This is a genomic window from Kosakonia cowanii JCM 10956 = DSM 18146, from assembly GCF_001975225.1.
Classification (GTDB): domain Bacteria; phylum Pseudomonadota; class Gammaproteobacteria; order Enterobacterales; family Enterobacteriaceae; genus Kosakonia; species Kosakonia cowanii.
In genome coordinates this window covers 4481177-4538523 of sequence record NZ_CP019445.1, presented here as the reverse complement: position 1 = coordinate 4538523, position 57347 = coordinate 4481177, and the positions used below count along the sequence as shown (strand labels likewise).

Below are 57347 nucleotides of genomic sequence, written 5' to 3'. Positions count from 1 at the left end.
GCGAAGGGCGTTGAGCAGATACGCCTTCGCGTGGCGGGTGATAACGCGCGGGCGCGCCATGTTTATGAAGCCATCGGCTTTGGCGTAACCGGCATCAATATGAGTAAGAATTTATAAGGCGAGCAGGAGCCGGTGAGTTAGCCGAAGGCAAAGAAAATCCACGCAAGTGCGTGGATTTTTAGAGAGTAGCTTTTCGTCTATTTAGTCAGGTGCATCAGGCCCTTACGGTGACTATTGACGTTTTAGTTGTCACCTGGTTGGTCGTCACTGAGGAGTCCGCCTTAGCAACTTGCCCTTTGATCACGCAGCGATACTGCCCCGCATCGCCCGAGGCGACGGCATCTTTAGTGTATGTCGCCTTGTTAGCACCGGAGATAGTGCTCCAGCTGGTGCCGTTGGTGGATTTCTGCCACTGATAACTGGCGGCATCATTGGCTTCCACGGTCAGGTTCAGCGTAGCGCCTGCGGCCACAGAAACGGTTGCCGCCGGCTGGGTCTTAATCTGCGGCGTAAAGGCGTAGTAAGGCATCGCATACTCAACGCCGTTGATATTTACCCGCATCCACTGATACGGCCTGGATTGCTCAACCGGTACGCTGGATGAGTCCTGCGCACGGGTGCTGATTGCCGCGACATCACTTTGCGCACCGAAGCCCGCTTTACCGTTGTGCATCGACGCGCGGGGTTCGGCGTCCACGCCGTTCGGTGCTTCAGCCTGCACCTGACCATCCGGCTTAAAGAGGGCCCATTCCCCTTTCTCCTGGCTGGTTTCACCGGTGCCGCGAACGTGCACCGCATACTCCCCAATGGTTGCCGGAAGTTTGATCCACAAGCCCGGCAGCAGCTTGTTGGAATCCTGAGCAATATACTTCACCTCGGTAATGCCCGGCGCACCTTCCATCCAGTAGGTTATGGCCGGAACGTCCGCAGCACCGCGCGCAACGTGAATATGCAGCGTTCCCGCAGAGCGATCGTTATTTACCGGCATCGGACCGCTTCCGCCCAGGCTGTAGTAAGTGCTGCGGCAATCGACTTCAATCTTCCAGTGGGTGCCCGTTTGCGGCATCTGGAACGAACCGATATTCAGCCACAGTTTTTTGCTGTCGATGGTGCCGCGCAGTATGCCGCTCAACCACTTAGCGCGTAGCGGATTGTCCAGATAAGTAATGTTATTTTGAAACAGCGACATGCCCATTTCATAGCCGGAAACCATCGCGGTGATCGCACTGCCGTCCGGGTTTTTCGGGTAGCTGAACCACTTATCGCTGCCAGGCGCGGTGGTGCGGTCATAATTGACGCCGGTCGGGTTTGACCATTGCGACATCACCACGCGTGAGTTAAAGAACACGGCGTCATAAGTGGATGACTCAATGCTCAGCGCCTCAATTAGCCACTGGCCGTTGTTGATATCCATCGGCACCGCGCTGTGCTCAATCCAGCCGTTGCGGATCAGACCCTGGCCGTGACGCGGGATCCAGATTGCCGGGGCATAGCAGTACTGGAAGTTGAATTCAGAAAGCTCAATCGCCGTAGAGTGATCCCAGGAGCCTACTTTGCGGTTACTCCAGCCCACTTTGATCACCGGCCCCGCCACCTTGCTGCAGTAGATCTGGGTAAATTTACTGTCGAGGCTGTCGAGATAGTAAATCGTCGCCTCGCCGGTATTGCTGGCCTTGAAGTAGGAGACGTTAGCAAAGGTGCCGCCCACGCATTCGTTGGTCAGAAACGGCTGCTTGTTGGAGGCAGTATCGTTGAACACCCCAAGCGTAGCGCCAATCAGCAGGTTACTCTTTTTATCCTGCTCGACGGTTTGCTGCCCCTCCCACTCAATGCCATAAATGGAGAAATAACGGTGGTTCAGCGCCAGCACGGCTGAATTCGATTTATCGGAGACAATGCGGGTCGCAATCTGTTTGCCGAAACTGGTGGTCACACCGCGCAGGACAAAGTCGCCCGCGGCAAAGTAACCGCTTGGGTTATAACGCAATTCAGCGTCGTCGGCAGCGATCTTTTTGCCGTAACGGCGCATGTCGAGCGGCTTAATCAGATAGGTACCTGCACCGAAACGGACGCCAACTTTGCTGGAAAGATTGTTGGTTGCGCCACGCGCAAAGGTACCGTTCATAAACTCGTACATCGCTTTGACGGCAGGGGCACAGTCAACGGTGCCGCCCGGTACAGCACCGAAATCGTGAACGGTGAGTGCGTCAATATCCGTATCGCGTCGCCAGTGGTATGCCCCACCGTTGCTGGCGATAAAACCGCCATCGTCACTGCCCGCCACCAGGTTCCCGATAAACCATCCTTCGCCATAATTGATGGAGCGATCGGAGGCTGCCCGCGCATTCCATGAGGTCAGAAAAACACGTTCACCCTCGGTTGCAGGTTTACGTGCACGCAGTGCTGCAAAAGAGGCGACTTCCGTAATGGCGGTGCTGTTTTCATTAGTAGCCATGATATGTGATCTCCTTTAAGTGGTGCTTGATACTGTATTTATATACAGTGTTTTTACTGTACGCCGACACCTCAGGCTTTTCAATAGCGATTTTTACTTTTAAATCAGTTGCATTTTTGTAGTGGTTCGTACTAAGGAAATTGCGCTCCGCTCTTTAAAACATAATTAAAATTAATCTATTTTTCGTTAGGTGAAAGAGGTAAACGAAGCGGGTGTTAACGCTGGAGAGAGGCAGAAACGCGCCAACGGAACCGTGCGCGCGACATAAAAACCGGCAATGTTAGCTCGCCGAAGTGACAATGATTTTGTCACTGAAAGAGCGGGCACTCATAAGGCTGTCTCGTGATAGCTTTTTGCGAAAAGGTCGAGACAGGGAGTGATAAAAAAGAGAATGGGTAGCGAATTTTTATCCCTCGTTAGCTTCAGAGGGTGAGGAAGGAGAAGATAAATGCCTGGCGCAGCGGCATAACGTCCCTGTCCGCCCGCCAGGCTATTCACTCATTTTTCAGCGTAATCAATACGGTATCCACTCCCATCCCGGAGAACGTGGGCAAACCCTGCCTGATTTAAATGCATGCCTGCAATGAGCAGTTTTTCGCTGACCGCTTGTTCCATTATTTTTTTCCGTGTCTCTTCGGCCTGCGCAGGATCGACGTCGAAGAGAATAGAAACAGCCGGTTGTGCTGATTGAATATGTGGGTAATGGACAATATCGCCCCATATTAATAAGCGTTCACTCCCGGAATCGATGCGAAAACCGCTATGCCCGGGGGTATGGCCTGGTAGCCATACTGGAAGAATGTCCTCAGCTATCTTCTCGCCATTGAAAAAACGGACGTTCGGGGCATAGGCATCTAAGGTTTGCCGCGCCAGCAAAAAATTACGCTGCCCGCGCTCATTCGCTATTTCGCGCTTTTTATCATCCCGCCAGTGCTGCGCTTCGAGAGGGTGCAGAATAATTTCAGCGCGTTTGAAAACCGGCTCTTTTTCAGCATTGAGCAGGCCGCCAATATGATCCGGATGGCAGTGCGTTAATAAAACGCTATCGACCTCGTCAGGGCGGACACCCGCTGCGGCAAGATTTGCGGTGAGCTGCCCCGGCGCGCCTGCGCCAGCGTCGACCAGAATAACCCGCCCCCGGCCGCGAATAAGGTAACTGTTTATATGAATATCGCCGGGCTTATCGATGCCGGCACCGCACTGAATAGCATCCGCATCAGCTATTTCAATGCCTGATAACAGTTCCAGACTGGCTGACATTGTGCCGTCACTCAGCGCGGTTATCTGGAAATCGCCAATCTGGCGGAACGGAAAAGGGTGGCTCATCACGACCTCGGGGTCAGTTGCGGGCAAAAAGGTGTTCTGCTTGCGATCCAAAGCAGCGAATACGGGCCGTCAGACCAGAGGCCTGTTGCGTGGCAAGATCCACTTCACGCATAAACTTCTCCATCATTTCGGGGGTTCGCAATGGAGTGAGACGGAAAAATAGCTCGGCATAGACCGGTTGCCCGCAGCCCGGCTTTACATTGATAAATATGATATGCACGTTTTTACGTTCTGCGCCGAGGATGTCACAGCAGAGGGCGCTGCATCTGACGGTTAACGCATCAAGGTTTTGAAACTTGTCAGCGTGGTTTTCAGAAAGATAAAAAGTCAGATTAGGCATGACGTTATGGCGTTCCTTTTTCATTGCTCTGCAACTGCGGTGTAAGGGACTCGTAGAGCCAGACACCGGGCATGTCCGCAAAGGGCGAAGCAACTTCAGCAGGCAAAACATAGGCAACGCGCCGAGCCGGGGTTTTATCCAGCGCCACCGCAGCCATTTCCAGGCCTCGATATCCCAGTTCTGATTCTAAAAAGCCGATTGGCGTTGCGCTCAATAGCAAAATTTCATTGGAAGCGAGGGCTGGCGCAGGGCCGTCACCGGTATAGAGGTTACGGTGCCAGTCAGTAATGCAGGCCTGCCAACGGGAAAAATTACCGCCTCCTTTTAAACGATACTCCTCACTGCTGAGCACATCCGCATCATCGACAGTGTGAATGGCAAGATAAGCCGGGCAGCCAGATTGGAGAGCACGAAAGCGTTGAGAGGTGGTAAAGCCAGTAACAGATATTAATGCGGGTAGCTTTTGCTGGCTGTAAAACGCATTCCATTCAGCCTCGCTTTCAGCATCGGTATACGAGCACTCCACGGTATAGAACATCAGCCCATCTCCACATGAGTCATAAACGCAAGCAAACAGATTTGCTCAATGATTTTTCATCATGCTACAAGCTGGTTTAGCCGCTTAAAATCGATACTATGTCATGCATCAGTGACATTTAGTCATCAAAGGCAACAGCAAGGAGTCTCTTCTATGCGCAGGAAAATACCCAGCAGTGCGTCGCTGCAGGCTTTTGATGCCGCGGCACGGCACGGAAATTTTGCCCGGGCGGCAGAGGAGCTATCGTTAACGGAAGGGGCGATTAGCCGTCAGATTGCGCGCCTTGAAGCGCTGCTGAACTGTAAACTCTTTGACCGTGTGGGAAGCCGGGTAAAGCTTAATCCGCTTGGCGTGCGCTACGCACATCACGTGCGTGAAACCCTCGATCGGCTGGAAAGAGATACGCAATACATAATGGGCATGCCGCAAGGCAGTAAAAGCCTGGATATCGCTGTCCTGCCGACCTTTTCCAGCCGCTGGCTGATCCCCCGCCTGAACAGCTTTAACGCGTTGTTTCCGGATATCACTTTAAATATCGCCGCCAGAACGGATCCTTTTATTTTGCCCGGCAGCGGTTTTGACGCCGTTATTCATTTTGAACACTCCGCGTGGGCAGGCATGCGGATGCAGTTTCTGTTTCAGGAAAATCTGCTGCCGGTTTGCCATCCTGCACTGTTAACCCATGATGACGTCCATCAGCAGTTAAACGCCCTTCCGCGCATTCACCGCCGACAGAATCCCGATGCATGGCATCGCTATGCGCAGGAGAGCGGAATAGACCTCGATAACCCGGCGCAGGGCGCACGCTACGATCTGCATGAAATGGCCATCGCGGCCGTGATGGCGGGGCAGGGCGTCGCGTTGGTTCCGCGTATGTATATCGAGAATGAGTTGCGTTGCGGCACGCTTGTTTCACCGTGGCCTGCATCAGAAAGCCTGAGCAAAAGATTCTGTTTAGTAAAACCGACGGAGACGGGAATCAATGAAGCCGCGCTGGAGAGTTTTGAAGGCTGGTTGCTGGCGGAAATGAATAGGCTCGGCAGCAGCGATTGAGAGTGAACTGTGGCGTTACGTTTGTTGTTTTATTGGTATTAAATGCACTTTATATGTTCTGAGAAGGTTTGTACCACCGAAGACCTGGAGAAGTATATGCAGCAAATTTTTGCTTTTTTTATGTTAATTGTTCCCGTCGCTCTGTTTTGGAGGCTAATGAGATCCTTCTATAAATCATTACGTCATCCGAAAAAAATCATTACGGAGAGCAACGGGCTAAAGAAAATTTCCACGCCACCGTCATTGTTCGGTTTATTCGCATCTCGCACGCTCTATTACTACGATGATGAGTTTTTTTATCAGATTAAGGAAACGGTGAAGCTTAAAGTTCCGCTTGCAAAAATAGTACGGGTGAAGCCGGGCTACATGAGGGTCAATAACAGACGAAACTGGGTGGTGACATGGCAGAGCGATGGCGCGGAAAAACAGGTCAGTTTTTATCACAACATTACCCTCTTCAACCATAATTTCGCTGATTTTTTACGCGCAGTTAAAGAAGCGAATCCGCAGGCAGAAGTGAAAGATATCTCCTCTTCTTCTCTCTGAATAAATATCCGCTTTCTCTGTTCCTGGCGGGCATTACGCCCGCTTTGCTTGAGGCCCGATAGATTATTGCGTTGCAATACCTGGCTCGGTTTTAGCCAGGTATTTCGCCAGCCCTGCCATTACCTCTGGGAAGTCGGCGCTGATGCCTTCGCCGAAAGCCTGCGCGTCCGGGCCTTCTGTGCTGATGGCATAGACCACTCTGCTCTGGTCGCTGCTTAAGGGTTCAATGCGGTGTTCCACAACGACGCGGGTTTGATCCACCCAGGTCTCATCAATAAAGTATTTTCCGTCGCAGACATCCACGAGCTGGCTGCGGATGCTGTCACCGTCCGGCAGCTCCATCGTGAACCAGGTTCCTGTTACAAATGGCCCCTCGGCGTGAATGGCTTTCACGCCTGCATTCCAGCGCTTCCAGTTCGCTGTGTCGGTAAATGCCTGCCATATCGCTTGCGGGCTGCTGTCGATGGTGAGCGTATAGGCGTGATTCCAGACGTTTTCGGCGCTCATATTTTTCTCGTTAGATTTAGGAAGTGAATAGTACCCGCTATACCTATAATCCAGTGCCGCTCACCAGGTCAAACCACCTGTCGCTGTTAGGCGCTATTACTACAAAAATCACCGCAGCGGAGTGAGGCTTTATGCCCGTCACGCTGCTGCGGTGTACGCCATTTATTCAGCAAACTTCAGCAGTGCGTCGCCATCAAGGCGGTAGCGTACCCATTCAGATTGCGGCAGCGCGCCGATGCTCAGGTAAAAATCAATGGCCGGCTGGTTCCAGTCGAGCACGCTCCACTCAAGGCGGCCGCAGCGGCGCTGCACGGCATATTGCGCAATCTGTTTCAGCATCGCTCTGCCCGCGCCCTGGCCGCGATAATCCGGGGAGATATAGAGATCTTCCATATAGATACCGTTGCGGCCAAGCCAGGTGGAGTAGCTGGTGAAGAAGACGGCATAACCGACGGTTTTACCCGCGATTTCACAGATTAACGCTTCGGTATTGCTGCCCGCGCCAAAAAGCGTCTCGCGGATCTCATCGGGGGTGGTGACCACCTCTTGCGGCGCTTTTTCATACACGGCCAGTTCATAAATCATGTCGTAAATAGCGGATGCGTCTTCCGGGCAGGCCGGGCGAATAGTGAGGCTCATCGGTTTTCCTGTTCGTTCAGTCAAGAGGTAAGATTGCTGGCGCTAAGCATAAGGGGTATTGTCTGAAGAATTAAGTGCAATGAAATCACACAATGATGAATATTATGCATCCGGCGCTGCGGCGTCTTGATCTCAATCTGCTGCCGGTTTTTGATGCTGTGTACCGTTACCGCTCGGTGCGCCTTGCGGCTGATGAACTGGCGATGAGCACCTCGGCGCTGAGCCATGCGCTCTCACGGCTGCGGACCGCGCTCAACGATCCGCTCTTTTACCGGGAAGGGCACCGGATGTGCCCCAGCGTCTATGCCACCCAGCTCGCGCCCTCAATCGCCTCGGCGCTGAAATTCCTCAACCAGGAGCTGACGCCGCAACCGGAGTTCTCACCCGCTACGACGACGGAGCGTTTGCAGATCGCCATCACCGACTTCACCGCGTTTTGCATCTTCCCCGCGCTGATGGAGAAACTGCAATACGACGCGCCCGGTCTCGGTTTTGATCTGGTTTACTTGCCGCATAGCCCGGCGCTCACTGAATTACTGGCCGGCGAGATCGATCTGGCGCTGGGCTTCAGCACGCCGGATGAGGTTCGCCATCCGGAGCTGGATGAGATCGACTGGTTCAGGGATGAGTATGTCGTTATCAGCAACAAGAGCCGCTCCGCGCTGACGCTTGAGGATTACCTTGCTGCGCGGCATCTGGTGGTGACGCCGTGGAATGAGAAGCAGGGGGTGATTGATTTACAGCTTGAGCAGATGGGGTACACGCGGCAGATAGCAATCAAAACGCCGTCGATGCTGAGCGCGCCATTTATCGTCGCCCGGAGCGACTTGCTGATGGCGATCCCGCGTTTTGCCGCCGAGAAAGTGATGCCAGCCGTGGATATCACACTCTTTGCCCTACCTTTCGACATCGCGCCGTTTGAAGTGAAGATTTACTCCCATAAACGCAGCGGCAAGCGAGGCGCGACAAGCTGGTTGCAGGCGACGCTGCAAACCCTGGCGCAGGAGATAAAAAGCGGGCGGTGAAACAGGGGGAGGAGAGGACGCCGCCTGGCGATGCGGGCGGCGTCGGAGTCGATTGCCCAGAACGGGTTCATTCTGAGCAGCAGCGGGTTACTGTGTTTTGAAGACGGCAACCAGCTGGCGCAGGCGCGCCGCGCGCTCGGCGAGATCGTCTGCCGAAGAGGCTGACTGCTGAACCAGCCCGGCGTTCTGCTGGGTCACCTGATCCATCTGGCTGACCGCGATATTAATCTGCGACACCCCGGAGCTCTGCTCGGCAGAGGAGGCGGAGACTTCGTTGATCAGCATTGAGGTCTGCTCGATTGCGCTGACGCTCTGCTTCACTTTGTCACCGGCGTTTTCCGCCATCTTAATGCCCGACTGCGCGTCGCTTACCGAGTTTTCAATCAGCTCTTTGATCTCTTTCGCTGCCACAGCCGAACGCTGCGCCAGGGCTCTCACCTCAGAGGCGACAACGGCAAACCCTTTACCGTGCTCGCCCGCGCGGGCCGCTTCAACTGCGGCGTTCAGCGCCAGGATATTGGTCTGGAAGGCGATGCCATCAATCACTGCGATGATCTCTTCAATCTGACCGGCGCTGTTACTGATCTTGTGCATCGAGGCCAGCACAGACTCCATCGCTTCGCCGCCAAGCAGCGCGGCATTGGTTGCCGAGCCTGCCATCGACGCGGCATGGCGGGTGTTGTCCGCATTCTGCTGAATAATTGAGGCGAGTTGCTCCATACTGGCGGCAGTCTGCGCCAGCGAAGCGGCCTGCTCCTCGGTGCGCGAGGAGAGATCGCTGTTGCCGCTGGCGATCTCTTCAGAGGAGGTCGCAATGGTCACGGCGTTGTTTTTAATATCATTCACCAGCGATGAGAGGTGTTCGCTCATCTTCATCAGGGACTGCAACAGCGCGCTCATCTCATTACTGCCGGTGACGGCAATACGGGAGGTGAGATCGCCAGTTGCCACTTCCTGCGCGATGCGCGCCGCTTCATTAACCGGGCCGGTAATCGAGCGAATGATAAATACCGTCAGGGTAATACCCAGCAGTGCGCTGAAGATCAGCACCGCCAGCAGGGTGATCTGTGCGCTACGCTGCGCCGAGATCTGTTTAGTTAACTGCTGCGAGAGCTCATCGCTCATGCCGTTACCCAGCACGGTGAAGTTGTTAATGGCTTCGGTAAAGATCGCTACATACTCCGTGGGGGCCATCGCCGGGCGCGAATGGGTAATAAAGATTTCGCGGGCGGTAGAGAGCGCCTGCGCAGCGCCCTGAACGGCACCTTCCGTTTTACGGCCAAACAGATTGCGGATCTCTTCGTTACCGCCCAGGTATTTCTTCATGCCGACGTCAAACAGCTGCAGCGCTTTTTCGCCGTTGCCAATCTGAAATTCCATGCGGGCATTGTCAGTCTCGCTGATGCCATCTTTCTTCGCCAGCAGGGAGGTGCCGCTGGCGCGGATTTGGCCCAGGGTCTCGGTCAGCTCAGGCAGGTGAAAGAGCGCCGCCGTAATCAGTTGCGAGGTATCTAAATCAGGATCCAGCGACAGGCCATAAAAATCCAGCACGTCGATATTGAAGTCCAGCAGGCTGCGGATAAGCACAGCATGGGAGACCAGGCTTTCCGGCGCGGTCAGGCTGCGGCTGTCGATCTGGTTTTGCAGCGCCTGCCACTGCTGATTGACCTTATCGAGCTGCTGTAAAGGGTGTGCCTCCGGGCTTTCAGCGACGATATCTTTTCTGATCTCATCAGCCAGCACGTTGATCTGATCGCGCAGCGCAATACGCGGCGGATAAGCAGGGTTCCCTTGCGTAACTGCAATAGCGGACTCGGCGCGGTGGCGCTGGATCAGGTTAAGCAGCTTTAACAGCTTTTTCTCAACCGGAATCGCTTTCAATTCAACCTGTTTGGCCTGCACTTTCTGGCTGCTTTCATTAACAAATAAAGCAGTCGGCAGTGCAAAGAGGAGAAGCGAAATGATACCCAGCACCATAAACTTCGTGGAGAGGTTAATTTTATTTAATAGGCTTTTCATTTTTACCCTGGTGATTGTAATGTTTTAAATGGCATCAATAAAATGGTTAATGCGCACATGATAAAAATTACCCCCCTGTATTCAGGAGGTTTTAATTTAAAGAAAGCTGGCGACAAAGGAATTATAGATACGCATGGTGAATTGTCCATGAAGTAAATTGTTTAAATTTTCTAATTAAAAGTAATGCTTAATTTAATTTATAATCAATGGCTTACGCGTGTGTAATGCTGGGGTTTTGCTGAAAGTATTCACTTGGCTTAACGGTTTGTTTTTATTTTATAAAAAGCATAAAGTTTTAATTTTTAGCGCCGATAACCACCCCTTTAATTTATTTTTTGTGGATTTGATAATTGAATAATAAGTCGGGTGGTGATTATATTTATGATAATGAGTCGCAATTAAAAAATAAGCTTACGCAAAGTAATGCTATTTAATAATAGTTACTAAATTAATTTCTATATTAGCCACAATGAATTATTGGCTCATTATTAATGTGGTTATAGGGTGTAGAACAGGTTTTATAGAAGTAACTTAATTAAACGCCGCATGATGCGGCGTCATTTAAACGCGCTCCACGACTTCAAATTCTTCCGCCACCAGCTCCATCTCTTCAGAGAAGATCCCGGCTGCGCTGAAAAAGCGCTGATGCTCTTTACGCCAGTATTCGAGGCTTAAGTCGCCTTCACCCTCTTTACGGGCAAACGCTTCGGTGACATCGCAAAAGCGCGTCAGGCGCAGCGAGATGATGCGGATCACGCACACCGGCTCATCCCGGCCGTTGAGAATAATATTGTAACTGCCCAGTTTGGGCGCGGGATCTTCTGCCTGCCAGCAAGCGAATGAACCGCAGGAGGCGGTTTTGATGCCGCTGGCGACTAATGTTGCCAGCTCATCAGCCAGCGCCGGGCTGTCGCCGATCTGCCACGCCTGCGCGCCGGGGTACTTTGCTTTTAATTGTTCGAGGGTGCTCATCATAAAACCTTTTTTACCAATCTGTTAACGGTTGACGATAGCACGTCTTGATGCGCAATGAATGTGCCGAAAATTGGGGGGAGGGGGGCAGGGAACGCGCCGACGGATTAAGCCAGCGCGTTCCGTGAAGAGAGAAGAGTGAAGTTATTTCAGCTCAGCCCAAGAAAATACTGGGCAATTTTGAAGTAGATAATCAGGCCGGTGCCGTCTATCAGCGTGGCAATAAACGGCGCGGAGACCACCGCCGGATCGATACCGACGCGTTTAATCACCATCGGGATCACGGAGGAGACTACCGCGCTCCAGAGCGTAATGCAGAGCAGCGTCAGGCTGACAATTAAGGTGATCTCCGGGCCGATGCCCATCATCCATGCGCGCAGGCATCCGGCAGCGGCAAGGGTGACGGCAATCATCAGCGCGGTAGTCATCTCTTTACGGATCACCCGGCCCATGTCGGCCATCCTCACTTCGCCCAGCGCCATCGCACGCACCAGCGTAGAGGTGATTTGCGTTCCGCTATTCCCCCCCGTACCGATCAGCAGCGGAATGAAGAACGCCAGCGCAATCGCCGATTCCAGCGCCTCTTCAAAGTGCTGGATCACGCTGCTGGTATAGGCTTCTGCGACAAACAGCAGTAACAGCCAGAGCGCGCGTTTTTTCCATAATCCGACCGGGCTTATCTCCAGATACGACTTTTCCAGCGGCAAGGTTGCACCCTGGCGCTGGGCATCCTCTGTCGCTTCATCGGCGAGCAGGTGCGCAATCTCTTTCTCTGCCAGACAACCGACCAGCCTGCCGTGCTCGGTTACCGGGATCAGCGTCATCCCCCGGCTTTCGATCAGCCGGGCGGTTTCATGGCGCGTATCATCAGGCGCGGCGTGAACCAGATCGCTGGTCATTAAAGAGGTGATGGGCTTCGCGACATTCTCCTCCTGCAACAATGCTCTGATGGGCAGAGCGCCGCGCAGCATCGCACCGCATACGATAAACACGTATGTCGGAAAATAGTCATCGCTAATCTGTTGCAGAAATGTCGAGCGACCCTCTTCAACGGTCAGATCGTCAGAGAGTGCAATAAAGTCGGCAGACATATAGTGGGCAAGCTTATCGCCAGCCTGATGCGCCTCTGGATAGTGTGCGCCGTGAGTATAAATATGTGACATACAACGTTCCCTATAGAAAACTGCTTACAGGGCGAACAAAACAGGAAGATATAGAAGAAGATCCCTACGTCCCGGTTTTAGCACTGAGCAACGTATCCGCGATAAACACGCCGGAAGTTACCTTGGCAACACCTTGATTCGATGGATGCCTGTATTTCCCTGTGTGGTCTCTCTCGACACCATCAGGGCGGTAACTTGTTTTTGCTCAGGAGCCTCGCCATAACAAGATCGAACTGCGGGCGGGAGTATACCCCTATATTTAAGGGGGGATAATGTGAACGTGCAGATGATTGAGGGAGCGTTTAAGTTCGCAAAAACGTTCCTGAATGAGGCGATAAATACAAAAAGTTTGCCGTTTGGCTTAAGCGGCTGAAGCCGCGCCACTCAAGCCTTCCGGCTTCTGCAGGCAGCCGTCCAGGTGTGTAAGCGGTTAAAATAATTAAACTTAAACGTTGCCAAAAGAAATTTGCTGTGTCTTAATAGCGCCATCGGTTTGGAAGACAGACCTTATGAAAGCAGTTTTAGTAAAGCAGTCCTCAGTTCAAGAGTTATCCAAAGATACCCTTCTTCGTGAGCCTCCTCCTAAGTGCCAAATAAGATACTCTCTAATTACAGGCCATTATCGCCGCGCTAAGTGGCTCATCTATTAAGGAATTATCTATGTCTAATAAAATGACTGGTTTAGTAAAATGGTTCAACTCTGATAAAGGTTTTGGCTTTATCACTCCGGACGACGGCAGCAAAGATGTATTCGTACACTTCTCTGCAATCCAGAGCGACAACTACAAAACCCTGGATGAAGGTCAGAAAGTTTCCTTCACCATCGAAAACGGCGCTAAAGGCCCTGCAGCTGGCAACGTTACTGCCCTGTAAGCCGCGCTGATTATCAGCAAGCCTTACAACCGCGATGACGGCGATAGCCTGAGCAGTAAGCGCAACTGATAATGAAAAAAACCCGCCATGTGCGGGTTTTTTTACGCCTTCGTTTTACTCAACCTTACTTCTTCTTGCCCAGCATCGACTTTAAATCCGCAAACGGGTTGTAGGTCGCCGCGCCCACATCTTTTTGCGCATCCTCTCCCGCAATCACATTCGTGCCGTACTGATCCGCTTCGGTATATTTCGAGTGCTCATGATCGTGGCAAAACAGACACAACAGCTCCCAGTTGCTGCCATCTTCCGGGTTATTGGTGTGATCGTGATCGATATGATGAACCGTCAATTCACGCAGGTTTGAGTAAACAAACTCCCGCGAGCAGCGCCCGCATACCCACGGATAGATTTTGAGTGCTTTTTCACGATAGCCGCTTTCCAGCCGTGCGTAGTTTTTAGGGATTAAAGCCATTACCGACATTACCTGTTTTTTAGAAGAGGGTATTTGTTGACGCAGGCTAGCCTGCCTGGCCTGCGAGTTCAACCTATTCTCTTCCCCCGCGCGCGATAGCAAAAATCTCAGGCAAGCAGCAGGGGCAGATTAGCGCCTTCCCGGGGGATGAGAAGGCGCTTGCCGTTACTTAAACACTTTCTGCACAAACTCGGCGTAGGCCGGGCGCCAGACATCCATCTCATGATTAAGGCCCGGGTACATTTTGTAGTCGAAATGGACGCCCTTGCTCTCCAACTCCGTTTTCAGACCGGCGATATCCTTGCCGGTAACGGAGTCTTTTTCGCCAACCACCACGGTGAAGTTATGCAACTGCTTATTCACCGCCTGGGCATTATCGAGCTGGCGGGTAATTCCGCTATCCGGCACCGTTGCGGTGGTCACGCCGCTGAAGGTCGCCAGCCAGCCAAAGTGCTCAAGATGGTGCATACCGGAGTAGAGCGCCTGGAATCCGCCCTGCGATAAGCCCGCCAGCGCGCGCCCGTCGGCATCTTTGCGCACGTTAAAGCGGCTATCAATCAGCGGAATAATGTCCTGCATCAGTTCACGGTCAGCGGCCTGCGCATTCAGCGGATAGAACTCCTTACGCCGCTCTTTCGGCGGGAAGTTCTCCGGGATCACCTCAGTAATATCCGTCTCCGTATCCGGCACCACCACCAGCATCGGTTTGATTTTTCCCTCCGCCAGCAGGTTATCCATGATCTGCGGCAGGCGGCCCTGGTCAATCGCCGACAGGCCGGTATCGCCAAAGCCATGATAGAAGTAGAGCACCGGCAGCGGCTCGCCTTTGCCGTCATAACCCGGCGGTGTCCAGACATACATCCGGCGCTCGGCCCCCAGCGCTTTTGCGTGGTAGGTAACCGTGCGCAGATCGCCATGCGCCACCGCGCGATCGTCAAGAATCGAGCCCGGCACCAGAATCAAACTGGTGTTCACCTGGCGCTGCGGTTTCTGAAAACGGCTGCCGGTATCGACCGAGCGGAAACCATCTACGTCGAAGTAATACTCGTAGAGGTTGGGTGTCAGCACCTCGCTTTTCCACGACCAGACGCCACGCTCATCTTTACGCATATCATGTGAAACATAGCTATCCGGGCTGGAGCCGGTTACTACCGAGACGCGTTTTGCACCCGGAGCAAAAAGGCGAAAGGTGACACTCTTATCGGTGTTGAGTTGCGTAATGTAGTGACTGACCGGCACCGATTGATCCGGCGTGACCGGAAGCGGCGCAGCCAACGCGGGTAGCGTCGAGGCGCCGAGCAGGGCGGAAATAGCGAGTGTCAGGCAGGCGAGGTTTCGTTGCATTGTTGATCCTTTTTATCGTTATAAGGCGCGTTCACCGGGCATCAAGCACTAAGCCCGGCGAACATCCGGTAAGGGATAAAAACAATACCATCTCCCGGGGCTGCGAACAGCCCGCTTAATCCGGAATGCAAACCCGGATGCGGTGACCGTCGGGATCGCGGGCGACAAAGGTCCGGCCGAAAACCGCCTGCGCAGGCGGCTGCTCCATCTCAACGCCCAGCGCCAGCCACTGCTGATAAAGCGCATCAACTGCCGCGCTATCCTGCACCATAAAACTCATCTCCATGCGGTTACCTTCGCCACCGGAGAGAAAATCCGCGGCGCGGGTGGACCATAATCCGAGGTTAAGCCCGTTAGTAAATGAGAACGCCGCCCAGGTGGGCAGCACCACATCGGGTGCTTGCTGAAACAGCGTCTGGTAAAAATCGCTGCTGCGTTGTGGGTCGGAAACATACAGGATGAATAAATTCGGTATCATTGGGCACTTCTCTCCTCAAGGTAATGGGGAGATGACTATCGCAGGGAGGAGTGACAAAACATGTCAGCATCAGGACCAGCGCGTGCCGCAAGATTGCTCGCGCTTTTGCAAATCCTTGCCCGCCACCGCTATCCGGTGAGCGGCGCAAGCCTGGCGGAGGAGCTGTCCATCAGCCTGCGCACGCTCTATCGCGATATCGCCTCGCTGCGCGCGCAGGGCGCGGATATTCAGGGCGAAGCGGGCACCGGTTATGTGCTTGCTCCGGGCTATCTTCTGCCGCCAATGATGTTTACCCCGGAGCAGCTGGATGCGCTGGCGCTCGGCCTGCGCTGGGTGGCGACTTATGGCGATGCGGAGATTGGCAAGGCGGCCAACGAGGTGGCGGGCAAAGTAATGCAGAGTATCCCGCCGCCGATGCAATCGCTTTTTGAACACGCCACGCTGCTGGTAGGCAGGGCAGAAACGGCAGTTGAAAGCGAGCACGTTGCCGGGCTGCGTGCTGCCATCCGGCGACAGTTGAAAGTGAGCATTCGCTATACCGACCGCCAGGGAAACACCAGCGAGCGGGTGATCTGGCCTTTCGCCCTCGGCTACTTATCCCGCGATCTGCTGCTCGCCGCATGGTGCGAAACCCGCGGCGATTTTCGCCACTTCGCCGTCGCGCAGATTGAGAGCGTGCAGCAGCTTGCGTGCGCCGCTCCCCATTCGCGCCAGCGCCTGCTGCGCATGTGGCGCGAGGCGGGCCGCGATACGCTTGATGAGATCAGTGGCGCAGCGCCTGCGTTGCGTCTTGATAGTACGCCGTAAGCTTATCGAGAAACTGGCACAGAATATCGTTCATCTCGCGGTAATCATGGGCGCGCAGCGCTTCAGCCGTTTCGACAAAACGGAACTGCGCGGCGCGGCTCAGATCCGCTTCGGAGTGGGCGATAAGCTGCTCGACCACCTCAGGCGTTAGCTCCATATGGCACTGGAAGCCGAACACGCGATCGCTGTAGGCGACAATCTGGCGCGGGCACCCTTCACTGAAGGCGAGCACCTGCGCGTCTGCCGTCAGGCCCGGCATATCGTTATGCCAGTGCCCGACCGCCAGCGTTTCAGGGAAGTGGGAAAACAGCGGGTGATTTTTGCCCGCCGCCGTCAGCGTAATGGGGAATTTACCGATCTCTTTCTCGGGGCTATGCGCGAAAGCTGCGCCCAGCGCCTCGCCAATTAATTGCGATCCCAGGCAGATGCCGATCACCGCTTTTCCGCCCGCGATCGCCGCAGCAATAAGCGCCTGCTCGGCACGGGCATCAAAATGGGGACACTCCGCCTGCGTAGTATCCGGATCCTGAGGCCCACCCATAACAATGAGCAGGTCAAAGGCGTCAGCCGTGGCCGGAAGCGCATCGCCCGCATAGACGCGGGAGTGGCTAACCGGGTAACCGCGCTGCTGCGCCCAGCTTTCATAGGCGCCGGGCGCTTCAAAACTCTCATGAACGATAAAATGAACCCGCATTGATGTTTGCTCCAGATTGCGATGGGGTGATATAACCCGGCCAATCATAAATGCAGGTTTTGAATCTCAAATGCCAAACAGCATAGATAAAGCGCCAAGACATGACGACGCCATTGGCTGGTCAAACCTTGCCAGAGGTTATCAACGCGGAGAGGTCGATCCGCCCCATTACCATCTGGAAGGGCAGTTGCTGTTTGCTACCCGCGGCGTGTTGCTGGTGGAGACCGGCGAGCGCCGCTGGGTGATCCCGCCGCAGCGCGCATTATGGCTGCCGCCGTTACAGGAGCATAGCTATACGCTGCTCTCGCAGACTGACCTGCGCACCCTCTACTTCAGCCGCTCGCTGATTGCGGAATGCAGCAACTTTACCAAGAGCGAATTGGTGCATGTGATTGGCGCGACGCCACTGGTGAAAGAGCTGATTGCGGGGCTGTTCAGCCATGAGTACAAAGCGCCAAGCCAGCGGAGAATGGCGCTGCTGTTGCTGGAGATCCTCAGCGAGACAGAGCAGCTTGCCGCTGAGCTGCCTCTGCCGCAGGACGAACGCCTCGCCCGCGCCGCCAATGAATTACTGCTCGGTCAGCGCTGGGACGCGTCGCTAAGCGATGTGGCCCATATTGCAGCGATGTCGGAACGCACCTTTTCGCGCCAGTTTATCCGCGACACCGGTTTCAGCTTCAGAAGCTGGAAGCAGCGGGCACGCATCTGCGCCTCGCTGGATCTGCTCTCTAACGGCATTCCGGTGAAGCAAGTTGCTTACCAGCTCGGCTTTTCCTGTCCCGCCGCTTTCACCGCGGCCTTCCGGGCGATTCTTGGCGCAACGCCGCACGAGTTTTTGCCCTGATCTGCTTGCCGTTACTCTCTACCCGCTTCTTGCTGTTGTTGGGCATAAACCACCAGCCGCAGGTGGCGATCTTCGTCGATAATCAGCGTGGTGTGCTCGAATGGCACGGAATGCTGATCAATCCAAAAATGGCGCACGCCGTTGCACGGGGCGTGGACATCATGCTGCCGCCACCAGCCGCTGAACTCAGGCGACACGCGCTCCAGCTCCTCTACCAGTTCGACAATATCGGTGCTCTGGCTGGCGCGAGCGAAGTCGCGGCGAAAGCTCGACAGCATCAGCGGAGCCTGCTTATGCCAGGCGACAAAACGCTCCTGCAGCAGCGGATCGGTGAACAGCAGCCAGAGCAAGTTACGCCGCTCGGGCGCGTGGCGACTGAAGCCGAAAAGCGCGTCTGCCGGGGCGTTAAAGCCCAGCACATCCCAGCGCAGGTTGAGCACAAAGGCGGGATGGGGGAGATCGTGCATCAGGCGGCGCACCAGCGGCGGCAGTACGCACCAGGTTTTGCCCGGTTCGGCCGGTGGGCGCGCGTGGGTGAGCATAAAGAGATGACGGCGCTCGGCCGCATCGAGTTTCAGCACCCGCGCGAGGTTGTCGAGAAACTGCGCCGAGACGCCAATATCGCGCCCCTGTTCAAGCCAGGTGTACCAGGTTAAACCGACCCCGGCCAGCGCCGCTACCTCTTCGCGCCGCAGCCCCGGCGTACGGCGTCGGTTGCCGCTCGGCAGGCCGACATCGGCGGGGGACAGGCGCTGGCGGTGCGCGCGTAAAAAGGCCGCCAGATCGGGGCGGGTTCGTTCCAGAGTTCGCATCTCGGCTCTCGTTGCTAAAAGTAATAGTATAAATGGTTAAATTGTAACGGCTTAATGAAGCAGGGAGAATCGTCGCACACTCCGCTGATAATGGAAATGCGTTATGAAATCCTCATCTTGTGCTGCGATCCCCTGCGATCGCACTCCCGCCGCCGCACCGCCGTGGGCAGGCTTAGCCGTGCTGCTGCTGGCAGGCTTTGTCACCATTTTCGATCTCTTTGTGGTGAACGTCGCCATCCCGAGTATGCAGAGCGGGCTGGGTGCCAGCTTTGCGCAAATCAGCTTTATCGTCGCAGGCTACGAGCTTGCCTTTGGCGTATTGCTGATCACCGGCGGGCGGCTTGGCGATCGCTTTGGTCGCCGTCGCCTCTTTGTCTTAGGTATGGCGGGCTTTACCCTCGCCTCGGCACTCTGTGGCCTGGCACCAGGCAGCGAGACGCTGATCGCCGCCCGCGTGTTGCAGGGGCTCGCAGCGGCGCTGCTCTTTCCGCAGGTCTACGCCTCGATTCGCGTTAACTTTGACGGTAGCGACCGACGCCGCGCATTTGGCCTGCTCGGCATGACGCTGGGGCTGGCGGCGATTGCCGGGCAAGTGTTGGGGGGAGCATTGATTCACGCCGATCTCTTTGACCTGGGCTGGCGCACTATCTTTCTGATTAACATCCCGGTTGGCGTGATTGCCATCGTTGCGGCTCGCGCTATTCCCGAATCTTTCGCGCCGCAAAAACCGCTGCTCGACGGGCGCGGCGTGCTGCTAATTAGCACCGCGCTCGCACTGTTACTGGTGCCGTTGATCGAGGGCCAACCCAGGGCTGGCCCGCGTGGACGCTCTGCTCACTGGGTGCGGCAGTGGTGCTGTTAGTGATCTTTTATCGCCAGCAGGAGCAGCGTCGGATTGCAGGCTTATGGCCGCTGGTGGATATGCGTTTGCTGGCGCAACGCCATGTCGCGCTCGGCGTAATGCTGGTGCTGCTGGTCTACTCCACCTCCAGCTCCTTCTTTCTCTGCTTTGCTCTGCTGGTGCAAAACGGGTTTGGGCTGGACCCGTTACAGGCAGGGCTGATTTTTGCACCCTGTAGCGTCGGTTTTGTGCTGGCATCACTCGCCGCACCGAGGCTGGCGGCGCGCTGGGGGATCCGGGCGATTATCGGCGGGGCGCTGATCTATGCGCTATTTATTGCCGCGCTGATTGCCCAGGTGGCGATGGCGGGGGCGCAGCTGAACCCCGTTACCCTGATCCCGGTGCTGGTGATTGTCGGCGCCGGGCAGGGGCGATCATGACGCCGCTGCTCAATCTGGTGCTCGGCTACGTTGACGAAGCGCAATCCGGCATGGCGTCCGGCATCATCTCCACCGTCCAGCAGGTCGGTGCCGCGCTGGGCGTGGCGGTAGTGGCGATGCTGTTCAATGCCGCCCTGAGCGATGCCGGGTCAGTTGCGCAGGCGGGGCAGTACGCATCGGCGTTTGTCGCGGGCATGCTCTGTAATCTGGCCGTCTCGGTGGCGATCTGCCTGCTGTTACTGGCGCTGGGCACGCAGCGGCGGGCAGTGTAGGGCAGCCCGCCGGGGCGAGTGCATCACGCTTTCTCCTGCCGCTCTTTTTGCACTTTGCGCAGCAGCAGCCACATTCTCACCGTGCGCACCGCCACATTGCGCGCGGCGGCGCTGGGCGGCAGCGGATCGGGGAGGGGGCGTGGTGGGAGAATTTAAACGGCGCGCTGCCGTTGAGGGTCAGGTTGGCGACAATTGCCGTCAGCGTGCCGATGGTGATGCCGCTATGCAGAAACAGCTGCACCGTCGGCGGAAACTGGGTAAACAGCGTCGGCACCAGCACCGGCATCATCCCCAGCCCGAGCGTCAGCGCCACCACCATGCCGTTATTGTTGTTGCGATAATCGACCTGCCCGAGGGTGCGAATGCCCGAGACGGCAACCATGCCGAACATCACAATCCCCGCGCCGCCCAGCACCGGTTTGGGGATTAACACCACCAGCGCCGCCAGTTTGGCAAACAGCCCCATCAGCATCAAAATCACGCCCGACATGGCGACGACAAAACGGCTGCGCACACCGGTGAGGCCGATAAGCCCGACGTTTTGCGCAAAGGCGGCATAGGGGAAGAGGTTAAACAGCCCGCAGATCATGGTTGCCAGCCCGCAGGTGTTAAGGCCGTTACGCAGCATCCGCGCATCGACGTTTTTACCGACAATATCGCCGGTCGCCATCATCGACGACATGGTTTCCACCATCACCACCACCATTACCATCGACAGCAGGGCGACGGGCAGCAGGTGAAACTCCGGTTTCGCAAACGGCAACGCCTGCGGCAGATGCAGCCAGGGCGTCGCCTGCACCAGCTGAAAATCGAGCGGTTTAAACACACTCCACAGTAGCGTGCCGACCACTAGTCCAATCAGCACCGAGGTGTTTTTAATCACCCCGGAGGCAAAGGTGTAGATATTGAGGATCACCACCAGCGTCACGGCGGCCATCAGGAGCGAAATCAGGTCGCCAAAGCCGTGCATATCGCTTGCGCCGCCGCCGACCCAGCCACCGGCGACGGGGAGAATCGACAGGCCGATAAGCGTGACGATACTGCCCATCACCACTCTGGGGAAAAAGCGGATCAGCTTACTGATCCACGGTGCGCAGCAGAGGATAAAGATCCCCGAGATAATCACCGCCCCGGAGATGCCGCCGAGGCCATACTCCTTACCAATCAGCACCATCGGGATCAGCGCGGCGAAGGTGCAGCCCTGGATCAACGGCAGCCGACAGCCAAGCCACTGCGTCACCCCCAGCGACTGCATCAGCGTTGCGCCGCCGCAAATAAACAGATCGGCGCTGATAAGCAAAATAATCTGTTCCGCAGGCAGCCCGACCGCGTTGCCCACCACTAGCGGCACCGCCACCGCACCGGCATACATCACCAACACGTGTTGCAGGCCATAAAAAAACATCTGCGTAACGGGCAGAACCTCATCAACGGATGCGGCCGAAGCCGCCATAGCACTCTCTTTCATGAGTTCTCTCTCCTGTGCGGATCGGGCAAACCACTCAACCCTACCGTGTAGCGCCTGCCCGCCCGGCTTGCACCCACGGGCGGGCTGGCGGGGTCAGTTCAGGGCATCCATCCTTGCCCACAGCCGTTTCGCCACCGCCTGCGCCTCGGCAAACAGCGGCGCGCAGTCGAGGGTAAAGCGGCGATCCTGGTAAATCATCCTGCCGTTCACCATCACGCTGTGCACGCTGTTGGAACTGAGGCCAAACGCCAGATGCCCGGCGACATTCGCATCAACCAGCGGCGTCGGCGGCAGATAGTCGCAGATGGTCAAATCCGCTTTATACCCCGCCTCGATACGGCCAAAGCGGGCGTTAAAGTTGCGGTTCAGCACCTCATTGCCGTTATAGAGCGCGCGGGCAAAGCTGTCGGGCCACAGCGCGCCGCCCGCATCGCGGTGCTTGAAGAAGGCGAACTTTAGCTCTTCAAACATATCGGAGCCGATGCCGTCAGTGCCGAGCGCAAAATGGCGGAACTGCGCCAGCCGGTGGTTATAGCCGACGTGGTTATTCATGTTTGAACGGGCGTTATGGATCAGAAAACCGTCGTGGGCATTGAGCAGCGAGATATCGATATCGGAGAGATAGAGCCCGTGGGCGACAAGGGTTTTGTCATCAAGCAGGTCATACGCTGCCAGCCGCTCTAGCGGATCTTTTCCGTAGTGGTGATGGCTATGGGCGACATCATAGCGATCCTCGGCGACATGAATATGCAGCCCGCGCCCGGTCGCTTTTCGCGCCTCACTGAGCATCACCAGCCCTTCGTGCGGCACGGTGAAGGGCGCATGCGCGCCAATACAGGCCTCGACCAGATAAGGTTCCTGCTCTCTTTGCCGCGCGGCGTCGATCTCTTTGGCAAAGCGGATATTCTCCTCCACGCCTTTACACACCTCGCGCAGCCCCCCGTTGCGGTCGGTGGTCTCAAAGCAGGTCATACCGCGCAACCCGACGGTAAGAAAAGCGCGGCGCAGCTGGCTGAGCGAACCAGCGATATACCCCGGCGAAGCGTGATGATCGATAACCGTAGTGCAGCCGCTGCGCACCGCTTCCAGCGCACAGATAAGCGCGCTGTAGTAGAGCGACTCGGCATCGATGGCGCGGTCGAGCCGCCACCAGAGGTTTTTCAGCGTCGAGATAAAATCGGGGCTGGGGGCGATTTTCGCCTGAATCCCGCGCGATAAACCGGAGTAGAAGTGGTTATGGGCGCAGACCAGGCCGGGCATCACCAGCCGACCCTGCATCTCAATCACCTTCGCGCCCATATAGCGCTCCTCCAGCCCGCTGTCGACCGCGAGGATCAGATCATCTTTAATTGCGATATCGACCTGCTGCCACACTTTCGCCGGGAAGAGCTGCGCGGCGGTGGCATTTTTCAGGATGGTGAGACTCATTGTTCTACCTCGCTAAGCAGATAGTGATAGTGCTCATGGATGTGGCCGATAATGCGGCACATCGCCTCCAGCTGCGGCGGCACATGGCCGAAATGGCCATCCGCATCGATATCCAACTGCCACTGCTGGTTATGCTGGCGGATATAGACGCGCTGGTTGTCGATGAAAAAGCCGGGATTGTGGCTAGTGAGGAAATCCTCTTCGAGGCTGAAGAGGGTCACTTTGTCCTGATAGGGCTTGCCCTGCCATGGGCAGAACTGCGCGCAGTTGCCGCACTCGTTGCACCAGGCATCCAGATGCAGGGTCTGGAAACGGTTGTTGAAGCCGGGGATCGGCAGCGAGATATTCGCCCGGTTCGGGCAGACATCGACACATTTGCTGCAAATGTAGTTGCAGGCCAGGCAACGGCTCGCCTCCTGGGCGACAAAGCTCTCCCGATCCGCCTTATCCGCCTGCGCCAGGGCGATGTCGCCTTTGCGCTGGTAAATCTCCGCCGGATCGACATTGCTCCAGTATTTGCTCTGTTGATGGCTGGCGAGACTTTCGCGTGCGAGGATCGCCTCCGCTGCCTGCCGGGCATTGCCGATGGCAGCGACAATCGACGCCGGGCCATTTTGCACATCGCCAATTAAAAAGACGTTGGCGAGGCGCGTTTCACCCTCGGCATTGACCGCCACGCGGCCCTTTTCATCAACGGGCAGGCCGAATGCCGCCAGCGCCGCGTTATCCTGCTGCTCGCCGATGGCGGTAATGACACTATCGACCTGCATGGTGCGCGTTTTGTCTGTGGCCAGCGGCTGGCGTCGCCCTGTGGCATCGGCCTCACCGAGCTGCATTACGCGCAGCGTCAACGTGCCGTCTGGCGCAAACTGCTCCGGGTTGCTCAGCCACGCAAACTCCACCCCTGCACGGCGCGCCTCTTCATACTCTTCGCGCCAGGCGGGCATCTCTTTGCGCGAGCGACGGTAAACCACGGTGGCACGCTCAACGCCCGGTATGCGCAGCGCCGCGCGGGCGCAATCCATCGCCGTGTTGCCTGCGCCGATAATCGCCACATGTTTACCGGGCTGCAAAGGCTCGCCGCGATGAAAGGCGCGCAAAAACGCCAGCGAGGCGTGAATATTCGGGTTATCGCCGCCCAGCGCCACCGCGTGGCTTTTATCCGCGCCGGTCGCCACCAGCACATAGTGAAAACCCTGCTTTTGTAACTGCCCGATGGTCAGGTGCGGATCGCAGCCATAGACGATCTTCACGCCGTGCTGCACCACGAAATCAATATCGTGCTCAATCAGCTCCGGCGGAATACGAAATGGCGGAATGATATTTTTCACCACGCCACCGGCGCTGGCTTCGCGCTCAAACAGCGTCACCGGATGCCCGGCACGGGCGAGAAAGTAGCCGGCCGCCAGCCCGGCAGGCCCGGCACCGATCACCGCTACCGGATGGCGCGAGCCGGAGCCTGCCGGTTTATACCAGCGGCGTTGGTACGCTTCCCACCCCTTTTCCAGCGCGACCTTCTTCAGCTCACGAATATTCACCGCGCTCTCATAATCCAGCCGCGTGCAGTTGTACTGACACTGGTGATCGCAGATATGCCCCGTCATGGCCGGGAGCGCATTGCGCTGGTAAATCAACGCCAGCGCATCGGCGTAGCGGCCCTCGCCAAGCAGGCGAATATACTCCGGGATATCCTGTTTGATGGCGCAGGCGTTAACGCATGGCGCAACATAGCAGTCGGTGGCGGGCAGCGGGCTGGCGACCTCGATGCGATCGTCCGGCTTCCACCCTTTCTGCGTGTACTCCATGGTGATGGCGCGTTCGGCCAACGCATCGAGCCGCGCGACATCAATAGCGGTCATCTCCCAGCCCTGCGCCTGCTCCAGCTCGCGCAGGCAGGCGGTGAGGCGCAGATAGCCGCCCGGTTTCAGCAGATCCGTTGCCAGTGTGATTGGGCGAATGCCGGTCTCGAAGATATCGCGGATGGTGAGCTGGCTGGCACCGCCGGAGTAGGAGATCGGCAGCTTGCCATCGAAGGCGCGAGAGAGCCGGGCGGCAACATTGATGGCGAGCGGGAAGAGGGCGCGCCCGGACATATACATCTCGCCGCCCGGTAACACGCCGCGGGTATTGACTGTGCCGAGGGTGTTGGTCAGCTTGACGCCGAAGCCGCGCTGCTGTTCGACTGCCAGCGCCATCAGCCGCGTCAGCATCGCCACCGCCGGGGCAAGCTGTAAGTCGTGGGCGAAGGACTCTTCATTAAGCACAATCTCCTCAAAGCCGCAGCGGTCGAGGATCTCGCGTACGCGCCCGTAGCCCAGCAGGGTCGGGTTGAGTTTGACGAAGGTGTTGAGCCGCTTCTCCACCAGCATATAGCGGCAGATGGCTTCAATCTCATCCGGCGGGCAGCCATGCATGGTGGAGAGCGTGACACCCTGCACCAGCGTGGCGGGAATGCGCTCCGAGAGCGATTGCAGCCTGGCCGAGCGGGCATGATTCGGCAGGCGGGCGAGAAAGTCGGCGTTATTCAGGCAGTGATGCAGGGTGGTGCGATAGAGGTGAAATTTTGGCTCCGCCGAGGCATCCATCATGCGGGCGATAAAGGTCTGCATCGGCGGCTGCTTGATGCCTTCAAGGTTGTAGCCGACGCTCATATTGAAAATAAACGATTTCTCTTCTGTTCTCGGCGTCTGCGGGAACACCGCATCAAGCAGATGCAGCACAAACCAGGCTTTCAGGTACTCATCCCAGGCCTTTGCCAGGGTGAACTCCGTCGACCACTCGGTATTAAAACCGGCATCTGCGGCATCAATACAGGGCTTTTCAATCTCAAGGCGATCGAGGATCTGCACGGTTTTTAATTCGATAAAACGCCCGCCCGTCAGCCAGGCGGTAATAATATTTTGCGCCAGCTGTGTATGCGGTCCGGCGGCGGGGCCAAGCGGGGTGGCGCAGGTTTCGCCAAATACCGTAATGGGCCGCGAACGATCGGCTGAATAGAATTGTTGTTCAGGAATGCCAAATATTGACCGCTGGCTCTGATACTCCGCAAAAATACGCGTCAGCAGCGCCTCAAACGGCACGGGGCGCATAATATCTCCCATAACCCTCTCCTCTGGCTTATTCAGATAAACGACATTGCCGCACTATTTTTCATCGCAGCGGCGAGGGGAGAGAAAGCAACAATCACACCACTCCTGGTTTAAGTGGTTGAAAGAGCATGAAAGTGTGAGGTGTATCTAAAGTCCTGGCGGTTGGGTTTATTTCGAGGGTGAGTATCAGGCAATCCTCAGGTCAGCGTGATTTTTATTTTCTCAAAAACCGCAGAGAAACTATCAGAGTGATAATTTCCCGCCCGCCGCTGCGTATTAGCGTGGTTATTACTGATTAGTCTTCAGGCAAATATCAGGTTCGTTTACGACGCGGCTCACGCTTTAAAAAATAAAACGGCAGACGAGTATAAATATTGCATTACTCAAAGGTGAAAAAGCGTGCCACGCGCGGACTAAATAACCTTGAGGATGTTATGACGATTTTTGCAGAAGCAGCAAAACTTGAAGAGCAGAACCGGCCTTTTGCCCTGGCGCAGATTATTGACAGCCGTGGGTCAGCCCCCCGGCACACTGCGCAGATGTTGATTCGCGATGACGGCACGATCATCGGCACCATCGGCGGCGGCGTGATTGAGCGCCACGTTATTAACGAGGCGCTGGAGGCGCTGCGGGAGAAAACCGCCCGCGTCTTTCATGGCCGTATGGCGCGCAGCGGGCAAAATGCGGTCGGCTCGGACTGCGGCGGCGCAATGACGGTACATATCAGCGTGCATGGCCTGCGCCCCCGGCTGGTGCTGGTTGGCGCAGGCCACGTTAACCGCGCAATGGCGCACGCTGCGGTGCCGCTCGGGTTTGATATCGCCGTTGGCGACACCTATCTTCAGAGCCTTACCTCTGATGCTTTTCTCCCTTCCATTCGCTTGGTGTATGGGCAAACTTTCGTCGAGGTGATCGACAACCTCGCAATTCAGCCGCAGGACTACGTGCTGATCGCCACCCATAACCAGGATCGCGAGGCGCTGGAGCTGCTGATTGACCAGCCGGTGGCGTGGCTCGGGCTACTGTCGAGCCGGCGTAAGGTGCAATCCTTTCTGCGCCAGATGCGCGATGCGGGCGTCAGCGACAGCGCGCTTGCCCGCCTGCGCGCGCCGGTAGGGTATGACATTGGCGCCGAGACGCCGCAGGAGATTGCCATCAGCGTGCTGGCGGAGATCCTGCAGGTGAAAAACCGCGCGGCGGGCGGGCTGCTCGGCCTCAATACGCCCGCGCAGCAACAGAGTGAAACGCCCATTGCGGTGAGCTGATCGGGCACGCCCGGCCGCCGGTTACTGGCTAATCAGCGTGCCGGTTTTCCCCTCAATGCCCGCTTTCGCCTGGCGTAGCTCGGTGATCAGCGCCTGGCGGCCAGGCCGCGAGTGGGCAAAGGCGACGGCGGCCTCCACTTTTGGCAGCATTGAACCTGCGGCGAAGTGACCTTCGGCGATAAAACGCTCCGCATTCCTGACGGAGAGCGTATCGAGCAACTGCTGGTTGGCCTTGCCGAAGTGCAGCGCCACTTTCTCCACGGTGGTGAGAATGATCAACATATCTGCATCGATCATGGCGGCGAGCGTGGCGCTGGCCCAGTCTTTATCGATCACCGCGCTGACGCCGCGCAGATGCTGCCCTCACGTACCACCGGAATACCGCCGCCGCCGCAGGTGATCACCACCTGACCCGCGGCCATCAGCGCTTTTACCGTCTCTTTTTCAATGATATCGACCGGTTTTGGCGAGGCGACAACCCGCCGGTAGCCGCGCCCGGCATCCTCCTTCATGGTGTAACCCTGGCGGATAAGCGCCTGCGCTTCAGCTTCGGAAAAGAAGGAGCCAATCGGTTTGTCCGGCTGGCTGAAGGCGGCATCGCCCGCCGCCACTTCCACCTGGGTTATCACCGTGGCGACGGGAATATCGAGGTTACGGGCGAGCAGGGCTTCGCGCAGGGTATTTTGCAGATCGTAGCCAATATAGCCCTGGCTCAGGGCGACGCAGACCGACATCGGCAGCATCGGCGTGTGTGCCTCGGTTCTGGCGGCGGCCTCGAAGGCGAGAGTGATCATGCCCACCTGCGGGCCGTTACCGTGGGTGATCACCACCTGGTGCCCCTGGGCGACCAGTTCCGCTATTGTTTGTGCAGTCTGCTGTAGCGCCTGCATCTACCCGGCGAGATCGCACCCGAGCGCATTTCCGCCGAGGGCGAGAACAATCTTTTTCTTCATAGCACACTCTCTTGTAGCAACGGTTCCGCTGACGGCAGCGTAAGCGGCTGAAAGGGTTGGCGGCGTAAAAAGCGCCCCTGGCCAGCAACGCCGGTGAATACGCCGTTATCGAAGATCACCCGCCCGCGCGACAGGGTCTGGCGGATCGCCCCCTGACAGATAAACCCCTCCCACGGCGAGTAGTCCGCATTGTCATGCAGCCGGTCGTGGCGAATGGTGGTGGTGCGCTGCGGATCGATAATCACCACATCGCCATCCGCGCCGGGAGCCAATAGCCCCTTTTGCGGCCACATGCCGAACAATTTCGCCGGGTTGGCGCTGGTAAGCGCCACAAAGCGTTCGGGCGAAATACGCCCGGTCATCACCCCATAGGAGAAGAGCAGCAGCAGGCGGTTTTCCACCCCCGGTAGCCCGTTCGGGCAGCGGCTGAAATCGCCGCCGGAGAGGGTCTGGCGCTGAGTCAGCGAAAAAGCGCAGTGATCGGTAGCGACGGTATCAATCGCGCCATCGGCAATGCCGCTCCACAGCGCATCGTTGTGGCGGGCGTTACGCAGCGGCGGGCTGAGCAGATACTTCAGCGCATCCTGGCGTTCGTAGCAGCGCTCGTCGAGCAGCAGATACTGCGGGCAGGTCTCTACCCACACCGGCTGCTGTTGCGCGCGGGCCAGACGCAGGTACTCCAGCCCCAGCTGATTGGAGAGGTGCACGATATAGAGCGGCGCGTCGCCGGCAAGCCGCGCGAGATTAATCACTCTGGCGATCGCTTCCGCTTCGCACTCCGGCGGGCGGCTCAGGGCGTGGTAGCGCGGCGCGGTTTTCCCGGCATTAAGAAACGCCGCGCGGCGCTGGGCGATGGCGGCATCGTTCTCCGGGTGGACGGTGGTCAGCGCGCCCGCCAGATGCAGATGGCGCATCGCCTGCAAAATCTCATCATCGTTCAGCTTGTACTGATAAGTGAGATAGAGCTTGAAACTGCTGATGCCGCTCTCCACCATCATCGGGATCTCATCCAGAATGCCGTGATTCACATGCTGGATCACGCCGTGAAAGCTGTAGTCGATCACTGCTTTATAGGCGGCATAGTTATGGTAAACCCCGAGCTGGTGGCGCAGATGGCAGCCGGGCGGGCCAAAGCCCATATGATCGACCACCGTAGTGGTGCCGCCGCAGGCCGCCGCGCGGGTGCCGGTAAAGAAGTCGTCGCAGCTGCGGGCAAGCCCGGTATCAATATTGAAATGGGTGTGAACATCGATGCCGCCGGGCATCACATAACAGCCCGTGGCATCAATCACCTTGCAGGAGGCATCGGCCTCAATCGTGCTGGCAATTTGCTTAACCCGCCCGGCATCGATAAGCAGATCCGCGCAGGCTCTCTTGTCAGCGTTGACGATAAGGCCATTTTTAATCAGTACGCGCATAGAGACTCCAGAACGCCCGCCGCGAAATCAGGCGGGCGTGACATCGACAAGCTACGCAGTCGCCAGCCAGCTCAGCGGGATCGCGGCATACATCGCCGCGCAGGTGACCAGATGCGACTTCCAGGTCTTCTCATTCGGCGCATGGGCTTCCGGCTCTTTACCGGGGCCAAAACCGATAACCGGAATGCCGTGCCGTCCCATAATTGAGACGCCGTTGGTGGAGAAGGTCCACTTATCGACCACCGGCGCGCTGCCGAACAACCCCTCATAGGCGTTGTAGAGCGCGCGCACCGTGAAGTGATCCTCCTCCACTTTCCACGTCGGGAAGTAGCACTCGGTAGGATAGATAAGCCCGGTCCACGACGGGCGGTCATAGCTGTACATCGACACTACCGCTTCGGCCTTTTTCACCGCCGGTAGCGCGCGGATCTCCTCCAGCGCGCCTTCCCAGCTTTCGCCCCAGGTGAGGCGGCGATCGATAGAGATGGCGCAGCTATCCGCCACCGCGCAGCGGCTTGGCGAGGTAAAGAAGATCTCGGAGACGGTGAGCGTGCCTTTGCCGAGAAAATCGTCATGTCCCAGACGTTGCGACAGCTTCTCCAGTTCGTTGAGAATCGGAGCCATTTTGAAGATGGCGTTATCACCGCGCTCCGGCGCGGAGCCATGACAGCTGACGCCATGCACATCGACGCGGATCTCCATGCGCCCGCGATGGCCGCGATAGATCTGGCAATCGGTCGGTTCAGTGCTGACGACAAACTCCGGGCGAATGCCGGACTGCTCGATAATGTACTGCCAGCAAAGTCCGTCACAATCCTCCTCCTGCACGGTGCCGGTCACCAGCAGGGTGTACTCATCCTCAAGGCCAAGATCTTTAATGATCTTCCCGGCATAGACCATCGAGGCCATGCCGCCCTCTTGATCGGAGGCACCGCGCCCGCCGATCAGCTCATCGGTTTCAATCCCGTGATAGGGATCAAAGCCCCAGTTTTTGATATTGCCGACGCCGACCGTATCAATATGCGCATCCATGGCGAGCAGCCGCGGGCCGTGGCCGATATAGCCGAGCACGTTGCCCATCGGGTCGATCTCCACTTTGTCGAAGCCGACGCGCTCCATCTCCTCTTTAATGCGGTGAACGACACGCTTCTCATCACAGCTTTCGCTGGGGATGGCGATCATATCGCGCAGGAAGCGTGTCATCTCCGCTTCGTAGAGGTGTGCTTTTTCAACAATCTGCTTAAACGGGATAGCTTTAGCCATCGCTCTCTTCTCCTGTTATGACGCTTGCCGCCTGGCGGGAGCGGCGCTGACGCCGGTGTAATTATTCAGCCGCCGGATGCTTGCCTGCCCACACCACCTCGCGATAGTGCTGCGCATCGGTATCGCCTTCGGTGCTGATCAGCAGCACCACCGAGTCGCGATTAAGCTGTAAGCTTTTTCTCAGCGACTCGCCCTGTGGGTGCAGCGGGATAGCGGCGAGCAGGCCCGCGCCAACGGCGCCGGATTCGCCGGAGATGATGCGCGGATCGTCGCCCAGCGGATGGCCGAGCACACGCATGCCCAGCGCGGCGACGGCGTCTTCACAGGCGATAAACTGGCTGGCGCAGTTGCGCAGGATCGTCCAGCCGAGCGGGTTGGGTTCGCCGCAGGCGAGGCCCGCCATAATGGTCTCCATCTCGCCGCCTACCTTGACGATCTCCCCCTTTACGGCGGAGCGGTAGAGGCAGTCGGCATGCTCCGGCTCAATAATCACGCTGTGCAGATGCCGGGCGTCGAAGATGTCGGCGAGGTAGTTCAGCACGCTGGCTGCCATTGCGCCGACGCCCGCTTGCAGGAAAACGTGAGTGGGGTGGGGTGAGCCCATCGCGGCCATCTGTTCGATCGCTTCATCAATCAGTGTGGCGTAGCCCTGCATAATCCAGGTGGGAACTTTGGTGTAGCCAGGCCACGCGGTATCCTGCACCACCTCCCAGCCATTTTTTTGCGCCCGTTGCAGGGTAAAGCGCACGGTATCGTCGTAATTCATATCGGTGACGATGCACTCAGCCCCGAGGCGCAGAATGGCATCGACTCGCGCCTGCGCGGAGCCTTTCGGCATATAGATCACGGCGTTCTGCCCAAGCTGCTGCGCCGCCCAGGCGACGCCGCGCCCATGGTTGCCATCGGTGCAGGTGGCGAAGGTGAGCTTCTCCTTGCTGCTTGCTTTGAAGTGCTCAAACGAGAAGGCGTTGATATCAAGATGATATTTCTCGCATAACAGCTGCGCGATGGCGTAAACGCCGCCGAGCATTTTGAAGGCATTAAGGCCGAAGCGCTGCGACTCATCTTTCACCAGAATCGTATCGACACCGACGCACGCCGCCAGCGCGTTCAGGGCATAGAGCGGAGTGGGCTGATAGCCCGCCAGTTTTTGGTGAAACTGGCGCGCCTGCTGTGCCTGCTGGCGGGTGAAGCGCGGCGAGGCTTCGCCGGTAAAGAAGTGGTTTTCTGCAATATTGATACGCAATGGAAGTGCGGACATGTTCTAACCTTCTCCATAATGTCAGAAACAGTAAGTGGCCGACCGGGCTGCCGGACGGTTACAAAATGCGTTTTTGCGCGTCGGTAAACAGCTGTTCCAGTAGCTGGCCCGGCTCGGCATATTTGCGACAGAGGATCATCGAGGCGATGATGTAGGGCTTCCAGCTCGCCTCTTTGTAGGTGGCAATGCGGTATTTTTCGAACACTTCAGCCGCGACTTCGCCTTCGTCGCAGGAGACGCCGCTGATATCCGCTGGCAGGCAGTGCATATAGAGCGCTTCGCCGTTGCGGGTGGTCGCCATCAGCGCCTCGGTACACTCCCACTCTTTATGGCGGGCGTTCTGCGCCAGGCAGTGCTGCTCCAGCGCTTTCAGCCCCTGATGATCGCTGGCGCGCAGCAAGTCCGTGCGCTGCTCCATTACGGTGTAGGGCGCCCAGGATTTCGGGTAGACGATATCGGCATCCTTAAACGCTTCTGCCATATCATTGACCTGGCGGAAGCTGCCGCCCGAGGCTGCGGCATTGCTTTTTGCCACTTCAATCACATCCGGGATCAGGTCGTACCCTTCGGGGTGCGCGAGGGTGACATCCATTCCAAAACGCGTCATCAGGCCGATGATCCCCTGCGGCACCGAGAGGGGTTTGCCATAGCTTGGCGAGTAGGCCCAGGTCATGGCGATTTTTTTGCCCTTCAATGCCTCCAGTGAGCCGAAGTGTTCGCGCAGCCAGGCGAGATCCGCCATCGACTGGGTCGGGTGGTCAATGTCGCACTGTAAGTTAATCAGCGCCGGACGCTGCGGCAGCACGCCCTGTTTATGGCCGTCATCCAGCGCTTCACCCACTTCCCGCATATAGGCGTTACCGGCACCGAGATACATGTCGTCACGAATGCCGATGGCGTCCGCGCAGAAGGCGATCATATTGGCGGTTTCACGCACCGTTTCGCCGTGGGCAATCTGCGATTTTCCCTCATCAAGATCCTGCTGCGCGAGGCCGAGCAGATTCAGCGCCGAGGCATAGGAGAAGCGGGTGCGGGTGGAGTTATCGCGGAACACCGAAATGCCCAGCCCGCTTTTGAACACGCGGGTGGCGATATTCTCTGCACGCAGCGCCTTCAGTGCCGCGGCGACATCAAGCACCTGCTTCAGCTCATCCGGTGACTGCTCCCACGTCAGCAGAAAATCTTTCTCATGCAGATGCGAGTGAAGGGTGCGGATCTCCTTGATTAATTCATTAACAGTTTTCATTTTGCAATCCTGATTAAGAATGACGGGCTTACGCATGGCGGTGCGGTTGCAGGGGGAGTGTGACGCGCGACGGCCAGCGTGTAGTGGCACCCTAACAATAAGTGTGCCACTTCCCACAGGCTGTGCTGGATGGCGGGTAAAGGGCCGGGATTATGCGAGCCATATCACGGATTCTTGCAAGATTGCGCAGAAAAGAAGCAATACGCTGAGGCGAGTGAACAGACGATGCGGTGGCGAGGTAAAGGCGAAAAGGGACGTGCGGGAAAAATAGCCGGGAAATAACCGCTAAATTGATAAACTACGCCGCGGAATTATCATATTGATAGCGAAATGTGATAGCTATTACATATTTACCATTCGTCACAAAGCGGTTGGGTGTGGTTATTCCGTAATACGCGAAGGGGAGTGTTATCCTGCAACGACGGAAAGCAGAGCGGAAAGATGCTGTTAAAAGTTTGTGAGCAATAAATAAGGACGATTATGATTCCATCCACCACGCCCTCCATTTTGATGCAGATTCAACCTAAGATACAAAAATTCGCCGGAATGCTGGCGAGCGTTCTGCAACTGGAAGTGGAAATTGTTGATAATTCATTATGCAGGGTCGCCGGAACGGGAATTTTTGATACGCAAATTGGGCGTAAATTAAATACAAGTTCACAACTATTGCGCCACATTGTTGAGACAAAAAAGGAGAAAGTGGTTACCCACTCCCGCTTCGATCCCTTCTGTAATGGCTGCCACAGCAAAGCGAACTGTAAAGAGAAAGCCTTTATCGGCACCCCGGTTATCTATCATGGGCAGTGTGTTGGGGTGATTAGCCTGGTGGCATTAACCCATGAGCAGCAAGTTCGCATCAACGATAATATTCAGGCCTTCTCCGATTATGTTCGCCACGTCTCGTCGATATTTGTTTCACGTTTTCTTCAGGATCTCTCCAGCAACGATAATATTCAGAAAGTCTTTTTGACCATGATTGAATTTATGGATCAGGGCGTGCTGGTGGTCGGCCACGATCATAAAATTAAATTCGCTAACCCTTCGGCGCTGAAAATTATCGGTGCGTCAGCGGGAAATATGATCGGCAAGAGTATACATTTTCGTCCTCTGAGCTTTGAGGACCATTTCCGCCACGGTCATATGCTGCACGTCGTTTCATTCGATGATAAGAAAGAGCTTATTATCGGTCAGCTGCATGCGGTTCAGGATCAGTGGTTATTTTTAATGGCTTTTCACCAGTCCCACTCATCAGCAGAATTAAGCGCTGCCCACGAGGAGCCCTTAATTGAGAGCCTGATCGGAGAGTGCCGCCCGATGCAGCAGTTGAAAAAGCTGATTCACCGCGTCGCGCCCGTCCCCTCAAGCGTGATGATTGTTGGCGAGAGCGGTACTGGAAAAGAGGTGGTCGCCAGAGCGATCCATAAGCTGAGCGACCGCAGCGTCAAACCTTTCGTCGCCATCAACTGCGCGGCGATCCCTGAGCATCTGCTGGAGAGCGAGCTGTTCGGCTACGTTAAAGGCGCGTTTACCGGCGCATCGGCTAATGGCAAAACGGGTCTTATTCAGGCGGCAAATCATGGCACCCTGTTTCTCGATGAGATTGGCGATATGCCATTAACCCTGCAGGTGAAGCTGCTGCGCGCCATTGAGTCGCGGGAAGTGCAGCCAGTGGGCGCCTGCCACCCGGTGCCGGTAGATATTCGTATTATCTCCGCGACCAATCAAAACCTTGCACAGGTTATTGCCGAGGGTAAATTCCGCGAAGATCTCTACTATCGCCTGAATGTGATCCCGCTACGATTACCGCCGCTGCGCGAGCGCCAGCAGGATATTGAACTGCTGATCCACTACTTTCTTCATCTGCATACGCACCGGCTGGATCTGGTCTATCCCGGCGTTGCGCCGGAGGTGGTGGCCTTTCTGCAGCGCTATCGCTGGCCGGGCAATATCCGTGAACTGAGCAATCTGATGGAGTATCTGGTCAATGTTGTGCCCTCCGGGGAGGTTATCGATATCTCGCTTTTGCCGCCCAATCTGTTGAGCAGCGACAACGTCAGTGTATCGAGCGAGCGCGTCAACTCCTCGGCTGCCGAAGGGCGGGCAGAGAGCGTCACGGCGCTGGAGGAGATGGAGCGGCAGATGATCTGTGACGCGCTTTCGCGCTACGGAAATAAAAAGCAGGCAGCAGATGTGCTGGGGATTGGTATTGCCACGCTCTATCGCAAAATTAAAAAGTATGCGCTGGAAGGAGTGTGAATAAAGGGGAATGGTCGGGGGCAGAATATCAGTATGTCCCCTGCAGGAATCGAACCTGCAACTAGCCCTTAGGAGGGGCTCGTTATATCCATTTAACTAAGGGGACGCAGAGCGGGGCCGTGAATTGGCGTGCGTATGCTACCGTAACTGTTTGCTGCGCTTCAAGGTTTTTGTTCTTTTGTTTTAGCGTGAGGCGATATGGTGTAGGGGAAGGATGCCATCCTGAGATGGCATCCTTCTGTTCAGGCTTTTTTTAATAAGTACTTTCTGAACAGAGAGCTGAGCTTTTTCTCTAACAAATAGTGAGAGATGACGGCAAAGATAAATGAGAGGATCACCGCGAGCACAAAGAGCATTAAACCGCCCCAGGCAGATTGATTATGGTGCAGCGCTTTGCTGAGCAGTGATTTCGCACGGTAATGCACAAGGTAAAGAGAGAAAGAAATTTTCCCGGTATAGAGCACCGGCTTCGGTGCCCAAAAAGCGTACTGCGCTTCGTGATTGGTCAGGGAAAATACCAGTGCAAAGGCGGCGAGAATATAACCGAGGCCGCCAATCTTGCTGTAATGGGTTAACAGAATAAAGAGAAACAGCGCGAAGCTAAGCACGATTAAGGCAATGCTGACACCTTTGCCATAGGTGATCTTTTTATTCACCACCAGCCAGCCGATAAAGGTGCCGACAAGAAATTCGAGCATCAAACTATTGGTGAGGGTGGCGAGATAGCCCGGATAGTTATAGTGGTTTGAGGGTGAAATCGCCACGTTGTGCAGCCAGGCAGGGATGGCGACCGCCAGAGCCACAATCACAAACAGCACACTGTTTTTACGCGTTTTGAACAACATGCAGAGGGTGAACAGCGTGTAGAAAATAAATTCGTAATTGAGCGTCCAGCCAACAAACAGTTTAGCCACGCCAAACCAGGGCGCGATTTGCGTCGTGTCTAACGGAATAAACAGCAGTGAAGTGGCGGTTTGCATCCACGACTCAACGCTACTGCCAGCCACCAACAGCGTAATAGCGAAATAGGGTGGGAAGACACGGCAAAAACGCTTAATAAAGAAGAGCTTTGCAGAAGTTAAACCGCCGTTGTCGTCGCGGGTAATGTAGTAAATAATAAACCCGCTGATGACGAAAAAGAGATCGACGCCGATATCACCGTTGAGAAAAAGTCGATCGCCCCAGCCTTGAAATGACTGATTAATAAAGCTTTTAAAATGAAAGCACATCACTATTACCGCAGCGAAGGCCCTCAATGCCTGTATTGAATAGAAATTTCTATCAGTCATCACATCATCCATATTTTATGAGTTTTTACTGCCACGTGTTTTTTATTGTGATGTCGCTAACACGCATTTTAAGAGTTATTAAGTCAATCTAAAACCAGGCTAAATGCCCGAAGAGAAGCAAACCTCCCCACCATTACCGCGTAGGGAGGCTAAAAATTACAATGAGACCTTTTCTACATGACCGTCAGGAATATGGCTGTAATACCAGTGCTCGCCATTGATTTCCGTTGATTTCAGTTTCTCTGCCGCGAGCGTACGGTGCGTGTGACCCACTTCAACGGTGACCGGCTGAGTAATTGGCTGCGGGCTAATGATAATTAAATCACCCTGCGCGTTGCTGTAGGCGGTGATGTTGTCTGCAAGCCGGATAACTTCACCATTGGCGATAGCGGAGTAATCAAAGTCCACCGTTTCGGGTAAATATTATCAACACCAAAATATTGGCCATAGATTTCAGGATCGTGGAACAGGCCAAACTGACCGCCGCTGTTCTGCATTTTAATAAAGTGGTAATCAGGAATGGTGATCTCTCTGTTTCCCTGCGCGGACTCTTTTTCGATAATGCTCATCCGCACCTGCTCTTGCAGCGCAATACGCGTGTAGCTTTTATGCATCAACGTCCATGACCAGGCAAAAGTGCCTGCGCACAGCAGTGTGACAATTGCCGTGCAGATAACGGCTTTTCTGACACCGCTCATTAAAATGCCGTAGGCGATAAAAGCGATGGTCAACAGGAAAAACATAAAGGTGCCGTTGACGACCCGGTCCGGATAGGAGGGCGAGGCGAACATAATCAGCACCGTGCCGACGCCAAAAATCGCCGTCAGGATAGCGGGCAGCACCGTGCGGCGGGTAATTTTCGCTTTCACCTCTTTATTAAAGAGAATAACCAGCACCAACAGCAGCAGCACAACGTAGCTAATCCAGATTAGCGCCAGATGGTTGTGTACTCGTTCGGTTAAGTGAATGGTAATACGCTCCAGCAGCGGTTTGCCGTACCAGTAGGTTTTACTGGCCGCACGCACAAAATTACCCGGCGAGAAGATCAGCGTACAGGAGCCCGCCAGCGCTGAAAGAGCATAAATAATTTTGTTTTTGGCCACCGATTTCGCTGTGACCATTTCATAAATAATGGCGACCAGCGCGAGAAGCACGACAAAAGGTGACACGCTCTCATTCGAGCAGCCCGCCATAAAAGCGAGCACCATCAGTAATGGATTAATGGTTTTAATATTATCGACGGTGATGCGGTAGAGATAAAAAATCCATGCGGCGACAAACAGGTTTGTCCAGAGATAGTTGGCCGCACCGACCAGCCAGAAGGTGGTCTGCCCCAGGTTAGGGTTAGCTATCCAGTAGGTGCAGAAGACCAGCGGCAGCAAAATATTATCGCTTTTTTGCCAGCGCAGGGTTTTGCCCGGCGTTTTGGCAATGAAATAACAGAAGGCCAAAGCCGCAAACGCGGTTGAAAAAGCGTAGACAAATTGCGACTGGGTGATGAGTATCAGTGAGCTGGCGTAATCTGCCACGATCCTGCCGCTCCAGGTCATATACCATTGGTAATGGCTGGCAGGGGAGATACCCAACAGATAGTAGCGGTAATCATCTGAGTGAATCGGCGTTAGCCACTCAATGGCGAACAGGCTCGCAAAAACGAGCGCAATAAGCAGAACTTTATAAGATTTCTCTAACATAATAATTAACGTTCCAGGGTTCTTTTTCTGTTCTTAATTAGATAACGCGGTCTCTCTTTCACTTCGGTATAAACGCGTCCCATATATTCACCAAGAATACCTATGCCGATAAGCTGAATACCGCCTAAAAAGAGGATCGCCGTCATCAAAGAGGGATAACCGGGTACCGGATTTCCCCATAACAACTTATCGATCACCATCCAGATGGCGTAGAAAAAGGAGAGCAACGAGACGCTAAGACCGATATAGGTCCAGATACGCAGCGGGAAGGTGGAGAAACTGGTGATGCCATCAAGCGCAAGATTCCACAGTTTCCAGCCATTGAATTTTGACTTACCGGCCACGCGGTCAGCGCGAATATATTCAACAATATCGGTGTTGCCGCCAACCCAAGAAAGGATGCCTTTCATAAACAGATTACGTTCGGAAAGCAGTTTGATATTTTCTACGACCTCCCGCGACATCAGGCGAAAATCACCGACGTTCTCTTCTATCTGCGGATAGCTGATTTTATTGTGCAGCTTATAAAACCACTCTGCTGATTTGCGCTTCATGCGGCCATCGGTTGAGCGATCGCTACGCTTCGCCAGCACCATATCGGCACCCGCCTGCCATTTAGTAATCAGATGGGGAATGACCTCAACTGGATCCTGCAAATCGACATCTATCGGGATAATGGCCTCTCCCGTTGCGTGCTCAAGCCCGGCAAATAACGCCGGCTCTTTGCCGAAATTACGCGTAAAAGATAACGGCACGACCAGCGGATCGGAGAGCGCGAGGGTATTAATAATGGTTTCAGTGGCATCTTTGCTGCCATCATTAATAAAAACCAGTTCTACGGTATAGGGCTTTAACGCGTCAAAGCCGCGCACCGTTTTATAAAAGATGGGTATCGCCTCTTCTTCATTAAAGACGGGCACCACCAAAGAGATTTTCATTTTGCATCCCTGAAAACAATTAACTTTGACCAGGCGAAGCCGCATACCAGGCTGATAGCGGAAAAGAGAATCAGCGTCACGATGGGCGGCATGCCGGATTTGTCGGCAAGCCAGCCGACTGCCACGCTTAGCATGCCCATAAATCCGACATACATCAGGTAACGCCCGGTAGTGGTTGATGATTTGAAGGTGAATTTCGCATTCGCGAAAAAACTGAAACTGACCGCAACAATAAAGCCGGCAAGGTTAGCCAGCGCCTGGCGCGTGGAGAAACCATAAACGCACAGACAAAAAATAAGCCAGTGCAGCGCGGTATTTAATAAACCAATAGAGGCGTAAGTAGAAAATCGTTTAAACATAATTCTGAGCAATGAGTCGCTGATGCCGCGAGTGTAGCAGACAACCCCTGGAAGGTCATTAGAGGGTGCCAGTCCGCGATAATCAGCGCTCACTGCTCAATGTGATATATCACCGTAATTTATCAGTCGCTGACAAATTACGCCTCACCACGCGCTTGTTTCTCCTCTTTCGCTTTGGCTTTCGCCTCCGCTTTGCGGGCGGTGCTCATATCGTTGCGGATCTGTGCATGGCTGAGCAGGGCGAAAATAAAGGTGCCGCCGCAAATATTCCCGGCGAGCGTCGGCAGGGCGAAGGGCCACAGGAATTCGCTCCAGTGCAGCGTACCGTTAAATACCAGGTAGAAGATCTCTACGGCACCGACCACGATATGGGTGGTGTCGCCGAGTGCTATCAGCCAGGTCATTAAAATAATCACCACCAGTTTTGACGCACCCGCTGCCGGGAACATCCAGACCATGGTGGCGATGATCCAGCCGGAGATAATCGCGTTGGAGAACATCTCCAGCGGCGTGTTTTTCATCACGTCCATGCCGATTTTGACAAAGGCGTCGCGGGTTGGCTCATCGAAGATCGGCATATACTCAAAGGCGAATGCGGCAACGGCGGTACCGACCAGGTTACCCAGCAGCACCACGCCCCATAGCCGCCCGAGCAGGCCCATATTTTTCCAGCTTGGGTTTTGCATTACTGGCAGAACGGCGGTGACGGTGTTCTCCGTAAAGAGTTGCTGACGCGCCATAATGACGATAATAAAGCCGAAGGTGTAACCGAGGTTTTCCAGCAAAAAACCGCCGGGAATGCCCTCCAGCTGGACATGAAAAATGCCCTTTGCCAGTAACGATGCGCCCATCGATAAGCCTGCGGCAATCGCTGACCAGAAGAGCGCCATTGCGTCGCGCTCCATCTCTTTTTCGCCATCCTGACGAATATGTTCATGGATCGCCATCGCCCGCGAGGGCAGATGCTCCTCATCAACCTCTATCTCCTCGCCGCGCTGCTTCTCTTCGCTTTCGACTTTCATATCATCGCTGTGCTGGTCGATCTTCTCTTCTTCTATTTTGTCCACGAAGGCCTCACTTCATTGATTTTTGTGCGTTAAGCGTAGCGGCTTTCTCCCTGTATTCAGGGCGGTATCCTCCGAAATTATAGTGAAGAGCAAAAAAGGCGATAGATTGCCTGGAAACAATGTATAAGATTATTAACACGCCGCACCGGCAACTGCGGCTATGCTGAAGTGAATCACACAGTCCACGACATAGACATCATAAGACGCGCTGTTACAATGCGTTGCATTTGATGAATGGCCTCGAAGAAGGCCGTATTCTGCAGGGAGAGAATGATGAAATACCGCCTGTCGGCGCTTGCGCTGGCCACCACTGTGCTGGTCGGCTGCGCCAGCTCGAACGAGACGCAAGGGCGCTCGGACCCGTTAGAAGGGTTTAACCGCACCATGTATAACTTCAACTTCAATGTGCTGGATCCCTATGTTGTCAGACCGGTTGCCGTTGCCTGGCGTGATTATGTGCCGCAGCCGGCGCGTAACGGGTTAAGCAACTTCACCAGTAACCTTGAAGAGCCGGCAGTGATGGCGAACTACTTCCTGCAGGGTAATCCTTATCAGGGGATGGTTCACTTCACCCGCTTCTTCCTTAATACCGTATTGGGGATGGGCGGCTTGATGGATGTGGCCGGGATGTCAAACCCGAAACTGCAGCGCGAAGAGCCGCACCGTTTTGGTAGCACGCTGGGCCACTACGGCATGGGTTACGGCCCGTACATGCAACTGCCGTTCTATGGCAGCTTCACCCTGCGTGAAGATGGCGGCGATATGGCGGATACGCTCTATCCGGTGCTCTCCTGGCTCACCTGGCCGCTCTCCGTTGGTAAATGGACGGTTGAAGGCATCGAATCGCGTGCCCAACTGCTTGACTCCGACGGCCTGCTGCGCCAGTCCTCCGATCCCTATATCCTTGTGCGTGAAGCCTACTTCCAGCGCCATGACTTTATCGCCAACGGCGGTAAGCTGAAGCCGCAGGAGAACCCGAACGCACAGGCGATTGAGGGTGATTTAAAAGATATCGACTCGGAATAAAAGCCAATAAAAAAGGTGAGCCAGAAGCTCACCTTTTTTTATCGCTACGCGCTTATCAGAAGGCGTAGTTAAAGTTGGCACCGTACAGCCAGGCGCGACCTTCAGATTTGAAAGTGTACGGCCCTTCGGTGAACTTCACTTTCTGACCGTGCATATAGGAGACGCCGACATCCACTGATGCATCTTTATTAAATGCATAGGTTGCACCGGTGCTCAGCCACAGGCGATCCTGGTCCGGAATGGAGATAGAGCGTTTGTCAGCCGGAACCGGGCTGTCATCAAAGGCGATACCGCCGCGGAAGGTCCAGTTATCATCCATGTAATAGGTGGTACCGAGTGCGATACGGTAGGCGTCTTTAAAGCCCTCTTCTTTATAGAAGAGCTGCTGACCCTGGTTACCCGTCGCTTTCAGCTGCTGGAACTGGCTCCAGCTGGTGTAAGCGAGGCTGTAGTGGATTGCCCACTGCGGATCGACACGGTTATAACCCGATACTTCCCACATTTCCGGCAGGTTAAGCGTCAGTGAACCTGGAATCGTCGCGCCGCCTGTAGCAAAAGGCAGGCCGTTCAGACCGAGCGCGGGTGCCAGCGTATTCACTGCTGTCGGCAGGCTGCTCTTATAGTCGCCATCGAAATCAACTTTCACTTCCGAGCGATAAGTCAGACCCCAACGGTTATTTTTATCCAGCTCATACAGAATGCCGGCGTTCCAGCCAAAGCCCCACTCGTTGCCTTTCAGATGCGCAATCTGGGTATCTGGCGGAATCAGCCCGCTAAGGCCAAATGCACCGCCCGTCGCGGCGTCAACCTGCTGCGGCAGATCGCCCGCGTAGCGTTCAATTTTCGCGCGTGCATAGACAGCGTCGAAACCGAGGCCGAAGCTCCAGTTGTTATCAAGACGGTATGCGCCGCTGAGGTTCAGGTTCAGGGTTTCAAGGTCGGTTTTACCGCCCATTGAGCCAGCCGTGTAGTTGTTGTTGAACTCTGTCGCCAGACCGTAGTTGGAGGTGACGGATGCGCCCCAGCCAAACTGATCGTTAATCGGCGCAACAAAGTGCAGGTTCGGCACCCATGCTGTCGGTGCAATATTATCCTGACTGGCGTTGTTGCCAATCGCAGAGCGTCCGGTTACATCTACGCCAGGATCGACAAACACCGCGCCGCCGGAGAAGGTCGGGCGATCAAACATAGTGATCAGTGCCGGGTTACGGCTGGCGTTGCCCGCATCATCAGCAATCGCGCCTTCACCAGAGTAAGCGCGACCGAGGCCGGAGGCGGAGAATTCGTTGAGTTGAAAGCCTGCGGACCAGGCCTGGGTAGAAACGAGTGCCACTGCGACTGCCAGAGCAGACTTGGTAAAACGGGTTTTCTGGCTCATGACCATAACCTCATTCGAAGCGAGTTATTTTTATACAAACTTTCTTACGCCTTGTTAAAGAAGCGCGAAGTGTAGGGTCTGAGCTACCGCAGAGAAATCAGACCAGTGGCGAGAGTATAGGTCTGACCAGAACTAATGTTGCAAGTATGTAATCAAGATTTTTCAATTGTGATCTCCGAAACGGGATCTGCGTGGCAAATTTAGCCGTAGCACGGATCCCCGTTTTCGGTAGTTTTTGTTTTAGATCATTTTTAATTGTGATTTCGGTCACTTAAGGCGGTTCCGGCGATTAACGACTGGAGCGACCCTGCGCGGCGGCGTAAAATATGTGCAATCTTGACCTGGTACCCAGGGTGCAAATTTAGAGGAAATCTTCTATGAGTAAATGCAGTGCTGATGAAACCCCGGTTTGCTGCTGTATGGATGTCGGAACCATTATGGACAACTCCGACTGTACCGCCTCCTACAGCCGCGTATTCGCTAACCGCGCCGACGCCGAAGAGACGCTGGCGGCACTGACCGCCAAAGCACGTAGCGTCGAGTCTGAACCGTGTGAAATCACTCCGACTTTCACCGAAGTGGCAGACGGCGTTAAAATTGATATCGATTTTGTTTTCGCCTGCGAAGCGGAAACCCTCATTTTCCAGCTCGGTCTGCGCTAAACCCCGCGCTCAACGCTCCCCCCTGCGGGAGCGTTTTTTTATCCGTTTATCTGTGCCTTAGCTCGCATTTTTTCCTCCCTGTCATTGGCTAAATGTAAAAGATTGGTTAAGACTGTTATCAGGTCAGACCACTTTATCGATTCCGTTGTTAACAGGGGAGTGTTATGAGTCAGGCGTTACCGCTTGTCACCCGTCAGGGCGACCGTATTGCCATTGTCTGCGGGTTACGAACCCCATTTGTCCGTCAGGCGACCGCCTTTCACGGCGTGCCGGCGATCGATCTCGGCAAAATGGTGGTGGGGGAGATGCTGGCGCGCAACGAAATTCCCCCCGAAGTGATTGAACAACTGGTCTTCGGCCAGGTGGTGCAGATGCCGGAAGCGCCGAATATCGCGCGTGAAATCGTGCTCGGCACCGGCATGAGTGTGCACACCGACGCCTATAGCGTCAGCCGCGCCTGCGCGACCAGTTTCCAGGCGGTGGCGAACGTAACGGAAAGCTTGCTGGCTGGCACCATCCGCGCGGGTATCGCCGGAGGGGCGGACTCCTCTTCTGTACTGCCTATTGGCGTCAGTAAAAAACTGGCGCGCGTGCTGGTGGATGCCAACAAAGCGCGCACCGTCGGGCAGAAACTCAAACTCTTCTCGCGCCTGCGTCTGCGCGATCTGCTGCCCGTTCCGCCTGCGGTCGCCGAGTACTCGACCGGCCTGCGCATGGGCGATACCGCCGAACAGATGGCGAAAACCTACGCCATTAGCCGTCAGGAACAGGATGCGCTGGCGCACCGCTCTCACCAGTTCGCCGCTCAGGCCTGGGCCGAGGGCAAACTGGCTGAGGAGGTGATGACCGCCTACGCGCCACCGTTCCGCGATCCCATCGGGCAGGACAATAACGTGCGCGGCAACTCCAGCCTCGCCGATTACGCCAAACTACGCCCGGCTTTTGACCGCAAACATGGCACCGTCACGGCAGCCAACAGCACGCCGCTTACCGATGGCGCGGCGGCGGTGATTTTAATGACCGAATCACGCGCCAGAGAGCTGGGCCTTGTGCCGCTGGGCTATCTGCGCAGCTACGCCTTTACGGCAATTGGCGTGCAGAAAGATATGCTGCTCGGCCCGGCCTGGGCGACGCCGCTGGCGCTGGATCGCGCCGGGTTAACCCTGGCCGATCTCACTCTGTTTGATATGCATGAAGCCTTTGCCGCCCAGACCTTAACCAACCTGAAACTGATGGCCAGCGATCGTTTTGCCCGTGAAGTGCTGGGGCGTTCGCAGGCCACCGGCGAGGTGGATGAGAGCAAATTTAACGTGCTTGGCGGCTCGATTGCCTATGGTCACCCCTTTGCCGCCACCGGCGCGCGGATGATCACGCAAACCCTGCATGAGCTGCGGCGTCGCGGCGGCGGTTTCGGTCTGGTCACCGCCTGCGCGGCGGGAGGATTAGGCGCGGCAATGGTTCTGGAGGCGGAATAATGACGGTTTCTGCGTTTACCCTTAATGTGCGCCCCGACAATGTCGCGGTCGTTACCATCGATGTACCCAATGAAAAGATGAACACCCTGAAAGCGGAGTTCGGCGCACAGGTGCGCACCATCTTAAAAGCGATCCGTGATAACCGCGCTCTGCGCGGTGTGGTGTTTATTTCGGCGAAGGCGGACAACTTTATTGCTGGTGCCGATATCAACATGATTGGGCGCTGCCAGAGCGCGAAAGAGGCGGAAGAGCTGGCCCTGCAGGGGCAGAAGATCATGGCGGAGATCCATGCTCTGCCGATCCCGGTTGTTGCCGCCATCCACGGTGCCTGTCTTGGCGGCGGGCTGGAGCTGGCGCTGGCCTGTCATCGCCGCGTCTGCTCGGACGATGGCAAAACCATTCTTGGCCTGCCGGAAGTGCAGCTCGGCTTGCTGCCCGGCTCCGGCGGCACCCAGCGTTTGCCGCGGCTTGTCGGTGTCAGCACTGCGCTTGAGATGATCCTGACCGGCAAACAGCTTCGTGCGCGTCAGGCGCTGAAAGTGGGGCTGGTGGATGATGTGGTGCCGCACGATATTCTGCTGGAAACCGCAGTCGAACTGGCGCAGCAGGAGCGCCCGCTCAGCCGCCGTTTACCGGTGCGCGAACGCATTCTCGCCGGGCCGCTCGGCCGTACGCTGCTGTTTAAGATGGCGGCGAAGCGCACCGAACAGAAAACCCATGGTAACTATCCTGCCGCACCACGCATTTTATCGGTGATTGAGACCGGCCTGGCGCAGGGGCGTAGCAGCGGTTATGAGGCGGAAGCGCGCGCCTTTGGTCAGCTGGCGATGACGCCGCAGTCGCAGGCGCTGCGTAACATCTTCTTTGCCTCGACCGACATCAAAAAAGATCCCGGTAGCACCGTTGCCGCCGCGCCGCTGCACACCGTCGGCATTCTCGGCGGCGGGCTGATGGGCGGCGGCATCGCTTATGTTACTGCCAGCAAGGGCGGGTTGCCGGTTCGCATTAAAGATATTAATGCGAAAGGCATTAACCATGCGCTGAAGTACAGCTGGCAGGAGTTGGATAAAAAGGTGCGTCGCCGCTTTATCAAACCCGGCGAGCGCGACAGCCAGATGGCGAAGATCTCCGGCTCGCTTGATTACCGCGGCTTTGCGCATCGTGATGTGGTGATCGAAGCGGTATTTGAAGATCTCTCCCTCAAACAGAAGATGGTGAGTGAAGTGGAGGCGCACTGCGCGCCGCATACCATTTTTGCTTCTAATACCTCGTCGCTGCCCATTGCGGATATTGCCGAAAACGCGGCGCGTCCGGGAAAGGTGATCGGATTACATTTTTTCAGCCCGGTGGAGAAGATGCCGCTGGTGGAAGTGATCCCGCACGCCGGTACCGATGAGCAGACTATCGCTACTACCGTGAAGCTGGCGAAGAAGCAGGGCAAAACGCCGATTGTGGTGGCCGATAAAGCGGGCTTTTACGTTAACCGCATTCTGGCACCTTATATCAGTGAAGCGATGCGCATGCTGAGTGAAGGCGAGCCGATTGAAGCCATCGACCGGGCGCTGGTGAAGTTTGGTTTCCCTGTCGGCCCCATCCAGTTACTTGATGAAGTGGGCATCGATACCGGCACGAAGATCATTCCGGTGCTTGAGGCCGCTTATGGCGAGCGTTTTAGCGCGCCTGCAACGCTTGTCTCCGCGATTTTGAATGACGATCGCAAAGGGAGAAAAAATGGTCGTGGTTTCTATCTTTACCCGACAAAAGGGCGTAAAAGCAAAAAACAGCCTGACCCCTCGATCTACCGTTTAATCGGCGTGTCGGCAAAAGGGCAGTCGTCGGGGCAGCAGATTGCCGAGCGCTGCGTCCTGCTGATGCTTAACGAAGCGGCGCGCTGTTTTGATGAACAGGTGATCCGTAGCGCGCGCGATGGCGATATCGGTGCCGTTTTCGGCATTGGCTTCCCACCTTTTTTAGGGGGGCCTTTCCACTATATGGATACGCTGGGCGCGGCAAGCGTCGTGGCGTCGCTGCAGCAGATGGAGGCGCGTTATGGGGCACGATTTGCACCGTGTGAAGCCCTGTTACGCATGGCTCAGGAGGGGAAACGCTTCTGGCCGACAGCGGAAAGTGAGCCTGTAAATTAAGGTCGAAAAAAGTAAATGTGTTATACCTCATGGCCTTTGCGGTTATTTCATAAACAGTGATTGACTATACTTGCGCCATTGAGGTAAAAAACAGCGTTTCATTCAACGAATGAATCAGGCAAAATGCCCGGCCATCCCGTTTTTTTGCCAGCGTGATCTCTTTTCACCGGCAAAAGCGCGATGCTTCTGGTTAACAAAAGCGGTGCAATATGCAAGTTTTTATCATGCGTCACGGCGATGCTGCCCTCGATGCAGCCAGTGACTCCGTTCGTCCGCTTACCCCTTGCGGCTGCGACGAATCGCGTCAAATGGCAACGTGGTTGAAAGGCCAAAAAGTGGATATCGATCGTGTTCTGGTTAGCCCGTTTTTACGCGCTGAGCAGACGCTGGAGAAGGTAGGGGAGTGCATGAACCTGCCTGACAACGTGGATGTCCTGCCGGAGTTGACGCCCTGCGGCGATGTCGGCCTGGTAAGCGCTTATCTGCAGGCGCTGGCCAATGAAGGCACCGAAACGGCGCTGGTGATCTCGCACCTGCCGCTGGTAGGCTACCTGGTTGCCGAGCTCTGTCCCGGCGAAACGCCGCCCATGTTCACTACCTCGGCTATCGCCAGCGTCACGCTGGATAAAGAGGGCAAAGGGGTGTTCAACTGGCAAATGAGTCCCTGCAACCTGAAGATGCCGAAAGCCATCTGATTCATCGGACCGATGCAAAAAAAGAGCCGCACTGTGCGGCTCTTCTCATTTCTGCCTCACGGCAACTCCGGCGGCTGCCACTCTTCGACTTCAATCAGCACCAGCACTGCCGCATCGCCGCCGTACTCTTTTGGCGCCTGGTGAAACGCCATCACGTGCGGATGTTGTGCCAGCCAGAGCGGCGTTTGCTGCTTAAGAATGTGTTTGCCGTGGCCGTGCATCACGCAGGCGCAAAAGACATGCTCGCGCCGACAGGCGGCAATTAGCGCGCCAAGCTCCTGTTTGGCCTGCATCTGCGTTAAACCGTGCAGGTCGAGAAACAGCTCCGGGGAGTAATCGCCGCGGCGCAGTTTTTTCAACTCAAAGTGGCTGACATCGCTGCGAACATATTTCACCGGGCCATCGGTGTTGAGCAGCGGCTGAAACTCGTCGGAAAAGTAGTGGCTGTTATCCGCCTGCTCCTGCAACAGGCGCTTGACCGGCACTTCGGCGATCTTCTTGCGCGCCGGGCGGTGAACAACGGTGTCCTGCTTCATCTGGCGCGTCCCGATCATCAGCTGCCGGAACAGGGCCTGCTCCTCCTCGCTAAGCGATGGTTTCTTTTTCATTTGCGCATCCTGTTTTTTCTTTGCGCCAGTGTACCCGACTGCAGGCGGCTGCGGTGCAGCAAAATGCATTTTTACGCCGCGCAGATGCGCGTGGATGCTGATTTATCCCCATCTTCATGGCAAACTAGCCGCCGAATTTATTGCGAGCATGCCCTGGGGGATAGTATGGATAAAATTTTCGTCGACGAAGCAGTGAACGAGCTGCACACCATTCAGGACATGTTGCGCTGGTCGGTCAGCCGATTTAGCGCCGCCAACATCTGGTACGGCCACGGCACCGACAACCCCTGGGATGAAGCGGTGCAGCTGGTGCTGCCAACTCTCTATTTACCGCTGGATATTCCCGAAGAGATGCGTAACGCGCGCCTCACTTCCAGCGAGCGCCACCGCATCGTTGAGCGCGTGATCCGCCGCGTTAACGAGCGCATTCCGGTGGCCTATCTCACCAATAAAGCCTGGTTCTGCGGCCACGAATTTTACGTGGATGAGCGCGTGCTGGTGCCGCGTTCGCCGATTGGCGAGCTGATTAACAACCACTTCGCCGGGCTTATCGACCAGCAACCGCAGCACATTCTTGATATGTGCACCGGCAGCGGCTGTATCGCTATCGCCTGCGCGTACGCCTTCCCGGAAGCGGAAGTGGACGCGGTGGATATCTCTGCCGATGCGCTGGCGGTAACGGAACACAATATTGAAGAGCATGGCCTTATTCACCATGTCACGCCAATCCGCTCCGATCTCTTCCGCGATCTGCCGAAAGTGCAGTACGACCTGATTGTCACCAACCCGCCGTACGTTGATGAAGAGGATATGTCCGACCTGCCGTCAGAATACCGTCATGAACCGGAGCTGGGTCTTGCCTCCGGCAGCGATGGTCTGAAATTGACGCGCCGCATTCTCGCCTGCGCTCCGCAGTACCTCTCTGATAACGGCATCCTGATTTGTGAAGTCGGTAACAGCATGGTACATCTGATGGACCAGTACCCCGATGTGCCGTTCACCTGGCTGGAGTTCGACAACGGCGGGGACGGTGTCTTTATGCTGACCAAAGCGCAACTGATTGCGGCACAAGAACATTTCAGCATCTACAAAGACTGATCAACGCGCAAACACACAACGAATAACGGAGCCGTGATGGCAGGAAACACGATTGGACAACTCTTTCGCGTCACCACTTTCGGTGAATCGCACGGGCTGGCGCTGGGCTGTATTGTTGATGGCGTGCCGCCGGGCATTCCGCTGACGGAAGCGGATTTACAACACGATCTCGACCGCCGCCGTCCCGGCACCTCGCGCTACACCACCCAGCGCCGCGAGCCGGACCAGGTCAAAATCCTCTCCGGCGTGTTTGAGGGCGTGACTACCGGCACCAGCATCGGCCTGCTGATTGAAAACACCGATCAGCGCTCGCAGGACTACGGTGCGATCAAAGATCTCTTCCGTCCCGGTCATGCGGATTACACCTACGAACAGAAATATGGCGTGCGCGACTATCGCGGCGGCGGTCGCTCCTCCGCCCGTGAAACGGCGATGCGCGTCGCGGCTGGCGCAATTGCGAAAAAATACCTCGCACAGAAATTCGGCATCGTCATTCGCGGCTGTTTAAGCCAGATGGGCGACATTCCGCTGGAGATCAAAGCGTGGGATCAGGTTGAGCTTAACCCCTTCTTCTGCCCGGATCCGGACAAGATCGAGGCGCTGGACGAGCTGATGCGCGGCCTGAAGAAAGAGGGCGACTCTATCGGCGCGAAAGTGACAGTGGTTGCTGACAACGTTCCACCTGGCCTTGGTGAGCCGGTATTTGACCGTCTGGATGCTGATATTGCCCACGCCATGATGAGCATCAATGCGGTGAAAGGCGTTGAGATTGGCGACGGCTTTGAAGTGGTGAAACTGCGCGGCAGCCAGAACCGCGATGAACTGACCCGCGACGGCTTCCAGAGCAACCATGCTGGTGGCATTCTCGGCGGTATCAGCAGCGGTCAGCAGATCGTTGCCAATATCGCGCTCAAGCCCACCTCCAGCATCACCGTGCCGGGTAAAACCGTGACGCGTTCTGGCGATGAGGTGGAGATGATCACCAAAGGGCGTCACGATCCCTGCGTTGGCATTCGCGCGGTGCCGATCGCCGAAGCGATGCTGGCGATCGTCTTAATGGATCACTTCCTGCGTCAGCGCGGTCAAAACGCTGATGTCACTCCTTCACTTCCACGCTGGTAACCGATGAAAAACACGGCAATCGCGCTGTTTGCGCTGCTGCTGAGCGCCGCCGCTACGGCGGCGACACCGTGGCAAAAACTGACCCATCCGGTGCCCGGCAGCCCGCAGTCGATTGGCGCATTCTCGAATGGCTGCATCGTCGGCGCGCAGGAGCTGCCGCTGCAATCTGACACTTATCAGGTGATGCGCACCGATCAGCGCCGCTATTTCGGTCACCCGGATCTGGTGCTGTTTATTCAGCGCCTTAGCACCCAGGTGCATAACCTGGGTCTTGGCACCGTGCTGGTGGGCGATATGGGTATGCCGGCGGGCGGGCGCTTTAACGGCGGTCACGCCAGCCATCAGTCGGGGCTGGATGTGGATATCTTCCTGCAACTGCCGACTACGCGCTGGAGCGCGGCTCAGTTGCTAAAACCGCAGGCGCTGGATCTGGTCTCACAGGATGGAAAAAGCGTGGTGCCTTCGCTGTGGAAGCCGGAAATCAGCAGCCTGATTAAGCTTGCCGCGCAGGATGATGAGGTGACGCGTATTTTCGTTAACCCGGCGATCAAACAGCAGCTCTGCCTCGATGCCGGCACGGATCGCGACTGGCTGCGCAAGGTGCGTCCGTGGTTCCAGCATCGCGCGCATATGCACGTGCGCCTGCGCTGCCCGGCCGACAGCCTTGAGTGTGTCGATCAGCCAGCGCCGCCGCCGGGCGACGGCTGCGGCGCGGAACTGCAGAGCTGGTTTGAACCGGCGAAACCGGGCAGCAGCACGCCTGAGAAAAAGACGCCGCCACCGTTGCCGCCTTCCTGTCAGGCTCTACTGGATGAACACGCCCTCTGATGGAACTCTTTGATTCGCTGTTTATGATGACACCGCTGATGCTGGCGGTGCTCTTTTTTGTCGCGATGCTGGCAGGCTTTATCGATGCGCTGGCGGGCGGTGGCGGGCTGTTAACCGTTCCGGCGCTATTAGCCGTGGGGATGAGCCCGGCGCAGGCGCTGGCGACCAATAAGCTGCAGGCCTGCGGTGGATCCCTCTCCGCCTCGATCTACTTTATTCGCCGCAAAGTGGTCAATATCGCCGATCAGAAGCTCAATATTTTGATGACCTTTATCGGCTCTACCAGCGGTGCGCTGCTGGTGCAGTATGTGAAATCAGACGTGCTGCGTCAGATCCTGCCAATATTAGTTATATGTATCGGTCTCTACTTTTTATTGATGCCGAAGCTTGGTGAAGAGGATCGGCAGCGTCGTCTGTATGGCCTGCCGTTTGCGCTGGTAGCCGGCGGCTGCGTCGGCTTCTATGACGGCTTTTTCGGCCCCGGTGCCGGGTCGTTTTACGCGCTGGCGTTTGTCACCCTCTGCGGATTCAACCTCGCGAAATCGACCGCGCATGCCAAAGTGCTAAACGCCACCTCCAACGTCGGTGGGCTGCTGCTGTTTATCATCGGCGGCAAAGTCGTATGGGGCACCGGTTTTGTGATGCTTGTCGGCCAGTTTCTTGGCGCGCGCATGGGATCGCGGCTGGTGCTCAGTAAAGGGCAGAAGCTTATCCGTCCGATGATTGTGATTGTCTCGGCGGTGATGAGCGCAAAACTTCTCTATGACAGTCACGGCCAGGAGATCCTCCAGTTTCTGGGGGTGAATGTATGACGCACCACTATCAGCAATTAATTGATATTTTTGATGGCTGCTTTGCCAGCGATTTTAATACCCGTCTGATTAAAGGCGACGACGAACCGATCTATCTTCCCGCTGATGCCGACGCGCCTTACAACCGTGTGGTGTTTGCCCATGGCTTTTACGCCAGCGCCCTGCATGAGATTTCACACTGGTGCATCGCCGGGGCAGAGCGGCGCAAGCTGGTTGATTTCGGCTACTGGTACTGCCCGGACGGGCGCGATGCCGCCACCCAGGGGCAGTTTGAAGATGTCGAAGTGAAGCCGCAGGCGCTGGAGTGGCTCTTCTGCGCGGCAGCGGGCTTCCCGTTTAATGTCAGTTGCGACAACCTTGAAGGCGATGTCGAGCCGGATCGCGTGGCGTTTCAGCGCCGCGTACACGCCCAGGTGATGGTGTGGCTGGAGCAAGGGATCCCGGCGCGTCCGGCGCGCTTTATCAAGGCATTACAGGATTATTACCAGACGCCGCCATTAGCGGCAGCACAGTTTCCGTGGCCGGAAGATCTGTAGGGCCACGTTTTTACGAGAGGAAGAGAGATGATCGCGGAGTTTGAATCACGCATTCTGGCGTTAATTGACAATATGGTGGATCACGCCAGTGATGATGAACTGTTTGCTGGCGGTTATCTGCGCGGGCACCTGACGCTGGCGGTGGCCGATCTGGAGAGCGGCGACGACCACTCGCCGGAAGCGGTATCCGCACGCGTGACCACCAGTGTGGAACACGCCATTCAGGCCGGTGAGCTGTCGCCGCGTGACCAGGCGCTGGTGCTCAGCATGTGGGAAAATCTTTACCAGCAGGCGAAGGCGCACTAAGCCTGCTTTAACCTGTGGCGGAGTTGCCGGATGGCGGCTCCGCCTTATCCGGCCTACGGGTCGGGGCTGCTGAAACCGCGTGGTCGGGTATGCATGGATTGCCAGGTGGCGGCTTCGCCTTATCCGGCCTACGGGTCGGGGCTGCTGAAACCGTGTGGTTGGGTATGCATGTATTGCCGGATGGCGGCTCCGCCTTATCCGGCCTACGGGTCGGGGCTGCGGAAACCGTGTGGTCGGGTATGCACGGATTGCCGGATGGCGGCTCCGCCTTATCCGGCCTACGGGTGGGGGATGCTGAAACCGTGTGGTTGGGTATGCACGTATTGCCGGATGGCGGCTCCGCCTTATCCGGCCTACGGGTCAGGGATGCAAAAACGTGTATGGAGCGGCTGAAACGGCGTAGGCCGGATAAGCGTTTACGCGCCATCCGGCAATCGGTCTACGGCGATCTACCTGCCGCACCCCTTATTTCACCGCTTTTCCCTTCAACAACTTACGTACCCATAACCGATTCGGGTTCATCGCCGCCAGCGTTTCTCCATCCAGCGGAATAGGCTCGTTGCTCATCTGCGCGGCGAGGATTTCCGCCGCCAGCGGTGCGCTGCACAAGCCGCGCGAACCGAGCGCACCGATCATAAATAATCCCTCATGCACCGGCGCACTGACCGCTTTCTGCGGATCTTCTGCAAGCTTTGCATAGGCTGACAACGTGGCATCGTAATCCGCCACGTTACCAACCATCGGCAGGTGATCGCGCGTGGCGCAGCGTACGCCGCAACGCGCCTCTCCGGCGCTGACATCCACCGTTTGCGCCCACTCAGCCTGCGGGAAGCAGTCAATCAGGCGCTGGCGGTTCTGCTGCTGATCCGCTTCACTGTAGGTCGCTTCCTGCTGGCCGCGATGATAACTGGCGCCGATACAGTGCTGCTGATTATGCGGGTTGTGCGGCGTCAGATAGCCGTCATAACAGAGCACCTGGCGCAGACGGGCCAGCGGCTCAGTGGTGGGAATATGGCTTACCTGACCGGCGACCGGGTAAACCGGCAACTTCTCCGTTTGGGAAAAGTGCTGAATGCGGTGACCGTTGGCAAGCACCACGCTCTCATGCTGGCGCTCACTGCCATCGGCAAAACGCAGTTGCCAGCCATCGTTATGGCGAACAAGCGCTTCAACCTCATGACGATAGTGCACCTGCAAACCCTGTTCGATTCCCAGTGCGATAGCGCCCGCGGTTAATTGCGCCGGGCACAACCAACCGCCGGCAGGGTAGGTGATGCCGCCGCAGCCAGTCTCCACGCCGCTCTGTGCCAGCACCTCCTGCGCATTGATGCGGTGCGCCAGCTCGTGGGGCAGTTCCAGCGTCAGCATCTGTTCGATTTTATGCTGGCTCTTCTCGTCCCAGCCAAGCTGCGTAACGCCGCACCACTGGTGATCAAATGCCACCGGCAGCCCACCATACAGCCTGCGGGCAAAGGTAAACGCGGCGCTGAAAAAGCGTGCCAGCGCCGGATCGTGCGCGCTAAGCAGCGGATAGAGTGCGCCCTGGCGATTACCGGATGCGCCCTCTGCCGGGGCGGCATCCGCGCAGTAGAGCGTGACCTGCCAGCCACGGCGCAGCAGCGCAAGGGCAAGCAGCGCGCTCGCCACGCCGCCGCCGACCAGCGCGACCTCCCGCGTCTCTGTTCCGCTGCGGGCAAACCACGGCGCGCGCGGCGCGCAGATAACACCATTCTCCATTACACCGCTCAGCATCTCCCGCTTACGGCCAAAGCCCTTGCGCTTTTGCATGGTAAAGCCCGCTTCCTGCAAACCACGACGCACAAACCCGGCGGAGGTAAAGGTCGCCAGCGTCCCGCCTGCGCGGGTGAGGCGCGCCATCGCCTGAAAAAGCGCGGGAGTCCACATATCGGGGTTTTTCGACGGTGCAAAGCCATCGAGGAACCAGGCATCGACTTGCTGGTTCAGGCTCTCATCAAGGGTGTCGGTCAACTGGTTGATATCGCCGAACCAGAGATCGAGCGTCACACACCCCTCATTCAGTAACAGCCGATGACACCCGGCAAACGCCTGCGGCCACTGCGCCTGCAACTGCCCGGCAAAGGAGGCCAGTTCCGGCCAGTGGGCGTGGGCCTTTCGCAGGTCATCACGGGTAAGCGGAAATTTTTCGAAACTGATGAAATGTAATCTTTCCAGGGTAGCGTCAGGATGCTCGGCGCGAAAAGCGGCGAAAGCCTGCCACAGCGTCAGGAAGTTGAGGCCGGTACCAAAGCCACTTTCCGCAACAATGAATAGCTTCCTTGAATGTTCTGGAAAACGCGTCTGGAGGCCGTTACCGCCGAGAAAAACATAGCGGGTCTCTTCAAGCCCGTTATCATTAGAGAAGTAGACATCGTCAAAATCTCGGGAAACAGGTGTACCCTCAGCGTTGAATTCGAGGTTAGCGGTCTGTATAGCGGTGTGTTTCACGTAAGTTACTCGTCCGGCAAGCAGTGCGTCGATCTTAACGAGGGTCAAAGAAAGGCGCAAATTTCTCTGTGAAATGTCTGATCGGACTTGTTCGGCGTACAAGTGTACGCTATCTTGCGACACGAAACTTAATTAGTGCGACTTAGGGGTATTGAATGAAGCGTGCAGTAATTACTGGCCTGGGCATCGTTTCCAGCATTGGTAGTAACCAGCAGGAAGTCCTGGCATCTCTGCGTGAAGGACGCTCAGGGATCACATTTTCTCAGGAGTTCAAAGATTCCGGCATGCGCAGCCACGTCTGGGGTAACGTTAAACTGGACACTACGGGTTTGATCGACCGTAAAGTGGTTCGTTTCATGAACGATGCCTCTATCTATTCCTACCTCTCCATGCAGCAGGCTATTGAAGATGCCGGCCTGAAAGAAGAGGTTTATCAGAACAACCCGCGCGTGGGCCTGATTGCAGGTTCCGGTGGGTCGTCTAAAGCGCAGGTTTTCGGCGCGGATGCGATGCGCACCCCGCGCGGCCTGAAAGCCGTTGGTCCTTATGTAGTGACCAAAGCGATGGCATCTGCGGTTTCCGCCTGCCTCGCCACGCCGTTCAAAATTCATGGCGTTAACTACTCAATCAGCTCCGCGTGTGCCACTTCCGCACACTGTATCGGTAACGCGGTAGAACAGATTCAACTGGGCAAACAGGACATCGTTTTTGCCGGCGGCGGCGAAGAGCTGTGCTGG

The 57347-nt window shown here is 56.2% G+C and carries 48 protein-coding genes, 1 tRNA gene, 4 pseudogenes and 1 riboswitch (2 of these 54 running past the window's edge); of the genes and pseudogenes, 22 read left to right on the top strand and 31 right to left on the bottom strand.

Going from position 1 to position 57347, the window contains the following annotated elements:
- Positions 1-117, top strand: partial view of a GNAT family N-acetyltransferase gene (locus tag BWI95_RS21480; protein ID WP_054803826.1) — the final stretch only. Its footprint begins 345 nt before the window's first position; 117 of the gene's 462 nt are visible here — the last part of the coding sequence; the start codon falls outside the window, past its left edge; it ends in the stop codon at positions 115-117.
- 97 nt (positions 118-214) lie between these two features.
- Here BWI95_RS21480 and BWI95_RS23840 read toward each other — a convergent pair whose 3' ends face one another.
- From BWI95_RS23840 to BWI95_RS21460, 4 genes are all read right to left on the bottom strand, one after another.
- Positions 215-2455 carry an immunoglobulin domain-containing protein gene (locus BWI95_RS23840; RefSeq protein WP_076770220.1) on the bottom strand — a complete coding sequence of 747 codons (2241 nt, stop codon included), beginning with the start codon at positions 2453-2455 and terminating at the stop codon, positions 215-217.
- A gap of 498 nt (positions 2456-2953) precedes the next feature.
- Entirely contained in the window at positions 2954-3781 is an 828-nt protein-coding gene (locus BWI95_RS21470) for an MBL fold metallo-hydrolase (RefSeq protein ID WP_076770351.1), read from the bottom strand.
- 13 nt (positions 3782-3794) lie between these two features.
- Positions 3795-4121 (bottom strand): hypothetical protein, encoded by a 327-nt coding sequence (locus tag BWI95_RS21465; protein ID WP_054803823.1) that lies wholly within the window; start codon positions 4119-4121, stop codon positions 3795-3797.
- A 4-nt stretch (positions 4122-4125) separates the two neighbouring features.
- Complete coding sequence (locus tag BWI95_RS21460; RefSeq protein WP_054803822.1) at positions 4126-4659, bottom strand: hypothetical protein; 534 nt, start codon at positions 4657-4659, stop codon at positions 4126-4128.
- A 153-nt stretch (positions 4660-4812) separates the two neighbouring features.
- Between BWI95_RS21460 and BWI95_RS21455 the strand changes: the two genes are divergently transcribed.
- Complete coding sequence (locus BWI95_RS21455; RefSeq protein WP_054803821.1) at positions 4813-5712, top strand: LysR substrate-binding domain-containing protein; 900 nt, start codon at positions 4813-4815, stop codon at positions 5710-5712.
- Positions 5713-5808: 96 nt separating this feature from the next.
- On the top strand, positions 5809-6258 hold the full coding sequence (locus tag BWI95_RS21450) for a hypothetical protein (protein ID WP_076770219.1): 450 nt from the start codon (positions 5809-5811) through the stop codon (positions 6256-6258).
- Between the two features lie 63 nt (positions 6259-6321).
- Here the strand turns inward: BWI95_RS21450 and BWI95_RS21445 are convergent, their stop codons facing one another.
- Complete coding sequence (locus BWI95_RS21445) at positions 6322-6765, bottom strand: SRPBCC family protein (RefSeq protein WP_054803820.1); 444 nt, start codon at positions 6763-6765, stop codon at positions 6322-6324.
- A 162-nt stretch (positions 6766-6927) separates the two neighbouring features.
- Positions 6928-7404: a GNAT family N-acetyltransferase gene (locus BWI95_RS21440; protein ID WP_042716233.1), complete on the bottom strand. Its 477-nt coding sequence runs from the start codon at positions 7402-7404 to the stop codon at positions 6928-6930.
- Between the two features lie 92 nt (positions 7405-7496).
- Here BWI95_RS21440 and BWI95_RS21435 point away from each other — a divergent pair, with 92 nt between their 5' ends.
- Positions 7497-8429, top strand: a complete 933-nt coding sequence (locus BWI95_RS21435) for a LysR family transcriptional regulator (RefSeq protein WP_054803819.1) — start codon at positions 7497-7499, stop codon at positions 8427-8429.
- An 87-nt stretch (positions 8430-8516) separates the two neighbouring features.
- On the opposite strand, the gene BWI95_RS21430 is transcribed toward BWI95_RS21435, so the two are convergent.
- From BWI95_RS21430 to BWI95_RS21420, 3 genes are all read right to left on the bottom strand, one after another.
- The gene (locus tag BWI95_RS21430) at positions 8517-10448 is read right to left on the bottom strand and encodes a methyl-accepting chemotaxis protein (protein ID WP_076770218.1); all 1932 of its coding nucleotides are present in this window, start codon (positions 10446-10448) and stop codon (positions 8517-8519) included.
- A 561-nt stretch (positions 10449-11009) separates the two neighbouring features.
- On the bottom strand, positions 11010-11420 hold the full coding sequence (locus BWI95_RS21425; protein ID WP_076770217.1) for an ASCH domain-containing protein: 411 nt from the start codon (positions 11418-11420) through the stop codon (positions 11010-11012).
- Positions 11421-11569: 149 nt separating this feature from the next.
- Positions 11570-12583 carry a magnesium transporter gene (locus BWI95_RS21420; RefSeq protein ID WP_076770216.1) on the bottom strand — a complete coding sequence of 338 codons (1014 nt, stop codon included), beginning with the start codon at positions 12581-12583 and terminating at the stop codon, positions 11570-11572.
- Between the two features lie 55 nt (positions 12584-12638).
- A riboswitch (M-box (ykoK) riboswitch) is annotated at positions 12639-12817 on the bottom strand.
- Positions 12818-13243: 426 nt separating this feature from the next.
- On the opposite strand from BWI95_RS21420, the gene cspE reads away from it, so the two are divergent.
- Positions 13244-13456 carry a transcription antiterminator/RNA stability regulator CspE gene (cspE, locus tag BWI95_RS21415; RefSeq protein WP_042716246.1) on the top strand — a complete coding sequence of 71 codons (213 nt, stop codon included), beginning with the start codon at positions 13244-13246 and terminating at the stop codon, positions 13454-13456.
- Positions 13457-13580: 124 nt separating this feature from the next.
- Here cspE and yajD read toward each other — a convergent pair whose 3' ends face one another.
- The 3 genes from yajD to BWI95_RS21400 form a co-directional block, all read right to left on the bottom strand.
- The gene (gene yajD / locus BWI95_RS21410) at positions 13581-13928 is read right to left on the bottom strand and encodes an HNH nuclease YajD (RefSeq protein ID WP_023479696.1); all 348 of its coding nucleotides are present in this window, start codon (positions 13926-13928) and stop codon (positions 13581-13583) included.
- Between the two features lie 165 nt (positions 13929-14093).
- Complete coding sequence (locus BWI95_RS21405; protein ID WP_076770214.1) at positions 14094-15272, bottom strand: alpha/beta hydrolase-fold protein; 1179 nt, start codon at positions 15270-15272, stop codon at positions 14094-14096.
- 115 nt (positions 15273-15387) lie between these two features.
- A complete protein-coding gene (locus BWI95_RS21400) occupies positions 15388-15750 on the bottom strand; it encodes a VOC family protein (RefSeq protein WP_054803818.1) in 363 nt (120 codons plus the stop codon).
- Between the two features lie 60 nt (positions 15751-15810).
- On the opposite strand from BWI95_RS21400, the gene BWI95_RS21395 reads away from it, so the two are divergent.
- On the top strand, positions 15811-16557 hold the full coding sequence (locus BWI95_RS21395) for a helix-turn-helix transcriptional regulator (protein ID WP_054803817.1): 747 nt from the start codon (positions 15811-15813) through the stop codon (positions 16555-16557).
- On the opposite strand, the gene BWI95_RS21390 is transcribed toward BWI95_RS21395, so the two are convergent.
- Positions 16514-17251, bottom strand: coding sequence for a type 1 glutamine amidotransferase (locus BWI95_RS21390; protein ID WP_054803816.1), 738 nt, complete (start codon positions 17249-17251; stop codon positions 16514-16516). The two genes, BWI95_RS21395 and BWI95_RS21390, sit on opposite strands and share 44 nt — an antisense overlap.
- 70 nt (positions 17252-17321) lie before the next feature.
- Between BWI95_RS21390 and BWI95_RS21385 the strand changes: the two genes are divergently transcribed.
- Positions 17322-18095: an AraC family transcriptional regulator gene (locus tag BWI95_RS21385; RefSeq protein WP_054803815.1), complete on the top strand. Its 774-nt coding sequence runs from the start codon at positions 17322-17324 to the stop codon at positions 18093-18095.
- A gap of 11 nt (positions 18096-18106) precedes the next feature.
- On the opposite strand, the gene BWI95_RS21380 is transcribed toward BWI95_RS21385, so the two are convergent.
- Entirely contained in the window at positions 18107-18907 is an 801-nt protein-coding gene (locus BWI95_RS21380; RefSeq protein WP_076770213.1) for a helix-turn-helix transcriptional regulator, read from the bottom strand.
- 103 nt (positions 18908-19010) lie between these two features.
- Between BWI95_RS21380 and BWI95_RS21375 the strand changes: the two are divergent.
- A pseudogene (locus BWI95_RS21375) lies at positions 19011-20460 on the top strand (MFS transporter).
- 23 nt (positions 20461-20483) lie between these two features.
- Here BWI95_RS21375 and BWI95_RS21370 read toward each other — a convergent pair.
- The 3 genes and pseudogenes from BWI95_RS21370 to ygfK all read right to left on the bottom strand — a co-directional run bounded on the left by BWI95_RS21370 (position 20484) and on the right by ygfK (position 26457).
- A pseudogene (locus BWI95_RS21370) lies at positions 20484-21928 on the bottom strand (nucleobase:cation symporter-2 family protein).
- A gap of 93 nt (positions 21929-22021) precedes the next feature.
- Positions 22022-23356, bottom strand: a complete 1335-nt coding sequence (gene ssnA, locus BWI95_RS21365; RefSeq protein WP_076770212.1) for a putative aminohydrolase SsnA — start codon at positions 23354-23356, stop codon at positions 22022-22024.
- Positions 23353-26457, bottom strand: coding sequence for a putative selenate reductase subunit YgfK (gene ygfK, locus BWI95_RS21360; protein WP_076770211.1), 3105 nt, complete (start codon positions 26455-26457; stop codon positions 23353-23355). The genes ssnA and ygfK overlap by 4 nt, the downstream gene beginning before the upstream one ends.
- 422 nt (positions 26458-26879) lie before the next feature.
- Between ygfK and BWI95_RS21355 the strand changes: the two are divergent.
- Positions 26880-27656 (top strand): annotated as a pseudogene (locus BWI95_RS21355) (XdhC family protein); the annotation flags it as partial.
- Between the two features lie 75 nt (positions 27657-27731).
- On the opposite strand, the pseudogene arcC reads toward BWI95_RS21355, so the two are convergent.
- From arcC to ygeW, 5 genes and pseudogenes are all read right to left on the bottom strand, one after another.
- Positions 27732-28663 (bottom strand): annotated as a pseudogene (gene arcC, locus BWI95_RS21350) (carbamate kinase).
- A complete protein-coding gene (gene hydA, locus BWI95_RS21345; RefSeq protein WP_054804308.1) occupies positions 28660-30081 on the bottom strand; it encodes a dihydropyrimidinase in 1422 nt (473 codons plus the stop codon). Before hydA ends, arcC begins: the two are co-directional and overlap by 4 nt.
- A 51-nt stretch (positions 30082-30132) precedes the next feature.
- The gene (locus BWI95_RS21340) at positions 30133-31344 is read right to left on the bottom strand and encodes a YgeY family selenium metabolism-linked hydrolase (RefSeq protein WP_054804309.1); all 1212 of its coding nucleotides are present in this window, start codon (positions 31342-31344) and stop codon (positions 30133-30135) included.
- Positions 31345-31405: 61 nt separating this feature from the next.
- Positions 31406-32605, bottom strand: a complete 1200-nt coding sequence (gene dpaL, locus BWI95_RS21335; protein WP_076770209.1) for a diaminopropionate ammonia-lyase — start codon at positions 32603-32605, stop codon at positions 31406-31408.
- Between the two features lie 58 nt (positions 32606-32663).
- Entirely contained in the window at positions 32664-33851 is a 1188-nt protein-coding gene (gene ygeW / locus BWI95_RS21330; protein ID WP_076770208.1) for a knotted carbamoyltransferase YgeW, read from the bottom strand.
- A gap of 480 nt (positions 33852-34331) precedes the next feature.
- On the opposite strand from ygeW, the gene BWI95_RS21325 reads away from it, so the two are divergent.
- Positions 34332-36107: a sigma-54 interaction domain-containing protein gene (locus tag BWI95_RS21325; RefSeq protein WP_076770207.1), complete on the top strand. Its 1776-nt coding sequence runs from the start codon at positions 34332-34334 to the stop codon at positions 36105-36107.
- A gap of 34 nt (positions 36108-36141) precedes the next feature.
- On the opposite strand, the gene BWI95_RS21320 is transcribed toward BWI95_RS21325, so the two are convergent.
- The 6 genes from BWI95_RS21320 to BWI95_RS21295 form a co-directional block, all read right to left on the bottom strand.
- Positions 36142-36213: transfer RNA gene (locus BWI95_RS21320), tRNA-Arg, on the bottom strand.
- A 136-nt stretch (positions 36214-36349) separates the two neighbouring features.
- Positions 36350-37336: an acyltransferase family protein gene (locus BWI95_RS21315; RefSeq protein ID WP_232374401.1), complete on the bottom strand. Its 987-nt coding sequence runs from the start codon at positions 37334-37336 to the stop codon at positions 36350-36352.
- 377 nt (positions 37337-37713) lie between these two features.
- Entirely contained in the window at positions 37714-39090 is a 1377-nt protein-coding gene (locus BWI95_RS21310; RefSeq protein WP_232374400.1) for a DUF6056 family protein, read from the bottom strand.
- A 5-nt stretch (positions 39091-39095) separates the two neighbouring features.
- Positions 39096-40028 (bottom strand): glycosyltransferase family 2 protein, encoded by a 933-nt coding sequence (locus BWI95_RS21305; protein ID WP_054804312.1) that lies wholly within the window; start codon positions 40026-40028, stop codon positions 39096-39098.
- Positions 40025-40387: a GtrA family protein gene (locus BWI95_RS21300; RefSeq protein ID WP_076770205.1), complete on the bottom strand. Its 363-nt coding sequence runs from the start codon at positions 40385-40387 to the stop codon at positions 40025-40027. Before BWI95_RS21300 ends, BWI95_RS21305 begins: the two co-directional genes overlap by 4 nt.
- 137 nt (positions 40388-40524) lie before the next feature.
- Positions 40525-41454: a formate/nitrite transporter family protein gene (locus BWI95_RS21295; RefSeq protein ID WP_139568557.1), complete on the bottom strand. Its 930-nt coding sequence runs from the start codon at positions 41452-41454 to the stop codon at positions 40525-40527.
- Between the two features lie 273 nt (positions 41455-41727).
- Between BWI95_RS21295 and mlaA the strand changes: the two genes are divergently transcribed.
- A complete protein-coding gene (mlaA, locus tag BWI95_RS21290) occupies positions 41728-42480 on the top strand; it encodes a phospholipid-binding lipoprotein MlaA (protein WP_076770204.1) in 753 nt (250 codons plus the stop codon).
- 55 nt (positions 42481-42535) lie between these two features.
- Here the strand turns inward: mlaA and fadL are convergent, their stop codons facing one another.
- On the bottom strand, positions 42536-43858 hold the full coding sequence (gene fadL, locus BWI95_RS21285; protein WP_076770203.1) for a long-chain fatty acid transporter FadL: 1323 nt from the start codon (positions 43856-43858) through the stop codon (positions 42536-42538).
- Positions 43859-44235: 377 nt separating this feature from the next.
- Between fadL and BWI95_RS21275 the strand changes: the two genes are divergently transcribed.
- The 4 genes from BWI95_RS21275 (at position 44236) to sixA (ending at position 48834) form a co-directional block, all read left to right on the top strand.
- Positions 44236-44520, top strand: a complete 285-nt coding sequence (locus BWI95_RS21275) for a YfcZ/YiiS family protein (RefSeq protein WP_054804314.1) — start codon at positions 44236-44238, stop codon at positions 44518-44520.
- Positions 44521-44684: 164 nt separating this feature from the next.
- The gene (gene fadI, locus BWI95_RS21270) at positions 44685-45995 is read left to right on the top strand and encodes an acetyl-CoA C-acyltransferase FadI (RefSeq protein WP_076770202.1); all 1311 of its coding nucleotides are present in this window, start codon (positions 44685-44687) and stop codon (positions 45993-45995) included.
- Complete coding sequence (gene fadJ, locus BWI95_RS21265; RefSeq protein WP_156884938.1) at positions 45992-48139, top strand: fatty acid oxidation complex subunit alpha FadJ; 2148 nt, start codon at positions 45992-45994, stop codon at positions 48137-48139. The genes fadI and fadJ overlap by 4 nt, the downstream gene beginning before the upstream one ends.
- Before the next feature lie 209 nt (positions 48140-48348).
- On the top strand, positions 48349-48834 hold the full coding sequence (sixA, locus tag BWI95_RS21260; protein ID WP_054804315.1) for a phosphohistidine phosphatase SixA: 486 nt from the start codon (positions 48349-48351) through the stop codon (positions 48832-48834).
- Between the two features lie 56 nt (positions 48835-48890).
- On the opposite strand, the gene smrB is transcribed toward sixA, so the two are convergent.
- Positions 48891-49442, bottom strand: coding sequence for an endonuclease SmrB (smrB, locus tag BWI95_RS21255; RefSeq protein ID WP_076770349.1), 552 nt, complete (start codon positions 49440-49442; stop codon positions 48891-48893).
- A gap of 165 nt (positions 49443-49607) precedes the next feature.
- Between smrB and prmB the strand changes: the two genes are divergently transcribed.
- From prmB to BWI95_RS21225, 6 genes are read left to right on the top strand one after another with little or no spacing between them, the layout of a single operon-like run.
- The gene (gene prmB / locus BWI95_RS21250; protein WP_054804316.1) at positions 49608-50540 is read left to right on the top strand and encodes a 50S ribosomal protein L3 N(5)-glutamine methyltransferase; all 933 of its coding nucleotides are present in this window, start codon (positions 49608-49610) and stop codon (positions 50538-50540) included.
- Between the two features lie 36 nt (positions 50541-50576).
- The gene (aroC, locus tag BWI95_RS21245; RefSeq protein WP_076770200.1) at positions 50577-51662 is read left to right on the top strand and encodes a chorismate synthase; all 1086 of its coding nucleotides are present in this window, start codon (positions 50577-50579) and stop codon (positions 51660-51662) included.
- 3 nt (positions 51663-51665) lie between these two features.
- Positions 51666-52490, top strand: a complete 825-nt coding sequence (gene mepA, locus BWI95_RS21240; RefSeq protein WP_054804317.1) for a penicillin-insensitive murein endopeptidase — start codon at positions 51666-51668, stop codon at positions 52488-52490.
- Positions 52490-53302: a sulfite exporter TauE/SafE family protein gene (locus BWI95_RS21235; RefSeq protein ID WP_076770199.1), complete on the top strand. Its 813-nt coding sequence runs from the start codon at positions 52490-52492 to the stop codon at positions 53300-53302. Before mepA ends, BWI95_RS21235 begins: the two co-directional genes overlap by 1 nt.
- Positions 53299-53838, top strand: a complete 540-nt coding sequence (locus BWI95_RS21230) for an elongation factor P hydroxylase (protein ID WP_054804318.1) — start codon at positions 53299-53301, stop codon at positions 53836-53838. Before BWI95_RS21235 ends, BWI95_RS21230 begins: the two co-directional genes overlap by 4 nt.
- Before the next feature lie 27 nt (positions 53839-53865).
- Positions 53866-54144: a YfcL family protein gene (locus BWI95_RS21225; protein WP_023479659.1), complete on the top strand. Its 279-nt coding sequence runs from the start codon at positions 53866-53868 to the stop codon at positions 54142-54144.
- Positions 54145-54609: 465 nt separating this feature from the next.
- On the opposite strand, the gene mnmC is transcribed toward BWI95_RS21225, so the two are convergent.
- A complete protein-coding gene (gene mnmC, locus BWI95_RS21220) occupies positions 54610-56610 on the bottom strand; it encodes a bifunctional tRNA (5-methylaminomethyl-2-thiouridine)(34)-methyltransferase MnmC2/FAD-dependent 5-carboxymethylaminomethyl-2-thiouridine(34) oxidoreductase MnmC1 (RefSeq protein ID WP_076770198.1) in 2001 nt (666 codons plus the stop codon).
- A gap of 155 nt (positions 56611-56765) precedes the next feature.
- Between mnmC and fabB the strand changes: the two genes are divergently transcribed.
- Positions 56766-57347: the 5' portion of a beta-ketoacyl-ACP synthase I gene (gene fabB / locus BWI95_RS21215; protein WP_054803328.1), read on the top strand. It continues 633 nt past the right edge of the window; the window shows 582 of its 1215 coding nt (coding positions 1-582); its start codon is at positions 56766-56768; its stop codon lies off the right edge, out of view.

Coding starts and splice junctions, on each gene's coding strand:
- BWI95_RS23840 (WP_076770220.1), bottom strand. CDS start 2,455: ATGGCTACTAATGAAAACAGCACCGCCATTACGGAAGTCGCCTCTTTT.
- BWI95_RS21470 (WP_076770351.1), bottom strand. CDS start 3,781: ATGAGCCACCCTTTTCCGTTCCGCCAGATTGGCGATTTCCAGATAACC.
- BWI95_RS21465 (WP_054803823.1), bottom strand. CDS start 4,121: ATGCCTAATCTGACTTTTTATCTTTCTGAAAACCACGCTGACAAGTTT.
- BWI95_RS21460 (WP_054803822.1), bottom strand. CDS start 4,659: ATGTTCTATACCGTGGAGTGCTCGTATACCGATGCTGAAAGCGAGGCT.
- BWI95_RS21455 (WP_054803821.1), top strand. CDS start 4,813: ATGCGCAGGAAAATACCCAGCAGTGCGTCGCTGCAGGCTTTTGATGCC.
- BWI95_RS21450 (WP_076770219.1), top strand. CDS start 5,809: ATGCAGCAAATTTTTGCTTTTTTTATGTTAATTGTTCCCGTCGCTCTG.
- BWI95_RS21445 (WP_054803820.1), bottom strand. CDS start 6,765: ATGAGCGCCGAAAACGTCTGGAATCACGCCTATACGCTCACCATCGAC.
- BWI95_RS21440 (WP_042716233.1), bottom strand. CDS start 7,404: ATGAGCCTCACTATTCGCCCGGCCTGCCCGGAAGACGCATCCGCTATT.
- BWI95_RS21435 (WP_054803819.1), top strand. CDS start 7,497: ATGATGAATATTATGCATCCGGCGCTGCGGCGTCTTGATCTCAATCTG.
- BWI95_RS21430 (WP_076770218.1), bottom strand. CDS start 10,448: ATGAAAAGCCTATTAAATAAAATTAACCTCTCCACGAAGTTTATGGTG.
- BWI95_RS21425 (WP_076770217.1), bottom strand. CDS start 11,420: ATGAGCACCCTCGAACAATTAAAAGCAAAGTACCCCGGCGCGCAGGCG.
- BWI95_RS21420 (WP_076770216.1), bottom strand. CDS start 12,583: ATGTCACATATTTATACTCACGGCGCACACTATCCAGAGGCGCATCAG.
- cspE (WP_042716246.1), top strand. CDS start 13,244: ATGTCTAATAAAATGACTGGTTTAGTAAAATGGTTCAACTCTGATAAA.
- yajD (WP_023479696.1), bottom strand. CDS start 13,928: ATGGCTTTAATCCCTAAAAACTACGCACGGCTGGAAAGCGGCTATCGT.
- BWI95_RS21405 (WP_076770214.1), bottom strand. CDS start 15,272: ATGCAACGAAACCTCGCCTGCCTGACACTCGCTATTTCCGCCCTGCTC.
- BWI95_RS21400 (WP_054803818.1), bottom strand. CDS start 15,750: ATGATACCGAATTTATTCATCCTGTATGTTTCCGACCCACAACGCAGC.
- BWI95_RS21395 (WP_054803817.1), top strand. CDS start 15,811: ATGTCAGCATCAGGACCAGCGCGTGCCGCAAGATTGCTCGCGCTTTTG.
- BWI95_RS21390 (WP_054803816.1), bottom strand. CDS start 17,251: ATGCGGGTTCATTTTATCGTTCATGAGAGTTTTGAAGCGCCCGGCGCC.
- BWI95_RS21385 (WP_054803815.1), top strand. CDS start 17,322: ATGCCAAACAGCATAGATAAAGCGCCAAGACATGACGACGCCATTGGC.
- BWI95_RS21380 (WP_076770213.1), bottom strand. CDS start 18,907: ATGCGAACTCTGGAACGAACCCGCCCCGATCTGGCGGCCTTTTTACGC.
- ssnA (WP_076770212.1), bottom strand. CDS start 23,356: ATGAGTCTCACCATCCTGAAAAATGCCACCGCCGCGCAGCTCTTCCCG.
- ygfK (WP_076770211.1), bottom strand. CDS start 26,457: ATGGGAGATATTATGCGCCCCGTGCCGTTTGAGGCGCTGCTGACGCGT.
- hydA (WP_054804308.1), bottom strand. CDS start 30,081: ATGCGCGTACTGATTAAAAATGGCCTTATCGTCAACGCTGACAAGAGA.
- BWI95_RS21340 (WP_054804309.1), bottom strand. CDS start 31,344: ATGGCTAAAGCTATCCCGTTTAAGCAGATTGTTGAAAAAGCACACCTC.
- dpaL (WP_076770209.1), bottom strand. CDS start 32,605: ATGTCCGCACTTCCATTGCGTATCAATATTGCAGAAAACCACTTCTTT.
- ygeW (WP_076770208.1), bottom strand. CDS start 33,851: ATGAAAACTGTTAATGAATTAATCAAGGAGATCCGCACCCTTCACTCG.
- BWI95_RS21325 (WP_076770207.1), top strand. CDS start 34,332: ATGATTCCATCCACCACGCCCTCCATTTTGATGCAGATTCAACCTAAG.
- BWI95_RS21315 (WP_232374401.1), bottom strand. CDS start 37,336: ATGTGCTTTCATTTTAAAAGCTTTATTAATCAGTCATTTCAAGGCTGG.
- BWI95_RS21310 (WP_232374400.1), bottom strand. CDS start 39,090: ATGTTAGAGAAATCTTATAAAGTTCTGCTTATTGCGCTCGTTTTTGCG.
- BWI95_RS21305 (WP_054804312.1), bottom strand. CDS start 40,028: ATGAAAATCTCTTTGGTGGTGCCCGTCTTTAATGAAGAAGAGGCGATA.
- BWI95_RS21300 (WP_076770205.1), bottom strand. CDS start 40,387: ATGTTTAAACGATTTTCTACTTACGCCTCTATTGGTTTATTAAATACC.
- mlaA (WP_076770204.1), top strand. CDS start 41,728: ATGAAATACCGCCTGTCGGCGCTTGCGCTGGCCACCACTGTGCTGGTC.
- fadL (WP_076770203.1), bottom strand. CDS start 43,858: ATGAGCCAGAAAACCCGTTTTACCAAGTCTGCTCTGGCAGTCGCAGTG.
- BWI95_RS21275 (WP_054804314.1), top strand. CDS start 44,236: ATGAGTAAATGCAGTGCTGATGAAACCCCGGTTTGCTGCTGTATGGAT.
- fadI (WP_076770202.1), top strand. CDS start 44,685: ATGAGTCAGGCGTTACCGCTTGTCACCCGTCAGGGCGACCGTATTGCC.
- sixA (WP_054804315.1), top strand. CDS start 48,349: ATGCAAGTTTTTATCATGCGTCACGGCGATGCTGCCCTCGATGCAGCC.
- smrB (WP_076770349.1), bottom strand. CDS start 49,442: ATGAAAAAGAAACCATCGCTTAGCGAGGAGGAGCAGGCCCTGTTCCGG.
- prmB (WP_054804316.1), top strand. CDS start 49,608: ATGGATAAAATTTTCGTCGACGAAGCAGTGAACGAGCTGCACACCATT.
- aroC (WP_076770200.1), top strand. CDS start 50,577: ATGGCAGGAAACACGATTGGACAACTCTTTCGCGTCACCACTTTCGGT.
- mepA (WP_054804317.1), top strand. CDS start 51,666: ATGAAAAACACGGCAATCGCGCTGTTTGCGCTGCTGCTGAGCGCCGCC.
- BWI95_RS21235 (WP_076770199.1), top strand. CDS start 52,490: ATGGAACTCTTTGATTCGCTGTTTATGATGACACCGCTGATGCTGGCG.
- BWI95_RS21230 (WP_054804318.1), top strand. CDS start 53,299: ATGACGCACCACTATCAGCAATTAATTGATATTTTTGATGGCTGCTTT.
- BWI95_RS21225 (WP_023479659.1), top strand. CDS start 53,866: ATGATCGCGGAGTTTGAATCACGCATTCTGGCGTTAATTGACAATATG.